Below are 57,539 nucleotides of genomic sequence, written 5' to 3'. Positions count from 1 at the left end.
CGTTGCCGCCGGCGAGCTTCGCGTACGCGGCCGGCACCAGCATGACGCCGCCGACGAGGACCGCCACGATGGCGAGCACCAAGGTCACGCGAGGTCGCATGAGTGGTGAGCTCCAGATGTCTGGCCGGGGGGACCGGCGCTTGTGCATGAGTTCGACGCCGGTCGTCAACAGGCCGGGGGATGGTGGCCTGAACGGTGACGATCATGAAGACGAACGGTTTGCCGGGGGGAAGTCTACTTCCGGACAGCCCTGATGCCAGGTCTCGACACCCGTGACTTTGCCGGGTGGGTGAGATATTGAACGCCTTTGTCATTCTTGGGCGGTTTCCTCACCTTGAGGTAATCGACATCACAGCTACCAGGGCCGATGGCGGCGCGTGCACGCCCGGTGACGCCAGTAGCTCCCCGAAACCTGTTACACCCTCTGGTGTCATCCGTGGCGAGCTGTAACACTGGCTGCATGTATGGCAATGACTTCGCCCCGCCGGAGGACGCTCCGGGCGGCGGCCTGCTCGGCGAGGTGGAGGCGGCGGAGGCGGCGCTGCGCGAGGCGGCGGCGCGGGCCCGGCGCGGCGGTCCGGCACCGGACGAGGACGTCGAGGCGTACTTCACCGACGTCATCAACGCGGACCAGAAGATCGAACCCCGCGACTGGATGCCCGAGGCGTACCGCAGGACGCTGATCCGGCAGATCGCCCAGCACGCCCACTCCGAGATCATCGGCATGCAGCCCGAGGGCAACTGGATCAGCCGGGCGCCGTCGCTCAAGCGCAAGGCGATCCTGCTCGCCAAGGTGCAGGACGAGGCCGGGCACGGCCTCTACCTCTACGCGGCCGCCGAGACGCTCGGCATCAGCCGCGACGAGCTGGTGGACCTGCTGCTCGACGGGCGGCAGAAGTACAGCTCGATCTTCAACTACCCGACTCTGACCTGGGCCGACGTGGGCGCGATCGGCTGGCTCGTGGACGGCGCGGCGATCGTCAACCAGGTGCCGCTGTGCCGCTGCTCCTACGGGCCGTACGCCCGGGCGATGATCCGGGTCTGCAAGGAGGAGTCGTTCCACCAGCGGCAGGGCTACGAGATCCTGCACACGCTGGCGCACGGCACCCCGGCGCAGAAGGCGATGGCCCAGGACGCGGTGGACCGCTGGTGGTACCCCTCACTGGCCATGTTCGGCCCGCCGGACGGCGACTCGACGCACAGCGCCCAGTCCATGGCCTGGAAGATCAAGCGCTTCTCCAACGACGAGCTGCGCCAGCGGTTCGTCGACATGTGCGTCGGTCAGGCGGAGGTGCTCGGCCTCACCCTCCCCGACCCGGACCTGCGCTGGAACGACGAGCGGCAGGCGTACGACTACACCCAGCCCGACTACGCCGAGCTGATGCGCGTGATCAAGGGCGACGGGCCGTGCAACCGGGAGCGCATGGCGCACCGGCGCAAGGCGCACGCCGACGGCGCGTGGGTACGGGAGGCCGCTGCGGCGTACGCCGCGAAGCGGGCGGAGCGAAAGGAACCGGTAGCGGCATGAGCGAACGCACCGAGCGAAGCGAGGGCCGTGAGGGCATGCCCAGCCAGTACGGCATGAGCGAACGCACCGAGCGAAGCGAGGGCCGTGAGGGCATGCCCAGCCAAGACGGCATGAGCGGTGCGTCCTCTCCCCTGTGGGAGGTCTTCGTGCGGGCCCGCCGTGGCCTGTCGCACACCCACGTCGGCAGCCTGCACGCCCCCGACGCCGAGCTGGCCCTGCGCAACGCCCGGGACCTCTACACCCGCCGCCAGGAGGGCGTCTCCATCTGGGTGGTGCCGGCGAGCGCGATCACCGCGTCCAGCCCGGACGAGAAGGACGCGTTCTTCGACCCGGCCGCCGACAAGGTCTACCGCCACCCGACGTTCTACGAGGTCCCCGAAGGGGCGGCCCACCTATGAGTCTCGACTTCACGCTCGCCATCGGCGACGACGCGCTCGTCGCGGCGCAGCGCCTCGGTGAGTGGACCTCCCGCGCGCCGGAGATGGAGGAGGACATCGCGCTCGCGAACATCGCCCTCGACCAGCTCGGCGCGGCGCGGCTGCTGCTCACGTACGCGGGCGAGCTGGAGGGCGCGGGCCGCGACGAGGACGACCTGGCCTATCTGCGCGGCGACCGCGAGTTCCGCAACTGCCTGCTGGTCGAGCTGCCCAACGGCGACTTCGGCGTGACCATGGCGAAGCTGTTCTTCCTGGCCGCGTACCAGTCGCCGCTCTACACGGCGCTGGCCGGCTGCGCGGACGAACGGCTGGCGGCGGTCGGGGCGAAGGCGCGCAAGGAGTCGGCGTACCACCTGGACCACGCCGCGCTGTGGGTGAAGCGGCTCGGCGACGGCACCGAGGAGTCGCACCGGCGCATGCAGGACGCGGTCGACGAGGTGTGGCCGTACGTCCACGAGCTGTTCGCCCCGGACCCGGCGGCGCCGGTCGACCCGTCCACCCTTCGGGCCGACTTCGACGCCACCGTCTCCGCCGTGCTGGACGAGGCCACGCTGACCCGGCCGGAGACCGGCTGGGCACCGGGTGGCGGCCGGGACGGCCTGCACACCGAGCACCTCTCGTACCTCCTCGCCGAGATGCAGGTGCTGCACCGCGCCCACCCCGGAGCAAGCTGGTGAGCGCGAGGAGTGCAGCGGAGCGGAGCCCCGCAGTCGCGAACGGAGGGTGGCGCTGGTGAGAAGCGCGAGGGAGGCCGTGGCGGTGGTGGTGGACCCGGAGATCCGGGTCGTCACCATCGACGAGCTGGGCATCCTGCGCGCGGTCGACGAGGAACCGGGCACCGGCCGGGTCGTCGTCACCATCACCCCCACCTACACCGGTTGCCCGGCGATGGACGTGATCCGGGCGGACATCCGCCGGGCGCTCGCCGCCGCCGGGCATCCGGACGCCGAGGTCCGCACCGTCTACCATCCGGCGTGGAGCACCGACTGGATCTCCGACACCGGTCGGGCGAAGCTCGCCGCCGCCGGCATCGCCCCGCCCGCGCCGCGCGGCGACGGCACGGTGGTGCCGTTGACCCTGGCCGTGCGCTGCCCGCGCTGCGGCTCGCCGGAGACCACGCAGATCAGCCGTTTCGGCTCCACCGCGTGCAAGGCGCTGTGGCGCTGTGGCTCCTGTTCCGAACCCTTCGACCACCTGAAGGCGCTGTGACTGTCACCATCACCCGGCCGGTGCGCCGCCGGCCGGTCTTCCACCCGCTGCCCGTCACCGCCGTGGACCGGCTCACCGACGACTCGGTGTCGATCACGTTCGCGGTACCGGAGGCGCTGCGCGAGACGTTCGCGTTCTCCGCCGGGCAGCACCTCACCGTCCGCCGCCCGGCCGACGCCGACGGCGAGGAGGTGCGCCGGTCGTACTCGATCTGCTCCACCCCGGACGAGCTGGCCCGGCACGGCCGGTTGCGGATCGGGGTGCGTGAGGTCCCGGGTGGGGCGTTCTCCGCGTACGCCTGCGGCGCGCTGCGCGACGGCGACACCGTCGAGGTGCTGCCGCCGCTGGGCCACTTCACCTCCGCGTTCACCCCGGACCGGGTCCGCCGGTACGGCGCGGTGGTCGCCGGTTCCGGCATCACCCCGGTCCTCGGGCTGGCCGCGACCGCGCTGGCCACCGAGCCGCGCAGCACGTTCACGCTGGTGTACGGCAACCGCACGGCGAACACGGTGATGTTCGCCGAGGAGCTGGCCGACCTGAAGGACCGCTATCCGGCCCGGCTGCACCTGGTGCACGTGTTGTCCCGGGAGATGGGCGAGTCGGCGCTGCTGTCCGGGCGGATCGACGCCGACCGGCTGACCCGGTTGCTCGACACCGTCGTACCCGGCGCCGAGATCGAGGAGTGGTTCCTCTGCGGCCCGTACGGCATGGTGGTGGACGCCAAGGCGGTGCTCGCGGGTCGCGGTGTGCCGGACGCGGCGGTGCACACCGAGCTGTTCCACGTCGACGCCCCGCCGGAGCCGGTCCGGCGCGAGGCCGACCGGCCCGGGGCGGGCACCGAGGTGACGATCCTGCTGGACGGGCGCTCGTCCAGTTTCACGATGGGCCGGGACGAGCGGGTGCTCGACGCGGCCCTGCGGGTGCGCGGTGAGTTGCCGTACGCCTGCAAGGGCGGGGTGTGTTCGACCTGCCGGGCCAAGGTGACGGCCGGTGAGGTGACGATGGCGCGCAACTACGCGCTGGAGCCCGACGAGGTGGCCGCCGGTTACGTGCTGACCTGCCAGTCCAGCCCGGTCACCGACGAACTGACTGTCGACTACGACGCGTAGGGTGCCACCGGTGAGATCACCGGCGGCGGGTCGACCACCATCCGTGACGCGTAGAACGTTGCGTCCTACACTTGGCTCATGGAGCAGATCGCCGTCCGGGAGCTGAACCAGCACACCAGCCGGGTGCTGGCGCGGGTGCGCGCCGGTGAGACGGTCGAGGTGACCGATCGGGGTGAGCCGATCGCCCGCCTGGTCCCGGTGCTGGCCGGCGACGCGCTCCTCGGCCGGTTGGTGGCCGAGGGCCGGGCCACGGCCCCGACCACGACCGGTCCGGTTCCGATGCCGCCGGTGCTCGGGGATCCCACGGTGGACGCGGCGGCCGCGCTGGTCGAGGCGCGCGACGAGGAGCGCTGGTGATCTATCTCGACTCGGCAGCGGTCATCAAGATGCTGCGGCGGGAGGCGGAGACGCCGGATCTGCTCGGCTGGCTGAACGAGCGCGCCGGCACCGCCCTGGTGTCGTCGGCTCTCGTCGAGGTGGAGGTGCCACGGGCGTTGCGCCGTGCCGCTCCACAGGCGCTGGTGGGTGTCCCCTCGGTGCTGGGGCGTCTCTACCGGGTCGAGATCGACGCCACGGTCCGGGCGACAGCGGGCGCGTATCCGGAGCCGATGCTGCGCAGCCTGGACGCGGTCCACCTCGCCACCGCCGAGATCCTGGCCCGGCAGGCGGCGGCGGAGTTCGTCGCGTTCGTCACGTATGACAAGCGGCTGCTGGAGGCGGCCAAGGCGATCGGGCTGCCGGTGGCCAGTCCCGGCATGCCCTGACCGGGTGGGTCTCCCGTCACCGGGTGAGGAGTGGCGTTTCCCGCCGTCGGGCCCGCGACGTACGCTCGGGGATGTGACGGCGAACCGGGAGATCGACGACATCCTGCAACGCGGCGCGGACGGCGGGCGGATCACGCCCGAGGAGGCGCTGCTGCTCTACACCGACGCGCCCTTCCACGCGCTTGGCGAGGCGGCCGACGCGGTTCGGCGGCGCCGCTACCCGGACAACATCGTCACGTACCTGATCGATCGCAACATCAACTACACGAACGTCTGCGTGACGGCGTGCAAGTTCTGCGCGTTCTACCGGGCCCCCAGGCACAAGGAGGGCTGGACCCACCCGACCGAGGAGATCCTGCGCCGCTGCGGCGAGGCGGTCGAGCTGGGCGCCACCCAGGTCATGCTCCAGGGCGGGCACCACCCGGACTACGGCGTCGAGTACTACGAGGAGCTGTTCTCCTCGGTCAAGAAGGCGTACCCGCAGCTCGCCATCCACTCGATCGGCCCGAGCGAGATCCTGCACATGGCGAAGGTCTCCGGCGTGAGCCTGGACGAGGCCATCGCCCGGATCAAGGCCGCCGGCCTGGACTCGATCGCCGGTGCCGGTGCCGAGATGCTGCCGGACCGGCCGCGTAGGGCGATCGCGCCGCTGAAGGAGTCCGGCGCCCGCTGGCTGGAGGTCATGGAGTTGGCGCACCGGCAGGGCCTGGAGTCGACGGCCACCATGATGATGGGCACCGGGGAGACGAACGCCGAGCGCATCGAGCACCTGCTGATGATCCGCGACGTGCAGGACCGTACCGGCGGCTTCCGGGCCTTCATCCCGTGGACGTACCAGCCGGAGAACAACCACCTCAAGGGCCGCACCCAGGCGACCACGCTGGAATACCTCCGCCTGGTCGCGGTGGCCCGGCTGTTCTTCGAGACGGTGCCGCACCTTCAGGCGTCCTGGCTGACCACCGGCAAGGACGTCGGGCAGCTCGCGTTGCACATGGGCGTGGACGACCTCGGCTCGATCATGCTGGAGGAGAACGTCATCTCCTCGGCCGGCGCCCGGCACCGGTCCAACCTGCACGAGCTGATCGGCATGATCCGGTCCGCCGACCGGATCCCGGCCCAGCGGGACACGCTCTACAACCGGCTCGCGGTGCACCACACGCCCGCCGACGACCCGAGCGACGAGCGGGTGGTCTCGCACTTCTCGTCGATCGCCCTGCCCGGCGGCGGTGCCGGGAAGTCGCTGCCGCTGGTCGAGGTCAACTGACCGGGTTCGGCCGTTCGGCCGGTCGGGGACCGTCGTGCGGCCGGAGCTCCGCCCGTTTCCGGTGGAGCTTCGGCCGGGGCTCTTCACCCGCGTGATCACCGGCGGCTAGCCTGCCCGCGCGACACCACCGATCCGGGCCCCGAGCAGGCAGGTAACAGGTCGGCGGCGACCTGGTTGAGCACCGCCCAATGAGCTGGCGACGCCATTACGCTTGCGGCGTTCGTCGGACCGTCGTCCTCCATCGGCCCATGAGGGCCGTCCACATAACGCACCGCGGCAGGGGCGGGATGGGTGACCATCCCGCCCCTGCCGTCTGCCGGGGTCGATCGGAATTCCCGCCGCCGGGCGGTGGCGTGGCGACGCGTCGCTCCGGTACCGTCCGTTCGTTCGGTACCTGATCACGCGTCCCTACCCCCGGGGGAACAATGACCTTCCGCTACCGGTCCACGCTGGCCAGCGCCGGCGTGGCGGCCCTGCTCTCCACCGCTGGTCTCGGCGCGCTCGCCGGCCCGGCGCAGGCGGCCGAGAAGGCCGACGTCCAGCTCATCCCGCTCAGCTACCAGCTCGCCAAGGGCGTCAGCGAGGCCAAGGCCAAGCCGTTCAAGTTCCAGGTGAACAACACCGTCGGGACCGTCGACGCGAAGGACGTCCGGGTCACCGTCGAGACGAAGGGCCTCAAGACCGCCAAGGTCGGCGTGCTGGTCCCGAAGGGCTGCGACATCAGCGGCACCGCCTTCTCCTGCCTGTTGGGCGACCTGCCCGCCGGCACCACTGAGGACTTCGGCATCCCGCTGTTCTCCACCGGCGGCAAGGGCGCGGCGGGCACGCTCACGGTCTCGATCAGCGCGGCGAACGGCACCGGCGTGCTGGACACGGTCGACCACGACATCACCGTCACCGAGCGCGGCTACGACCTCACCACGTGGGTCCAGGACGTGTACGCCGGCGTGACCGTGGACGGCGACGACGCCGACGAGGCGGGCCTGCGCCCGGTCCGGCCGGGCGAGACCGCGCCGCTGGACTGGGCCGTGTTCAACGACGGCAGCAAGCGCGCCACCGGCATCGGCTACGGGATCACGCTGCCGGCCGGCGTCACCTTCGCCAAGCTGCCCGACGGCTGCGTCGCGCAGGACCTGGGCGGCTTCGCCAACGCGTACTGCGAGGACCTGGGCGCGGTGCTCAAGCCCGGTCAGTACTACACCGCCGACGTCCGGGTGACTGTCGGCGCGGACGTGACCGAGAAGCTGCTCCGGCCGGGCTTCGTCTGGGCCGCCGGCCTGGACGGCGCCACCGGCACGCCGGAGGAGGAGCCGCGGGCCGCCAGCTCGGCGCAGCGGCGCGCGTTCGCCGAGGCCGACGACAGTGACAACACCGCCCAGTTCGACGTCTTCGTCGACCAGAGCCCGCAGTCGACGCCGAGCCCGACGCCGACCGCCGGACCGACCTCGACTCCGACCGCCCACCCGACCCCGACCGGTGACGCGACGGCGGTGCCGACCCCGACCGCCGGTGGTGGCGCGGGTGGCGGCACCGGCGACGGCGGCCTGCCGGTGACCGGTACGCAGGTCGGCCTGATCGGCGGCATCGGCGCGGCGGTGCTCGCGGCCGGCGCGGCGCTGATGATGCTCTCCCGCCGCCGCAAGGTGGTCCTGGTGGCCCCGGGTGCGGAGCGCACCGGCGACTGACCGGGACCGGGTACGCGACCAGGGCGGGGTGGGTGACCACCTCGCCCGGTCGCGTACCCGGGGGCAGGCGGGGGCGGCGTGGCTGGCAGAGTGGAGGGGTGAGCCGTACCCCGCAGGGCCAGCGCGCCAGCCTGGACAAGCAGCCGCACGAGGTCGCCGCGATGTTCGACGGCGTCGCCGCCCGCTACGACCTGACGAACACCGTGCTCTCGTTCGGGCAGGACCGGTCCTGGCGGCGGGCCACCCGGGCGGCGCTCGGGCTGCGGCCGGGCGAGCGGGTGCTCGACGTGGGCGCCGGCACTGGTGTGTCGACCGAGGAACTGGCCCACTCCGGGGCGTACGCGGTGGGCGCGGACCTGTCGCTGGGCATGCTGCAAGCCGGCAAGCGCACCCGGCCGTCGGTGCCGCTGCTGGCCGGGGACGCGCTGCGGCTGCCGTTCGCCGACGCCAGTTTCGACGCGGTGACCATCTCCTTCGCGCTGCGCAACGTCAACGACACCGACGCGGCGCTGGCCGAGCTGGCGCGGGTGACCCGGCCGGGCGGGCGACTGGTGGTCTGCGAGTTCAGCACGCCGGTCAATCCGGCGTTCCGTACCGTCTACCTGTCGTACCTGATGCGGTCGTTGCCGGCGGTGGCGCGCGCGGTGTCGAGCAACCCGGACGCCTACGTCTATCTGGCGGAGTCGATCCGGGCCTGGCCGGGCCAGGCGGCGCTGGCCGCGCGGATCGGCGCGGCCGGCTGGGGCCGGGTGGCCTGGCGCAACCTGACCGGCGGCGTCGTGGCGCTGCACCGGGCCGTCCGAAACTGACCGTCCGGTCAGCGGTATCTGGTCATTTCGTGAATATCCGGTTTCGGTCTACTTTGCCCCGTAGGCTCGCCTCCATGACCGGACCAGACCAGGCCGCCACCGACGACGACGCCGCCGAGCTGATCGCGCAGCTCCGCGAGCTGGCCGGCGCGGATCCCGCCGACGTCCGGCAGGTCGTCGCCGAGGTGCTCGCCGCGCTGGACCGGGCCGCGGGTGGGGCGTTGCGCGACCATCTGCCCGAAACCATCCGGCTCGACGCCGGACTCGGACCGGCCGCGCAGGCGCGCCCCTGACCGGTCTCGACGCCCCTACCGGCGCGTTTCCGCGAAGTTAGGCCCCCCTCAGCGCGTACTGGTGTAACGCCGGTCATAGACTCCAACCGGATCGGCTTGTGAAGCATTTCACGAGCATGCGGGAGGAGGCGCGGATGACCGCGGTGGAGAACGACGCCGACGTCATCGTCGTGGGCGCCGGTCCCGGAGGATCGGCCACGGCGTACCACCTGGCGCGGCACGGCGTACGCGTGCTGCTGCTGGAGAAGACTGAATTTCCCCGGGAGAAGGTCTGCGGTGACGGGCTCACGCCCCGGGCCGTGCGGCAGCTGATCCGGATGGGCGTCGTCGGCGGGAGCGCAGCGACCGGCGACAGTGCCGGCGCCGCCGCCGCCGAGGACGGCTGGCAGGTCAATCGGGGCCTGCGGGTGATCGGCGGCGGAGTACGCCTGGAACTGGACTGGCCCGACCTGGCCAGCTTCCCCAACTACGGCCTGGTGCGGACCCGGCTCGACTTCGACGACCTGCTCGTCCAGCGGGCGGTCGCCGCCGGGGCGAAGTTGCGCACCAGCGTCAACGTCCTCGGGCCGGTGCTCGGCGTCGACGACCGGGTCGTCGGCGTGCAGGCCGAGGTCGGCCCGGACAGGGAACCCGCCACGTTCCACGCGCCGCTCGTGGTCGCCGCCGACGGTGTCTCCGGCCGCTTCCCGCTCGCCCTCGGGCTGGCCAAGCGGGAGGACCGCCCGATCGGCGTGGCCGTCCGCCGCTACTACCGCTCGCCCGCCAAGCACGACGACGACTACCTGGAGTCCTGGCTGGAGCTGCGGGCCAAGGGCAGCGACGCGCTGCTGCCCGGGTACGGCTGGATCTTCGGCCTCGGCGACGGCCGGGTGAACGTCGGGCTGGGCGTGCTGAACTCCTCCTCGGCGTTCGGCAAGACGAACTACCGCAAGCTGCTCACCGACTGGCTCGCGAACACCCCCGAGGACTGGGGGATGACCGACGAGTCCAACGCGGAGGGTCCGATCCTCGGCGCCGCGCTGCCGATGGGCTTCAACCGGGTACCGCACTACACCCGCGGCGTGCTGCTCGTCGGCGACTCCGGCGGCATGGTCAACCCGTTCAACGGCGAGGGCATCGCGTACGCGATGGAGTCGGGCGAGATGGCCGCGGAGGTCGTGGTGCAGGCACTCGCCCGCCCGGCCGGCGCGGAGCGGGAGCGGGCGCTGATGGCGTACCCGCAGGAGCTGAAGGCCCGCTTCGGCGGCTACTACCGGCTCGGCGGCGTCTTCGTGAAGCTCATCGGCCGCCCCGAGATCATGCGGATGGCGACCAAGCACGGCATGCCGCACCCGATGCTCATGCGGTTCGTGCTCAAGCTGCTGGCCAACCTGACCGACCCGCGCGGCGGGGACGCGATGGACCGGGTCATCAACGCGATGACGAAGGTGGCCCCGGCCGTGTAGGAGACGACGGCCCGAGGCCGGACGCCCACGGGCCGGACAGAGATCGACCCCGCCGACCGAGGTCGTGAGGGACGTGAATAGTGTGATTTTGGCCAACCACCGAGGTCAGGGAAGGACGAGCAGGGGACAACGATGACGCTCTCTCCTTACGCACCCATCATCGGGCTGTTCGCCCTCGCTGCGGCGTTCGCGCTGTTCTCCGTGGCCGCTGCCCGACTCGCCGGTCCGCGGCGTCTGAACAAGGCCAAGCTCGAGGCGTACGAGTGTGGCATCGAGCCGAGCCCGCAGCCGGTCGGCGGCGGCCGGTTCCCGATCAAGTTCTACCTGACGGCGATGCTCTTCATCGTCTTCGACATCGAGATCATCTTCCTCTACCCCTGGGCGGTCTCCTTCGACGCTCTGCCGATCTTCGGCTTCGTGGAGATGGTCCTGTTCATCGTCGCGGTCTTCGTCGCATACGCCTACGTCTGGCGGCGCGGCGGCCTGGACTGGGACTGAGGAGGTAGCAGATGGGCATCGAGGAGAAACTCCCCTCCGGCGTCCTGCTCACCAGCGTCGAGAAGCTGGTCAACTGGACCCGGAAGACCTCGGTCTGGGGCGCCACGTTCGGTCTGGCCTGCTGCGCCATCGAGATGATGGCGGCGGGTGGCCCGCACTACGACATGGGCCGCTGGGGCATGGAGGTCTTCCGCGCCTCGCCCCGCCAGGCGGACCTGATGATCGTGGCCGGCCGGGTGAGCCAGAAGATGGCCCCGGTCCTGCGCCAGATCTACGACCAGATGGCCGAGCCCCGCTGGGTCATCTCGATGGGCGTCTGCGCCAGCAGCGGCGGCATGTTCAACAACTACGCCATCGTGCAGGGCGTCGACCACGTGGTCCCGGTCGACATGTACCTCCCCGGCTGCCCGCCCCGGCCGGAGATGCTCATCGACGCGGTGCTCAAGCTGCGCGAGAAGATCATGCACGAGCCGCTGGGCCCGAACGGCCGCAAGATGCTGGAGGCCCGCCAGGCGCGCGGTGACGTGCCGGTGGTGCCGTACGGCTCGATGCCGTCGTCGTACCGCAGCGACAAGGCCCGGCGTGCCGAGTGGACGAAGGCGGTCCGCGAGGGGCGCGAGGAGCAGCTGCGGATCGAGAACTGGATGAAGGCGCAGAACCACCTCCAGGCGTCGCATAGGGGCCCGAAATGACCACTCCGAACGACAAGACCAACGACGGCGGGGTGCCGGTACCCACCACCCCGGCCGGCGCCAGCTCGACCGCCCCGGCGGAGTACCCGCCGGCCAGCCCGGCCGGCCGGGGCATGTTCGGCAACCAGGGCACCGGTGACGTCTCCGGCTACGGCGGCCTGGTCCGCCCGCGAAAGCCGATCGAGGAGGCGGCCCGGCCGTACGGGAGCTACTTCGACGAGGTGCGGGACGCGCTGGAGGAGGCGTACCCGGACTTCGGCGACGCGATCGAGAAGGTCGTGGTCGACCGGGGCGAGCTGACCCTGCACGTCCGCCCGGAGCGGATCGCCGAGGTCTGCCAGGTGATGCGCGACGACCTCGCGCTGCGCTTCGAGCTGCTCTCCTCGCTGTCCGGCGTGGACTACCTGGGTGCGGAGCGCCGCCTGCACGTGGTCTACCAGCTCACCTCGATGACCTACCGGCGCATGGTCCGGCTGGAGGTGGCGGTCTCCGCCGAACAGCCGCACGTCCCGAGCGTCACCGCCGTCTACCCGACCGCCGACTGGCAGGAGCGGGAGGCGTACGACATGTTCGGCGTCGTCTTCGACGGCCACCCCGCCCTGACCCGGATCCTCATGCCGGACGACTGGGAGGGGTACCCGCAGCGCAAGGACTACCCGCTGGGCGGCGTCCCCGTCGAGTACAAGGGTGCGGAGATCCCCCCGCCGGACCGTAGGAGGTCCTACCAATGACCACGTCGAACTACGCGACCGAGCGCGAGACGACCGAGGGCAAGGTCTTCACCGTCACCGGTGGGGACTGGGACGAGGTCGTCTCCGGCACGGACCCGATCAACGACGAGCGGATCGTCGTCAACATGGGTCCGCAGCACCCGTCCACCCACGGCGTGCTGCGGCTGGTCCTGGAGCTGGAGGGCGAGACGGTCCGCGAGGCCCGCTCGGTCGTCGGCTACCTGCACACCGGCATCGAGAAGAACCTGGAGTACCGCAACTGGGTCCAGGGCTCGACGTTCGTGACCCGGATGGACTACCTCTCGCCGCTGTTCAACGAGACGGCGTACGCGCTCGCGGTGGAGAAGCTGCTCGGGATCACCGACGACATCACCGAGCGGGCCACCACCATCCGCGTGCTGATGATGGAGCTCAACCGCGTCTCGTCGCACCTGGTCTGGCTGGCGACCACCGCCATGGAGCTGGGCGCGATCAACATGATGTTGTACGGCTTCCGCGAGCGGGAGTACGTCCTCGACATCTTCGAGACCATCACCGGCCTGCGGATGAACCACGCGTACGTGCGGCCGGGCGGCGTGGCGCAGGACGTGCCGGACGACGCGATCCGCAAGATCCGTGACTTCCTCACGCTGATGCCGAAGCGGCTCAAGGAGTACGAGAACCTGCTGTCCGGCCAGCCGATCTGGCTGGAGCGTACGCAGCACGTGGCGGTGCTCGACGTGACCGCCTGCATGGCGCTCGGCGTCACCGGCCCGGTGCTGCGGTCCGCGGGCCTCGCCTGGGACCTGCGCAAGACCATGCCGTACTGCGGGTACGAGACGTACGAGTTCGACGTGCCTACCCACACCGACGGTGACGTGTGGGGCCGCTACCTGGTCCGGGTGGCGGAGATCCGCGAGTCGCTGAAGCTGATCGAGCAGGCGCTGGACCGCCTGAAGCCCGGCCCGGTGATGGTGTCCGACAAGAAGATCGCCTGGCCGGCGCAGCTGGCCATCGGCGTGGACGGCATGGGCAACTCGCTGGAGCACGTCGCGAAGATCATGGGTCAGTCGATGGAGTCGCTGATCCACCACTTCAAGCTCGTCACCGAGGGTTTCCGGGTTCCGCCGGGCCAGGTGTACGTCGGCATCGAGTCGCCCCGTGGCGAGCTGGGCGTGCACGCGGTGTCCGACGGCGGCACCCGGCCCTACCGGGTGCACTACCGGGAGCCGAGCTTCGTCAACCTCCAGGCCCTCCCGGCGATGGCCGAGGGCGGCCTGATCGCCGACGTGATCGCCGGCGGCGCCTCGCTGGACCCCGTGATGGGTGGTTGTGACCGATGAGCTTTTCCGAAACGACTCGCGCCCGGGCCCGGGAGATCATCGCCCGGTACCCGGCGGACCGGTCCCGCTCGGCGCTGCTGCCGCTGCTGCACCTGGTCCAGTCCGAGGAGGGCTACGTGTCCCCGGCCGGCGTCGAGTTCTGCGCCGAGGTGCTCGGGCTCAACAAGGCCCAGGTCGGCGCCGTCGCCACCTTCTACACCATGTACAAGCGCAAGCCCACCGGCGACTACCTGGTGAGCGTCTGCACAAACACCATGTGCGACGTGCTCGGCGGGCAGAAGGTCTACGACACCCTCGCCGAGCACCTCGGCGTGGGGCACGAGGAGACCACCGCCGACGGGAGGATCACCCTGGAGCACGCCGAGTGCCTGGCGGCGTGCGACTACGGCCCGGTGATGACAGTCAACTACGACTTCTTCGACAACGTGGAGCCGCAGGCCGCGCTCGACGTGGTCGAGGAGCTGCGCGCCGGCGGCCGGCCGATGCCGACCCGCGGGGCGCGGCTGTGCACGCTCAAGGAGATGGCGGTCCAGCTCGCCGGTTTCGCCGACGAGCGCGACGGCGCGGTGGCCGACGGCGGGCCGGGCGAGCCGAGCCTGCGCGGCCTGCGCCTGGCCGAGCAGCACGGCGTCTCGGTGCCGGGCTTCGACCCGAAGACCCCGATCCGCAGCAAGGCCGAGGCCGACCGGGACGCCGCCGAGGCGAAGGCGAAGGCCGAGGCCACGAAGCCGGCCCCCGCGCCCGAGCCGGCCAAGACCGCCGAGCCGGCCAAGACCGCCGAGCAGGCCAAGACCGCCGAGCAGGCCTTGCCGGAGGCGGCCACGGGCAGCACCGCGCCGGACGTGAAGGCACCGGACGACAAGTCGCCGCAGGTGCGTACCGCGGAGACCCGGCAGCCGGACGCGAGCACCCCGGTGCCGGACGCGCCCGGCACCAAGGTCCCGGTGGACGGCCCGGCCCCGGCGTCCCGCGACGCGCGGGCGGCGGAGGCTGCCGGCGTGGCGGCGAACCCGCCGGCCGGCGACGGCAAGCCCGCCGGCGACGCGGCCGGCGCGCAGGAGCGCAACCTCAAGGAAGCGGAGTCCGGTACGGGCGCGGACGGCGCCGACCCGGCGGACGCGAACGGATCGGGGGTCCGGAAGTGACCACTCCTCGGCCGGAGACGCTGGCCAAGCTCACGCCGGTGCTGACCAAGCGCTGGCTGTCGCCGGACGCGTGGCGGCTCGGCACCTACGAGAAGCTGGACGGCTACGCCGCCCTGCGTAAGGCGCTCAAGGCGCACCCGGACGACCTGATCCAGCTGATCAAGGACTCCGGACTGCGCGGCCGGGGCGGCGCGGGCTTCCCGACCGGCCTCAAGTGGGGCTTCATCCCGCAGGGCGACGGGAAGCCTCATTATCTCGTGGTGAACGCCGACGAGGGCGAGCCGGGCACCTGCAAGGACCTGCCGCTGATGACCCACGACCCGCACTCGCTGGTCGAGGGCGTCATCATCGCCTCGTACGCGATCCGGGCCAACCGGGCGTACATCTACATCCGCGGCGAGGCGGTGCACGCCGCCCGGCGGCTGCGCAGCGCGGTCGCCGAGGCGTACGCCAAGGGTTATCTCGGCCGGAACGTCCTCGGCTCGGGATTCGACCTGGAGCTGGTGGTGCACTCAGGCGCCGGGGCGTACATCTGCGGTGAGGAGACCGCGCTGCTGGACTCGCTGGAGGGTTTCCGGGGTCAGCCCCGGCTGCGCCCCCCGTTCCCGGCGACCCACGGCCTGTACGCCAGCCCGACCGTGGTCAACAACGTCGGCACCATCGCCAGCGTGCCGTACATCGTGCTCGGTGGCGCGGACTGGTGGAAGACGATGGGCACGGAGAAGTCGTCCGGCCCGATGATCTACTCGCTGTCCGGCCGGATCGCCGACCCCGGCCAGTACGAGTGCTCGATGGGCATCACGTTGCGCGAGCTGATCGAGCTGGCCGGCGGCATGAAGCCCGGGCACAACCTGAAGTTCTGGACCCCGGGTGGCTCGTCGACGCCGCTGCTGACCGCCGAGCACCTGGACGTGCCGCTGGACTTCGAGGGGGTGGCGGGGGCCGGCTCGATCCTGGGCACCACCGCCACGCAGATCTTCTCCGACCAGGACTGCCCGGTGTACGCGACCTACCGGTGGCTGGAGTTCTACCACCACGAGTCGTGCGGCAAGTGCACCCCGTGCCGGGAGGGCAACTACTGGATGGTCCGGGTCTACCGGCGCATCCTGTCCGGCCAGGGCACCCACGAGGACCTGGACACCCTGCTCGACACCTGCGACAACATCCTCGGCCGCTCGTTCTGCGGTCTGGGTGACGGCGCGACCAGCTCGGTGACCTCGTCGCTGAAGTACTTCAAGCAGGACTACCTCGACTACATCGAGGGACGTACCGCGCCGAAGCTGTCGGACAAGCAGCTGGTGGGAGCCCACTAATGACCGACGTAGCCAAGCAGACCGAGACCGTCACGCTGACCATCGACGGCGTCGAGGTCACCGCGCCCAAGGGCGCGCTGCTGATCCGCGTCGCCGAGCAGCTCGGCACCGAGATCCCGCGCTTCTGCGACCACCCGCTGCTGGCCCCGGCCGGCGCCTGCCGGCAGTGCCTGGTGGAGGTGGAGGGCCAGCGCAAGCCGGTCGCCTCCTGCACCCAGACCGTCGCCGACGGCATGGTGGTGCGCACGCAGCTCACCTCCCCGGTCGCCAAGAAGGCCCAGGAGGGGGTGATGGAGCTGCTGCTCCTCAACCACCCCCTGGACTGCCCGATGTGTGACAAGGGCGGCGAGTGCCCGCTGCAGAACCAGGCGATGTCCACCGGCCGGACGGACTCGCGGTTCCACGAGCACAAGCGGGAGTACCCGAAGCCGCTGCCGATCAGCACCCAGGTGCTGCTCGACCGCGAGCGTTGCGTGCTCTGCCAGCGGTGCACCCGGTTCTCCGAGGAGATCGCCGGGGACAAGTTCATCGACCTGATGGGACGCTCCTCGCACGAGGAGATCAACATCTACCGGGACGACGCGTACGGCGAGGAGGGCGACGAGGGGGACGTCCCGTTCAACTCGTACTTCTCCGGCAACACCGTGCAGATCTGCCCCGTGGGCGCGCTCACCGGCGCGCAGTACCGGTTCCGGGCCCGCCCGTTCGACCTGGTCTCCACGCCCAGCGTCTGCGAGCACTGCTCCGCCGGCTGCGCGCAGCGCACCGACTGGCGGCGCGGCAAGGTGCTGCGCCGGCTGGCCGGCGACGACCCGGCGGTGAACGAGGAGTGGAACTGCGACAAGGGCCGCTGGGGCTTCCAGTACACCCGCGCGTTCGACCGGATCAGCACCCCGATGGTGCGCGACGAGAAGACCGGTGAGCTGCGCGAGGCGTCCTGGAGCGAGGCGCTGACCCGGGCCGCCGAGGGGCTGCGCGCGGCCCGCGACGGCGCGACCGGCACTGCGGTGCTGACCGGCGGCCGGCTCACCGTCGAGGACGCCTACGCGTACGCGAAGTTCGCCCGGGTCGCGCTGCACACCAACGACATCGACTTCCGGGCCCGCCCGGTCTCCCGCGAGGAGGCCGACTTCCTGGCCAGCAGCGTCGCCGGGGTCACCGACGTGACCTACACGGACGTGGAGAACGCGCCCGCCGTGGTGCTGGTCGGCCTGGAGCCGGAGGAGGAGTGCCCGATCCTCTTCCTGCGGCTGCGCAAGGCGTACCTGAAGAAGAAGCTCACCGTGTACGCGCTCGCGCCGTTCGCCACCCGCGGCCTGGAGAAGCTCGGGGCGAAGCTGGCCCGGGTGGTGCCCGGCGAGGAGGCCGGCGTGCTGGCCGAGCACGCCACGGTGGCCGAGGCGCTGGGCCGGCCCGGCGCGATCCTGATCGTCGGCGAGCGCCTGGCCGAGGTGCCGGGCGGGCTGTCGGCGGCGGCGGACGTCGCCCGGCGTACCGGTGCCCGGCTGGTCTGGGTGCCGCGGCGCGCGGGTGACCGTGGCGCTGTCGACGCGGGCTGCCTGCCGAACCTGCTCCCCGGCGGCCGGGTCGTCACCGAGCCGGCCGCGCGCGCGGAGCTGGGCGAGGCGTGGGACATCCCGGCCGGGGTGATCCCGAGCCAGGCCGGCCGCGACACCGACGGAATCCTCACCGCCGCCGCGAACGGCCGGCTCGGCGCCCTGGTGGTGGCCGGCGTCGACCCGGCCGACCTGGCCGACCCGCGCCTGGCCGAGGCGGCCCTCGACGCGGTGCCGTTCCTGGTCAGCCTGGAACTGCGGATGAGCGCGGTGTCCCGCCGCGCCGACGTGGTCCTGCCGGTCGCGCCGGTGGTCGAGAAGTCCGGCAGCTTCCTGGACTGGGAGGGCCGGCTGCGCACGTTCGAGAAGGTGCTGGACACCGGCGCGATGACCGACGCCCGGATCCTCGACGCGATCGCCGCGCAGCTCGACGTGCGGCTCGGCACCGGCGACGTGCCGGCCGTCCGCCGCGAGCTGGGCGCGCTGCCGCGTACCCGGGTCGAGCGCCCGTCGGCCCCCTCGGTCGAGCCGGCCGCCGTGCGGCAGCCCGGACCGGGCGAGGCAGTGCTCGCCACCTGGCACCAGCTGATCGACCTGGGCAGCCTCACCGACGGCGACGAGCACCTCGCCGGCACCGCCCGCCCGCCGGTGGTCCGGCTCGGCAAGGGCACCGCCGAAGCGGTGGGCGTCGCCGACGGTGACCCGGTCACGGTGGGCACCGACCGCGGCGCGATCACGCTGCCGGCGGCGATCACCGAGATGCCCGACGGCGTCGTCTGGCTGCCGACCAACTCACCCGGCTCCACCGTGCGGCGCGGCCTCGGCGCGACGTCCGGCGACGTGGTGAGCGTCTCCGCAGTCGGGAACGAAAGGTGGGTGCAGTGAATCCCGTCATCCTCGCGGCGCAGGACCCGACGCTTGCCGACTTCGGCAAGGACCCGTGGTGGCTGGTCCTCGGCAAGATCCTGTTCGCGTTCGTCGTCGCCGTGGCGGCCACGCTGCTCGGCGTCTGGTTCGAACGCCGGGTCGTGGGCCGCATGGCGGTGCGGCCCGGCCCCAACCAAGCCGGCCCGTTCGGTCTGCTCCAGACGCTCGCCGACGGCGTGAAGCTGGCCTTCAAGGAGGACATCCTCCCGCGCAAGGCCGACAAGGTCGTCTACTTCTTCGCTCCGGTGATCTCCGTGGTCTGCGCGGTCACCGCGCTGTCGGTGATCCCGTTCGGGCCGATGGTGAGCATCTTCGGGCACCGCACGCCGCTCCAGGTCACCGACGTGTCGGTGGCGGTGCTGGTGGTGTTGGCCTTCTCCTCGCTCGCCGTGTACGGCATCGTGCTCGGCGGCTGGGCCAGCGGCTCCACCTACCCGCTGCTCGGCGGTCTGCGCTCGGCGGCCCAGCTGGTCTCGTACGAGGTCACCATGGGCCTGAGCGTGGTCGCGGTCTTCATGACCGCGGGCACCATGTCGACGAGTGGGATCGTCGCCCAGCAGGGCGACGGCACGCGGCTGAGCATCGGCGGCTTCGACCTCGCCGCGCCCGGCTGGTACGCGATCCTGCTGCTGCCCAGCTTCATCATGTTCTTCATCGCCATCGTCGGTGAGACGAACCGGGCGCCGTTCGACCTGCCCGAGGCGGAGTCGGAGCTGGTGGCCGGCTTCCAGACCGAGTACAGCTCGCTGAAGTTCGCGCTGTTCATGCTCAGCGAGTACGTCGCGATGGTGACCATGTCGGCGTTCACCGTGACGCTGTTCCTTGGCGGCTGGCACGCCCCGTGGCCGATCACGATCTGGTCGGGCGCCAACGAGGGCTGGTGGCCGATGCTGTGGTTCTTCGGCAAGGTCATCATGCTCGTGTTCGTCTTCGTCTGGCTGCGCGGCACGCTGCCCCGGCTCCGGTACGACCAGTTCATGCGGTTCGGCTGGAAGGTGCTGCTGCCGCTGAACCTGGTCTGGATCATGGTGCTCGCCGGGCTGCGCTCGATCGAGGACTGGCAGGCCCGGGACCGGTTGCTCGTCACCGCCGTCGGCGCGGGCGTGCTGCTGCTGGCCACGCTGTTCTGGCCGGCGCGGAAGAAGGAGCCGAAGCCGTCGCTGCAGGAGCAGGCGGACACCCGGCCGTACGGCAGCTTCCCGCTGCCGCCGATGGATCTTCAGGTTCCGCCGAGCCCGCGTACGAAGCGCGTGCTCGCCGAGCGGGAGCCGGCCAACGTCGTCGCCGGCCCGGACTCCAGGGAGGTGTGACGTGGGCGCGATCACCGGAACGTTCAAGGGCTTCGGTGTCACCTTCTCGCACATGTTCAAGAAGGTCGTCACCACCGACTACCCGTTCAAGCCGCCGGTCTCGGCGCCGCGCTACCACGGGCGGCACATCCTCAACCGGCACCCGGACGGGCTGGAGAAGTGCATCGGCTGCGAGCTGTGCGCCTGGGCCTGCCCGGCCGACGCGATCTACGTGGAGGGTGGCGACAACACCGAGGAGCAGCGCTTCTCCCCGGGTGAGCGGTACGCCAGCACCTACCAGATCAACTACGCCCGGTGCATCTTCTGCGGGCTCTGCATCGAGGCCTGCCCGACCCGTTCGCTCACCATGAGCAACGAGTACGAGCTGGCCCGGGACAACCGGCAGGACCTGATCTTCACCAAGGAACAGCTGCTCGCGCCGCTGCTCGAAGGCATGGAGCAGCCGCCGCACCCGATGCGGCTGGGCGACAGCGAGAAGGACTACTACGTCGGCGCGCTCACCAACCCGGGCACCTCGGCCGGCGCCGAGCGCTCGCCGATGGGCCCCGGCCGGTACCGGGTGGAGGAGCACCCCGGTGTGACCTTCCCCGGCGCCGAGCAGGCCGAGCAGCGCTCCGCCGCCGCGGCGGGCAAGGAGGGCAAGGCATGACCTCGGCAACGGTGCTCGCCGCCGCCGGCCAGGTGTCCGGGGGTGAGGAGGTCACCTTCTGGATCCTCGCGCCGCTGGCCCTGCTCGGGGCGGTCGGCATGGTGTGGGCCCGCAACGCGGTCCACTCCGCACTCTGGCTGGTGCTGACCATGCTCTGCCTGGGCGTGTTCTACGTGCTCCAGGCCGGGCCGTTCATCGGCATGGTGCAGATCATCGTCTACACCGGCGCGATCATGATGCTGTTCCTGTTCGTGCTGATGCTCGTCGGCCGGGACGCGTCCGACTCGCTCATCGAGACGCTGCGCGGCCAGCGGGTCGCGGCCGTGGTCCTCGGGCTCGGCTTCGCCGGCCTGGTCGGCACCGGCCTCTACCGCGCCCTCGACGGCGTCCAGGCGGTCGGGCTCGACCAGGCCAACGGCGAGGGCAACGTGCAGGGCATCGCCCGGCTGCTGTTCACCAAGTACGTCTTCGCCTTCGAGCTGACCTCGGCGCTGCTGATCACCGCCGCCATCGGCGCGATGGTGCTGGCGCACGTGGAGCGGCGCAAGGCGGACCGGATGGACCAGATCGCCACCATGAAGGCGCGGTTCCGCCCCGGCAACTACCCCGGACCGAAGCCTGGCCCGGGTGTCTACGCCACGTCCTCCTCGGTGGCCACCCCGGCCCGTCTGCCCGACGGGCGGCTGACCGACCGCAGCATCCCGGAGATCATGCCGGTGCGTGAGCTGACGGCCGAGGAGACCGCACCGAAGGGGACTGATCGGTGAGCGCGAGGAGTGCAGCGAAGCGGAGCCCCGCAGTCGCGAACGAAAGGCTGGCACCGTGACCCCGGACTACTACCTCATCCTCGCGGCGGTGCTGTTCACCATCGGCGCCGTGGGCGTGCTCGTCCGGCGCAACGCGATCGTGCTGTTCATGTGCATCGAGCTGATGCTCAACGCGGCCAACCTGACCCTGGTCACGTTCAGCCGGATCAACGGTGACCTGAACGGCCAGATCATGGCGTTCTTCGTGATGGTGGTGGCGGCGGCCGAGGTCGTGGTCGGGCTCGCGATCATCATGGCGATCTTCCGGACCCGGCGCTCGGCCAGCGTCGACGACGCCAACCTGCTGAAGTACTGAGGGGCTCGTGGTGGAACAGATTCTGACGATCGCCCAGTCTGAGCCAGCCGAAGCCGTCACCTTCGCCACGGCGGACGGGATGCTGGGCACGGTCTGGCTGCTGGTGGCGATCCCGCTGGTCAGCGCGGCGATCCTGCTGCTGCTCGGCAAGCGGGCCGACCGCTGGGGCCACTGGCTGGGCGTGGGCGCCATCGGTACCGCCTTCGTGCTCGGGCTCACCTACTTCCTCCAGCTCCGCGGCCTGGAGAACAAGCAGGTCGAGCTGAGCCTCTGGGACTTCATGGCGGTCGGCGACCTGCGGGTGGACTTCGGTCTGCTCTTCGACCCGCTGGCTGCGGTCTTCGTCCTGCTGATCACCGGGGTGGGCTTCCTGATCCACCTCTACGCCGTGGAGTACATGGCGCACGACGTGGGCCGGCGACTGTTCTTCGCGTACTTCAACCTGTTCGTCGCCGCCATGCTGCTGCTGGTGCTCGGCAACAACTACGTGATGCTCTACTTCGGCTGGGAGGGCGTCGGCCTGGCGTCGTACCTGCTGATCTCCTTCTGGTACGGGCGGCCCAGCGCGGCCACCGCCGGCAAGAAGGCGTTCCTGATGAACCGGGTCGGCGACGCCGGCCTGGCCATCGGCATCTTCATCATGTTCGCCATGCTCGGCACCACCCAGTACGACGAGGTGTTCAACGGGGTCGGTTCGCTGACCTCGACCACCGTGCTGGTGCTCGGCCTGCTGCTCCTGCTCGGCGCCGCCGGCAAGTCCGGTCAGTTCCCGCTCCAGGCGTGGTTGCCGGACGCGATGGAGGGCCCGACCCCGGTGTCCGCGCTCATCCACGCGGCCACCATGGTCACCGCGGGCGTCTACCTGATCGCCCGCTCCAACGCGATCTTCTCGGCCAACGAGACGCTCCAGCTCGTGGTGGTCAGCGTCGGCGCGCTCACGCTGCTGATGGGCTGCATCATCGGCGCGGCCAAGGACGACATCAAGCGCGTGCTGGCCTGGTCGACGGTGAGCCAGATCGGCTACATGTTCCTCGGCGTCGGTCTCGGCGGCGGCGCGTACGCGCTGGCCATCGTGCACCTGCTGGCGCACGGCTTCTTCAAGGCCAACATGTTCCTCGGCGCCGGCTCGGTCATGCACGGCATGAACGACCAGGTGGACATCCGCCGTTTCGGCGGGCTGTCCAAGTACATGAAGGTCACCTGGCTGACGTTCATGATGGGCTGGCTCGCCATCATCGGCATGTTCCCGTTCTCCGGCTACTTCTCCAAGGAGCCGATCATCGTGGCCGCGTTCGAGCGGGAGGGCTGGACGGCCTGGCTGTTCGGCATGGCCGCGCTGCTCGGCGCCGGGCTCACCGCGTTCTACATGACGCGGCTGTTCGTGCTCACGTTCCACGGGCCGAAGCGCTGGACCGAGGACATCGAGCACCCGCACGAGTCGCCGAAGCTGATGACCGTCCCGCTGATCCTGCTGGCGGTCGGCTCGGTCGGAGCGGGCTTCCTGCTCGCCACCTCCGTACCGGACTGGCTCAGCGCCACCAACGGGCTCGCCGCGGAGAGCGGGGAGCACGCGCCGGTGCTGGCGCACTGGCTGCTCACCGCGCTGTCGCTGCTGGTCACCGTGCTGGGCGCCGGGCTGGCCTGGTTCCTGTTCCGCGCCGGTACGGCCACCGAGCCGCAGCCGGCCGGCGTGGTGGTCACCGCCGCTCGCCGGAACCTCTACACGGACGCCTTCAACGAGGCGGTCTTCGAGAAGCCGGGCATCTTCCTCACCCGGGCGCTGGTGTTCCTCGACAACCGGGGCGTCGACGGGCTGGTCAACGGCCTGGCCGCCGCCGTGGGCGGGGGCTCGGGCCGGCTCCGGCGGCTCCAGACCGGCTTCGTGCGGTCGTACGCGACCTCGATCCTGACCGGCGCGCTGCTCGTGGTGGCGGCGTTCCTGGCGGTGCAGGCGGGGTGGCTGGCGTGATCGACAGCAACGCGGCCGCCCCCGCCGGCGGGCCACGCAGTCACGACGGAGGTAAGGCCGAATAATGTCCAACTTCCCGTTCCTCTCGGTGCTGACCGTGGCGCCGCTGGTCGGCGCCCTGGTGGTGGCACTGCTGCCCCGCAGCCGCCCGGACCTGGCCAAGCTGGTGGCGTTCGGCTGGTCGCTGCTGGTCCTGGTGCTCTCGGTGGTGATGTGGTTCGCCTTCTCCACCGGTGGTGACCGGTTCCAGTTCCGCGAGTCGTACCCGTGGATCCCGAACTGGGGCGTGAACTTCACCTTCGAAGTGGACGGCATCGCGCTGGTCATGCTGATGCTGATCGCGATCCTGGTGCCGCTGGTGATCCTGGCGTCCTGGCACGACGCCGAGGCGTCCAAGCGCTCGGTGCCCGCGTACTTCGCGCTGCTGCTCGTCCTCGAATGCACGATGATCGGCGTCTTCGCCGCCGCCGACGTCTTCCTGTTCTACGTGTTCTTCGAGGTCATGCTGGTGCCGATGTACTTCCTGATCGGCAGCTACGGCGGCCACCAGCGGCAGTACGCGGCGGTGAAGTTCTTCCTCTACTCGCTGGTCGGCGGTCTGTTCATGCTGGCCGCGGTGATCGGCCTCTGGGTGGTCGGCGGGAAGACCTTCGACTGGCAGACGCTGAGCCAGGCGGAGTTCGCCACCGACACGGCCCGCTGGCTGTTCCTCGGCTTCTTCGTCGCCTTCGCCATCAAGGCGCCGTTCTTCCCGTTCCACACCTGGCTGCCGGACGCCGGTGGCGCAGCCCCGGCCGGTGCCGCCGCGCTGCTCGTCGGCGTGCTGGACAAGGTCGGCACGTTCGGCATCCTGCGTTACTGCCTCCCGCTGTTCCCGGAGGCGTCGCGGTGGTTCGCACCGTGGGCGCTGGCGCTGGGCGTCATCGGCATCATCTACGCCGCGCTGCTGGCGGTCGGCCAGAACGACCTGAAGCGCCTGGTGTCGTACACCTCGATCGCGCACTTCGGGTTCATCGGCGTCGGCATCTTCGCGTTCACCACTCAGGCCGGCACCGGCGCGGTGCTCTACATGCTCAACCACGGCCTGGCCACCGGCCTGCTGTTCCTCGTGGTCGGCATGCTGATCGCCCGGCGCGGCTCGGCGCTGATCAGCGACTTCGGCGGTGCGGGGAAGCTGGTGCCGGTGCTCGCCGGTGTGCTCTTCTTCGCCGGTCTGGCCTCGCTGGCGCTGCCGGGCACCGCGCCGTTCGTTTCCGAGTTCCTGGTGCTGATCGGCACGTTCACCGTCAACAAGCCGGTCGCGGTGATCGCCACGCTCGGCATCATCCTGGCGGCGGCGTACGTGCTGTGGATGGTGCAGCGCACCACGCAGGGCACCCTGAACCCGGCGCTGACCGAGGTCGAGGGCATGCGCCGCGACCTCACCCTGCGCGAGAAGGTGGTCGTCGCGCCGCTGATCGCGCTGATCGTGCTGCTCGGCTTCTATCCGAAGCCGGTCACCGATGTCATCAACCCCGCCGTCCAGGCGACCATGCAGGACGTCGGCAAGTCCGATCCCGCCCCTGAGGTCGGCAGCGTCCAGGAGGCCGCAAAATGACCGAGCTCAAGCTGCCGTCGATCGACTACGCGGCGCTCGCTCCCATCCTGATCATGCTGGGCGCGGCGCTGCTCGGGGTCCTGGTCGAGGCGTTCGTGCCGCGTCGCCTGCGCAACGTGGTGCAACTCGGGCTCGCCCTGGTGGCGATGCTCGCCGCGATCGTCATGGTGATCCTGAACGCCGACGACCGGCTGATCACCGTCGGCGGTGCCATCGCGATCGACGGGCCGACGCTCTTCCTGCAGGGCGCCATCCTGGTGCTCGCAGTGATGGCGTTGCTGCTGGTCGGCGAGCGCACGGTGGAGCGGGGCGGCGCCTTCGTGGCGCACGCCGCCGTCACCGCCGAGTCGGCGGAGGACCGGCGGCAGGCCGAGGGCGTCGGTGGCGCCACCGAGGTCTACCCGCTGATGTCGTTCGCGATCGGCGGGATGCTGATCTTCGTGGCGGCCAACGACCTGCTGACCATGTTCATCGCGCTCGAGGTCTTCTCGCTGCCGCTCTACCTGCTCTGCGCGCTGGCCCGCCGCCGGCGTCTGCTGAGCCAGGAGGCGGCGCTGAAGTACTTCATGCTCGGCGCGTACGCCTCGGCGTTCTTCCTGTTCGGTGTCGCCCTGATCTACGGCTTCACCTCCGGGATCCCGGGGCGCGGGGCGGGCGTCGACTTCGCCACCGTGCACGCCGCGGTCACCGAGTCCCCGTCCAGCCCGGTGCTGCTGTTCGCCGGCATGGCGCTGCTCGCGATCGGCCTGCTGTTCAAGGCCGCCGCCGCGCCGTTCCACGTCTGGACGCCGGACGTCTACCAGGGTGCGCCGACCCCGATCACCGGCTTCATGGCGGCCTGCACCAAGGTCGCGGCGTTCGGCGCGCTGCTGCGCGTCTTCCACGTCGCGTTCGCCGGGGCCTCCTGGGACTTCACCCCGGTGCTCGGGGCGATCGCGGTGCTGACCATGCTGGTCGGCGCGGTGCTGGCGGTCACCCAGACCGACATCAAGCGCCTGCTGGCGTACTCGTCGATCGCGAACGCCGGCTACCTGCTCGTCGGTGTGCTGGCGCCGAGCCGTGAGGGGCTCTCCGGCACCATGTTCTACCTGGCCGCGTACGGCTTCTCGGTGCTCGCCGCGTTCGCCGTGGTGACGCTGGTCCGCGACGCCGACGGGGAGGCCACCCACCTGTCCCGCTGGGCCGGGCTGGGCCGCCGCTCGCCGTTCTTCGCGGCGATCTTCACGTTCATCCTGCTGGCCTTCGCCGGTATCCCGCTGACCAGCGGCTTCACCAGCAAGTTCGCGGTCTTCGGCCCGGCCCTGGAGGCGAACCAGGCGTGGCTGGTGATCGCCGGCGTGCTGACCAGCATGGTGCTGGCCTTCCCGTATTTGCGGGTCGTGGTGATGATGTGGCTGTCCGAGCCGGGCGAGTCCACCCCGACGGTGACCGTGCCGGGCGCGCTCACGTCGGCCGCGCTCGTCATCGGCGTGCTCGCCACGCTGGTCCTCGGCGTGGTGCCCGGACCGCTGCTCGACCTGACCACCGGTGCCGCCGAATTCGTCAGATGACAACGGTGATCCCACCGGGGGCCGGTACGCCGTGGCGTGCCGGCCCTCGGCGTATCCCCGTCGACGAGCAGGTCGAACGGGTGTGGCATGGTTGAGGACGTGGCGAACCCGGCTGGCGAGCGTTCAGGTCAGTTCGGCGCGCTCGGCCTGCACCTCGCCGACCCGCGCGTCGAAGCCTCGGTGCTGGGCGTGCTCGACCGGGTCGAGGCGAGCCTGCGGGCGAGCGTGGCGAGCGCCGATCCGCTGGTGACCGAGGCGTCCCGGCATCTGGTCGAGGCCGGCGGCAAGCGGTTCCGCCCTCTGCTGGTGGCGCTCGGCGCGCAGTTCGGTGACCCGGACGCCGCCCAGGTCGTCCCCGCCGCCGTGGTGATGGAGCTCACCCACCTGGCGACCCTCTACCACGACGACGTGATGGACGAGGCCGCGGTGCGGCGTGGCGCCCCGAGCGCCAACTCCCGCTGGACCAACTCGGTGGCCATCCTGGTCGGCGACTACCTCTTCGCCCGGGCCGCGGACATCGCCGCCGACCTGGGCCCCGAGGCGGTACGCCTTCAGGCGCGCACGTTCGCCCGGCTGGTGCACGGCCAGATCGCCGAGACGGTCGGCCCGCGCGGCACCGACCCGGTCGCGCACTACCTGCACGTGATCGCCGAGAAGACCGGCTCGCTCATCGCCACCTCGGCCCGCTTCGGTGGCATGTTCGGCGGCGCCGCGCCCGCGCACGTCGAGGCCCTGGCCGAGTACGGCGAGATCATCGGCGTCGCGTTCCAGCTCTCCGACGACCTGCTGGACATCGCCAGCGAGTCGGTACAGTCCGGCAAGACGCCCGGCACCGACCTGCGCGAGGGCGTGCCCACCCTGCCGGTGCTCTACGCGATGGCCTCCGACGACGCGGACGCGGCGAGCGTACGGCTGCGCGAGATCCTGGCCAGCGGCCCGCTGGTGGACGACGCGCTGCACGCCGAGGCGCTCGGCCTGCTGCGGGAGTCCCCGGCGCTGAAGCGCGCCCGGGAGACGGTGCGCAGCTACGCCGAGGACGCACGGGCCCGGCTGGCTCCGCTTCCGGAGGGCCCGGCGCGTCGCGCGCTGGAGTCGCTCTGCGACTACATCGCCGACCGCACCAGCTGACCCCCTCGCCCCCTCGCGCTGCCCTCACCCCCTCGCTCTGTCGCCGCCCGTCCGGGCTCTCGTCGCCGCGCGGGGGTCAGGGGAGGGTGGGGGTGGGGCGGGGGCGCAGGAGACGGGCACCCAGCAGCATCAGGAGGGCGGCCAGGAACATCGCCGCGGCGGCCGTGAGCCACATCGCCGGGTAGCCCGCCGCGCCGGCCAGCGCGCCCAGGCCGAGCGGGCCCAGACAGCCGCCCGCGTACACGCCGGTCTGGGTGATCGAGGTGGCGGCGGCCGGCGCCTGCGGGTGGAGCCGGACCACGGCGAAGTTCATCAGCCCCGGCCAGGCCCAGCCGAGACCGAAGCCGAACACCACGCCCGCGACCAGCGGTGCCGAACCGGCCACCGCGAGCAGGATCAGGCCGATCGAGCCGGTCAGCAGCATCCCGGCGATAAGCCCCACGTGCCCGCCGGTGCGCCGGTCGGCCAGCCAGCCGACGGCGACGCGGGCGAGCACGCACACCACGCTGCCCAGGGTCAGCGTCAGCCCGGCCAGGCCGGGGGAGAGGCCCCGCGCCGCCGCCGAGTCGACGAGGAACGTGCCGAGGGCGTTCGCGGCGGCGGCGGCGAGCGTCGCGGCCAGCCCGATCACCATGAGCGGGCCGGTGCCGCCGGGACGGCGGCCGGAGGCGGTCCGGGTGCGCCGGTCCCGCCCGGACCGGGGCACGGCCGGTAGCGCCGCGAGCGCGGCCACGGCGGCCGCCACGAACGCCCAGCGCCAGCCGGCGGTGAGCGCGACGGTGGGGACCGCCAGACCGGCCAGCAGCGTGGCTGCCGGTACGGCGGCCTGCTTCACGCCGAACGAGAGGCCCTGCCGGTGGGTCGGTACGTGCTCGGCCAGGGCGGCGTTGCTGGCGAGCTGCCCGAGGGCGTTGGCGGCGGCGCTGAGGGCCAGCAGCACCACCAGGACCGGATATGACCGGGCGAGCCCGGCCACGGCGAGCAGCGAGGCGGCGGAGAGCAGGACGGCGGCCCGGGCGACCGGTGCCGGGCCGAAGCGTTCGACCAGCGCGCCGGAGGGCACCGAGGTGAGTGCACTCACCCCGAAGTAGATCGAGACGGCCAGGCCCAGCCCGGCCGGGCTGAAGCGGAGTTCGTCAGCGAGCTGGACGGCGAGCCCACCGACCAGGAAGACGGGCAGGACGCACGCGATCGTGGTGAGCGTGGCGCCGGCGCCGACCGTGACGGCGTGACGGGACGCCGGAGGAACGGCTCGCGAAACTGTTTCGGTCATCGCGAGCACACCTTACGCCGGACGTTCTGGCTGCTCATCGTGTCCGTCGACACACGTTCCGTGTCCGGTCTTCTGGCATTCTCCATCCGAACAGGCATTTCGCACTCGGCCGGTTTTTCATATGGTGTAAGTCCCCGGCGGCGGAGGTGGTTGTGCGCGACCCCTTGGCGGAACCTTCGGACCTGATCCGCAGCGTGTCACGCGCGCTTCGAGTCCTTGAGTCGGTCGGCCGTGCGCCGAGAGGGCTCACCGTGAAGCAGATCGCCCGGCGCTGCGAGCTGACCGTCGCCACCACCTACCACCTGGTGCGCACGCTCGCGTACGAGGGCTACGTGATCCGGCGCGAAGACGGGACGTACATCGTGGGGTTGGAGGTGGCCGACCGCTACCGCGAGCTGGTCACCGCGTTCCGCGGGCCGCCTGCGGTGGGCGAGGCGCTGCGTCGCGCGGCGTCGGACACCGGCTGGAGCCACTACCTCGGCCGTTTCGTCGGCGGGCAGGTGGCGGTGACCGCGTCCGCCGAGGGGCCGCGCTCGCCCTACATGGAAGACCTCGTGCCCGGCTTCGACGAGGGCGCGCACGCCACCGCGCTCGGTAAGAGCCTGCTCGCCACGCTCACCACCGAACAGCGCTTCCGCTACCTGCGCGAGTACGGCATGCGCCCGTTCACCACCGCCACCCTCACCACGGTCGAGGCGTTCGAGGCCGACCTGGCCGCCGGGGACCGGCGTGGCATGCAGCTGGAGCTGGGGCAGTTCCGGCAGGGCGTGGCGTGCGCCGCGGTGCTCGTGGCCCCGGACAAGGACATCGAGCGCCGGGTGGTGCTGGCCTGCGCGCTTCCGGCCGGCGAGATGATGACCTCCGCCCGGGTGGTCCGCGCCAAGCTGCTCACCGCCGCCCGCGCCATCGCCGACGGGATCGCCTCGGAGAACTGACGAGCGCCGTCGCCGACGGGATCGCCTCCCAGAACTGACGCGGGGCCGCCGACCTGGTGGGTCGACGGCCCCGCGCGGAGCGGTCCAGCGCCGGACCGCTCCCGGGATGGGTCAGCTACCGACCGGGCCGCCGTCGAGGCGCCAGGTGACCACCACGCCGGGCTTGGCGAAGTCACCGTCCGGCCAGGTGGAGGCGGGGTTCTCCACCGACGCACCGGTGACCTCGCCCGGGTGCTGCACCGCCACGAAGACCGAACGGTTGTCGTCGGTGATGAACGGGCCGCAGGTCTCCGCGCCCAGCGGCACGGTGAGGAACTGCTTCAGGTGACCCCGCTCCGGACCTTCGACGGCCGTGGCGAACAGGCCGTCGTTGCTGCCCAGTGCGTTGCCGTCGGTCGAGATCCACAGGTTGCCGGTGGCGTCGAAGGCGACGTTGTCCGGGCAGGAGATCGGCGAGACCTTCGTCTTGTCGTACCCGGCGAAGTAGGTCGAGGCGTCGGCCGGATCGCCGCAGACGATCGGCAGCGACCAGGCGAAGGTCTCGGCGGTGTTGTCGCCGCGGTCCTCGACCAGCTCCAGGATCTGCCCGTGCCGGTTGCTGTTGCGCGGGTTCGCCTCGTCGGCGGGCGCCTTGCCGGCCTTGCCGCGGTCGCTGTTGTTCGTCAGCGCCACGTAGACCTTGCCGGTGAGCAGGCTCGGCTCGACGTCCTCGGGCCGGTCCATCTTGGTGGCGCCGACCTTGTCCCCGGCCAGCCGGGTGAAGGTGAGCACGTCCGCGGCGGTCATGCCGTCGACGTACGAGCGGTTGCCGCTGACCAGCTTGATCCAGCGGCCTCGGCCGCCGAACCCACCGTCGGCCGGAAGCGTGCCGGAACCGTCGATCTCGGCGGCGGGGCTGTCGCCCTCGATCTTCGCGACGTAGAGCGTGCCGGACTCCAGCAGCGTCAGGTTGTGCCGCCGCGCCACCGCGGACCTGCCCGGCATGAACTTCTTGTCCGAGACGAACTTGTAAAGGTAGTCGAAGCGCTCGTCGTCACCCATGTACGCGACCACCCGGCCGTTGCGCGCCACGATGACGTTCGCGCCCTCGTGCTTGAACCGGCCCAGCGCGGTGTGCTTGCGCGGCTTGGCCTGCGGGTCGAACGGGTCGATCTCGACGATCCAGCCGAACCGGTTCGCCTCGTTGGGGTGCTTGGCCAGGTCGAACCGCTCGTCCGCCCGCTCCCACTTGCGGCTGCCGCTCGGGTGGCGCACGTCGGTCGGGATGCCGTAGCGGGCCAGCTTCGGCTTCTGCTCCTCCGGCACCCCGTCGCCGCCGACGAAGTACTGGTTGAAGTTCTCCTCGCCGGAGAGGACGGTGCCCCACGGGGTGACGCCACCGGCGCAGTTGTTGAGCGTGCCGATCACCGTCCGGCCCTTCGGGTCGGCGGCGGTACGCAGCCACGGCGAGCCGGCGGCCGGGCCGGTCAGCTCGAACTTCGTGGCCAGTGCGGTGACCCGCCGGTTGTACTCGCGCCGGCCGCGCCGTACCGGCCGCCACTGCCCGGTGTTCTCCACCCGCTCCAGTTCCACCACGGACATGCCGTGCGCGGCCATCGCGATCCGCACCTGCTCCACCGTGAGCGCGTCCTGGCTGGTGAAGCCGGGGAACATCAGGTCTTCGTTCGTGTACTCGTGGTTCACCACGAGCAGCGCGCGGCGGCGGTCGATCGGGAGCACGCCGACGAAGTCGTTGTTGTAGCCGAACTGCTTGGACTGGGCGGCGGCGGTCTGCCGGCCGAGGCTGAACGCGGGCGCGCCGGGCACCACCTCGTCACCCCAGCGGATCACGACGGAGTGGTCGTACCCGTTCGGGACCACGAGGGTGTCGAGCTTGTTCGGCGGGATCGGCTTGAACGTCAGTGCGCCGCTACCCGGGCGGCCCGCGCCGGTGGCGGCCACCTCGCCACCGCCGGGTGCGGGCGGGGCGGCGGGGGCGGCGGCGGCCGGTGCGGCGCCGGCGAGCGCGCCCGCGGCGGCACCGCCGAAGCCGAGCACCAGCGCGCCGACCGCGCCGGCCCGGACCACGCCGCGCCGGGAGATCTCGGTGTCGACCACGTCGCCGAAGTACGGGTTGTCGGTCGGGTTGGGCACCGGGTGGTCACACGCGTTGCCGCACCGGTACAGACAGGTCATCGCGTCGCGGCTGCCGTGGCGGGCGCCACCCAGCAGCGGAAGCAGGCGAGACCGGTCGCTCATGAGGTGGTGCCTCCTGATCTCAATGTCGAAAGGCGCACGGCTGATCGGCCCGCGCGCCCACCCGCCGGACGCTGCCAGGGCACGGTGAGCGGCGATCGGTCCGGACCTGAACCGGACGTGAACAGCTCCGCGCTGACCTGCTGATGAACCGTTCGGCGTCACGGCACGTATGGAAGGGCGAACGCATCGCCGGTTTCCCCGCCGCCGGAAGCGAGGTACCGCCATCAGCGACCACGACGCCCAGCTGCTGCGCGCCCTGCACGACGAACATGCCGACGCGCTGTACGCGCACGCCCTGCGGCTGGTGAACGGCGATCGGACGCGCGCCGAGGACCTGGTGCAGGAGACGCTGCTGCGTGCCTGGCGTCATCCCGAGTCGCTGGATCCGCGGCGCGGCTCGGTACGCGCCTGGCTGTTCACCACCGCGCGGAACCTCGCGATCGACGCGTGGCGGCGGCGCTCGGCCCGGGTGGGTGAGGTGTACACGGACGAGCTGCCGGAGACCGCCGAGACGGTCGACGAGACCGAGCGCGCGGTGGAGGCGTGGACCGTCGCCGAGGCGCTCAACCGGCTCAGCCCGACCCACCGGGAGGTGCTGGTCGAGTGCTTCTACCAGGGGCGTTCGGTGGCGGAGGCGGCGGCGCGGCTGGGCGTACCACCGGGCACGGTGAAGTCGCGTACCCACTACGCGCTGCGCTCACTACGGTTGGCGCTGGCCGAGATGGGGGTGACCGGATGACACGCTGCGAGTTCGCGCACGACGACGGGGCGTACGTGCTCGGCGCCCTCACCCCGGCGGACCGCGTCGCCTACGAGCGGCACCTGGCCGGCTGCGCGCAGTGCCGGGAGGCGGTGGCCGAGATCGCCGTGCTGCCCGGGCTGCTGGGGCGGCTCGACCCGGCCGGGCTGGAGCAGTTCCTGGAGGTCGGGCCGGAGACGTCGCGGGTGCCCGCGCTGCTCGACGCCGCGCGCGAGCGCAAGCGCCGCGACCGGTCCCGCTCCCGCCGGCGGTACGCGTTGACGGCGCTCGCCGCCGCCGCGCTCGCCGTGCTGGCGGGCGTCGGGGTGGGGCTGGTGCAGTCGCCGGCCGAGCCGTCGAAGCCGCCGGTGGCGCTGGCCTCCATGCGGCCGGTGGCCGGGACGGTGCCGGTGCACGCCGAGGTGGGGCTGACCGAGACGCCGTGGGGCACCGAGGTCACCATGCACTGCGGGTACGACAGGCGGGCCGGGCACCGGGAGGCGTACACGTTCCGGCTGGTGGCGCACGGCCCGGACGGCGCGACGGAGCAGATCGGCTCCTGGCTGGCCGCCCCCGGTGACGACCTGCGCTTCTCCGGCGTCACCCGCTTCACCAAGGGCGAGCTGGTCCGCCTGGAGCTGCTCCGGGGCGCGAATTCCCCAGTCCTGGCCTACGACCTGCGCTGACCCGCCTCCCCTCCCGTCGATCTTGCACTTCTGGCCCTCGGTGCGGGCGTTCTCGCCCCTTTGCCTGGGCAGCAAGTGCAAGATCAGCGGGACGGGGTGGGGGTGGGGGCCGGGACGGCGGCGGTGCGGGCGGTCACGCGGGTGCGGTGGGAGTGGCGCAGCGCGTCGGCGGTGAAGACCACCAGGGCGAGCCAGACCAGCGCGAACCCGGCCAGCCGGGCCGGCGGCATCGGCTCGTGGAAGATCAGCACGCCGCAGCCGAGCTGGAGGATCGGGGCGAGGTACTGCAGCATGCCGACAGTGGACAGGGGCAGCCGGTTCGCCGCCCCGGCGAACAGCAGCAGCGGGATCGCGGTGGCGGCACCGGCGAGCACGAGCAGCGCGGTGTGCCCGGCCGAGACGTGCCCGAACGTCGAGTCGCCGCGCGCCGACAGCCACCCCAGGTACGCCATGGCGGGCAGCGCCAGCACCGCCGACTCGACGAACAGCCCCTCCGTGGCGGGCAACGCGAGCCGCTTCTTGACCAGGCCGTAACCGGCGAAGCTGAACGCCAGGGTGAGCGCCAGCCAGGGCAGGCGACCATAGTCGACGGTGAGCACCGCCACCGCGAGTGCGCCGACGCCGAGTGCCGCCCACTGGGCCCGACGCAGCCGTTCCCGCAGCACGAGCACGCCGAAAAGCACCGACACCAGCGGGTTGATGAAGTAGCCGAGCGCCGTCTCCACCACCCGGTCGGAGTTGACACCGTAGATGTACGTACCCCAGTTGACGGCGATCAGCGCGGCGGCGAGCCCGATGCCGGCGAGCGCCCGGGGCCGCCGGGCCAGCTTGCGCAGGAAGCCGCCGTGCCGGGTGGCGGCCAGCAGCAACGCCACGAACGCCACCGACCACAGGATCCGGTGCGCGAGGATCTCCACCGGCCCGGCCGGGCGCAGCAGCTTCAGGTAGATCGGGAAGAAACCCCAGATCAGGTACGCGCCGACGCCGTACAGGTAGCCGAGCCGGAGCGGGTTCACCGCTTCACTGTAAGTGGTGAACCGCTTTCCTGGTCCTTATCGGTGATCGGCGTCACCCGCTGATCCAGCTCCGTCCACAGATCCGCAGCGACGGGCCGGAAGCCGATCTTCGCGTAGACCCCGTGCGCGTCGAGCGTGGCCAGCAGGATCCGGCGTACGCCCAGCTCGCCCAGGTGGTCGCGGACCGCGCCGGCCAGCCAGGTGCCGAGCCCGCGGCCCCGCTCGGCCGGGTCCACGTACACGTCGCAGAGCCAGGCGAACGTGGCGCCGTCGGTGACCACCCGGGCGACCGCCACCTGCCGTCCGGGTCGGTACTGATCTCGTAGCCGTCCGCGCGGGTCACTGTGAACACGCGGCCGAGGCTAGTACCCCCGCCCGGCCCTCTCGCCAGCCAATTCCCTGCTGCTGGCCTGGTGGCCCCGGCCGGTCACCACGGCGACCGGCCGGGGCCCCGGGGTCAGTCGCGGTCGAGGACGGCGCCGAGGATCCAGGTGACGATGCCGACGAAGAGCGCGCCCAGCACCGCCTCCGGCCAGAACCCGTCCACGTGGAAGGGCAGTCCGGCCTCACCGGCGATCCAACTGGTGAGCAGGAAGAGCAGGCCGTTCACGACCAGCGCGATCAGGCCGAGGGTCAGCAGGTAGAAGCCGCACCCCACGGTCTTGATGATCGGCTGAAGCACCGCGTTCACCACGCCGAAGATGACCGCGACGAGCACCAGCGTGATCACCGTCTCGGTGGCCGAGCCGGAGTCGAGCGAGATGCCCGGGATGAGCAGGGTGGCGAGCCAGAACGCCACCGCCGTCGAACCCACGCGAATCAGTAGACTCTTCAGGAAACCCATGGCCGGGATCGTGCCACGGCCGTACCACCAGGGGAAGTCGTGCGGCCAGTCAGTGCCGGGCGGGCCGACCGACCAGTTGCGACTCGACCGGCGTGGGCGAGAGCAGCGCCCAGCGCAGGGCCCGCCGGTTGACCACCGCCACCATGTCGTCGCGGATCCGGGTCAGCCACTCCGCGGAGCCGCCCAGACCCAGCGCCGCGCCCGCCAGGGCGGCTTCGTCCGGGTCGAGCGGCTGAAGGACCGCCAGGTCGGCGCGGGCCAGCGCGGGCGTGTCGGCCGGGGTCAGCTCGTCGCGGACCACCAGCACCGACTGCCAGGCGGCTGCCGGTCCGGCCTCCGGCGGCACCGGCCCGGCGTCCACCACCACCAACAGCGGGTGCAGCGGCGAGCCGGGCGCGCCACCGACCGGGCGGCCCGGCGGGAGCAGCGGTACGCCACCGCCGACCGTCCCGACACCCCGCACGAACGGTTCCCAGAACCGGGGACGGCCGGTCTGCACCACCACGCGCGCGCCTAGCGCCAGCGCCCGCAGCACGAGCAGTTGCGCCGCGGGCACACCGCCGACCAGCAGCACCCGGGTCGTGGCCGGGCGGAACAGGCGGACGGTGAGCGCGGCGCCGTGCCGGTTCGCGCCGACCATCAGCCCCGCGGTGGTCGGGGGCAGGTCGAGTGCGGGTGGCGGCGACCCGGCCGGGGACGCGGCCCCACCGGACACCGCCAACGGCAGCGTGGCGGCCAGCCCGGCCAGGTGCTCACCGTCGAGGCGGCGCCACTCGCCGCCGACGTCACCCACGATCCGGCGCAGCGTGCGTTCCGCCGTCGACAGTTCGGCCGCGCTCCCGGCCGCCACCCGTACCGCCAGCTCGGCCGGGACCGGTGCGGTGCCGGTGCGCGGTCCGGCGGTGAGCGCGACCGTGGTGGCGGTGGCCGGCAGCGCGAGCAGCTGTCCGATCAGCCCTCGGGTCGCCTCGCCACGCGGATCCGGCCACCGGCGCAGTCGCCAGGTGGCCTGCGTCAGACCACCCACCGAGAGCTGGGGCCAGGTCTCCCGTACCGGGACGCCGGGCTCGTGGTGGGCCAGTTCGGTGATCACCCGCAGCGCCGCGTCGCCGCCCAGCGGCCGGGCGGTGAGCGGGCCGAGCCGGCGGACGAGTCGCCGCAGGGTGCCGGACAGGGCCCGCGAGAGGTCCTCGTCCGGCCAGCCTTCGGCGCGCAGCACCCGGACGGCCAGCACCACGCGCGCCCGCCCGGCCACCCGCCCGTCGGTGAGCCGGCGGTACGACGTCCCGGCCGGACCGGCGGCGACAGCGGGCGCCGGTGCGGGCGACGACGAGAACACCAGTTGCAGCCGGACCGCGGGGGCGTCCGGACCGGTCGGGGGAAGCAGGTCGAACGGCGTGGGTAGCTCGTGGGCGTGGTCGCCGAGCAGGTCGTCCGGGTCGCCCAGCTCCAGCAGCGCGGTCAGTCCGGCGGCGTCGTGCAGCACTGCCGCGCCGCCGGACGCCTCCGTCACGCCGATCACCGAGCCCGGCCGGAGCAACTCCAGCAGCGCCGCCGGATCGGCCACCGGTGCCAGGGCGCGCCGCCGGGTCAGGTACGCGGCGGCGGTGACGAGCCACTCGTGCAGCCAGCGCCCGCGTAACCGTACCCACGCGGCCGGCAGCAGCAGTGTCGCCGACAGCAACGCGACGGCCGTCGGCACCACACCCCGCCCGGCGGCCGCGATCAGCAATGCCGCGGCGACCTGGGTCGCCACGACCTGGCCGGAGCGCAGCCGGGCGGCCGGGCGGCTCGTCCACTGTGGTGAGCGGACCGGGGCCGACGCAGGCCGCTCGGACGTGCTCGCGGTCACCGCACCTCCTCGCCGGGCCTCCGCGTGACGCTGCCGTGGCTCATCGTAGTCGCCGAGTTGTCCACAGGGGAGCCCGAAGGGGTGGCAGAACCGAAGTCGGACGGCTACCGTCAGCGACGAAATCGTCGAGTTGCGTGTCCGCCGCCGCCGGGCTTCCCCTCCACCGGCCCCGGACTCCCGCCGACGAGTCCACGGTGGTCACACGGTGGCCAGCCACGACCGAGGAGACGAGGTGACGTCCGGGATGTCCCAGACCCAGGCAGAAGCCGCGGTGATGCAGCAGACCGCCGCGAAGTTCGAGCAGGTCGACCAGTCGCTCCAGACCATGCTCAGCGGCCTGATGGCCGAGCTGGAGGTGTTGCAACAGGCCTGGCGGGGCGCCGGTGGGCGTTCGTTCGCCCAGGTCAAGCAGCAGTGGGCGCAGGACCAGGCAGCCCTCCAGCGCGCCCTGCGCGAGACCGCCACCGCGATCCGCAGCGCCGGCCGCCACTACGACGTCTCCGACACCGAGGCCGCCGGCCGGGTGGCGGGCACCAACCGCGGCATCCAGCTGCCGCTCTGACAACCGGAAGGAACGAATCCATGGAGCACGGTGTGCTGGTCGTCAACTTCGCCGCCCTGCAACAGGCGGGCGCCGACATCCAACGGGCGCTGTCCACGCTGGAGAGCCAGCTCGGTCAGCTCGAACGCGACGCCGCCCCGCTGGTGGCGAGCTGGAACGGCGAGGCCCGCGAGGCGTACGAGGTGCGGCAGTCCCGCTGGCGGGCCGCCTCGCAGGACCTCCAGGCGATGCTGCGTGACATCAAGCTCGCCGTCGAGGACTCCGCGACCGACTACCTCGACACCGAGAAGCGCAACGCCAACCTGTTCCAGTGAGCCGGCGCCGCGCGGCCCGGTCGGGTGACCCGGGCCGCGCGGCGCCGCACCTGGCCAGAGATCACCTCGGAGCGGCCGGGTCCGCCGCCCGCCACCGCCTGCGTGCGCCGCGCGGCAGCACCAGGGCCAACGCCGCCACGAGCACCACCGCTCCGCCCGCGACGGCGGCGGCCAGCACCGCCCGGTCCCGGGCCGCGTCCCGGCGGGAGCCGCGGGCCAGCGCTGCCGGATCCGGCCGGTCGGCGGGAAGCGCGGCGCCCGGCCGGGGGCGGGAATCCGGCGCGCCGGCCGACTCGGTCACCGCCCGGTACGGGTTGAGCACGCCGGCGCCGTAGCCCGCGTCCCGCCCCGGCGCCGGGTCGGCGGCGGCCACGATCCGGCCGGCCACCTCGTCCGCGCTTAGCCGGGGCCGGTACTGGCGCAGCAGCGCGGCAGTACCGGCCACGAACGGAGTGGCGTAGCTGGTTCCCTCCGCCCGCTGGTGTCCCGCCCGGGGCGCCGCCATCAGCACCTCGCTGCCCGGTGCGACCACGTCCACGTACGGGCCGGTCTGGGAGAACGCGGAGCGTGTCCCGTCCCGCCCGATCGCGCCGACGCCGAGCACCCCCTCGTACGCCGCCGGGTAGGGTCGGGGATCCCCGTTGTCGTGCAGGTTTCCGGCGGCGGCCACCACCACCACGTCCCGCCGCACGGCGTAGGCGACGGCGGCGCGTACGGCCGGGTCGTCCGCGTACAGCACGACCGAGAGGTTGAGCACGTCGGCGTCGTGGTCCACGGCCCAGCGGATGGCCCGGGCGAACCCGGCCGCGTCGACCGTGCGCCCCGACTCCCGCCCCTCGACGACCTGCTGCTCGCTGACCCGTACCGGCAGGATGCGCGCGTCCGGCGCGAGACCGCGGAACGCGACACCGGGCTGCGGCGCGGCGGCGATGATGCTCGCCACCCCGGTGCCGTGGCCGGCGCAGTCCCGGGTGCCGTCCCCGCCCCGGTCGAGGAAGTCGACGCCGTCGACAACGCGGCCGGTCAGCTGCGGGTGGGACCGGTCCACCCCCGAGTCGACGACCGCGACCAGGATCCCGGCACCTGTCGCGAGCGGGGTGAGCCGGTCCGGAGCGTACCGCTGCTGTGGCCACGGCTCGCCCGCGACCGGCCGGGCCGGCGCGGGCGGCGAGGCGCAACCGGCCGGCGCGCGAGCCGCCGCCGGTGCGGCCGGAACCGCCGTGACGAGGAGCGTCGCCAGGACGGCCACGGCGGGGTACGCGACTGGCCGGGACATCGACGACCTCCGTATCGTGTCGGCTCCGGAACGGGATGTTAGCGGCTCGTCCACGTCGGGGCCGGCCGTCGATGGCCAGGAGTCCTGATCTTGCTGTCACCTTGTAGGTTGTAGGCGATGCCTGTGGCCTGTTCGCGGAAGGAGAGGTGGCCGTGACCGGATGGGAGCCGGCCACCGAGGCCGAGGTGGCGATGCGGGACGCGCTGCGAGCGCAGGACCAGCAGCAGTACTTCCGGGCGCTGACCCGTGTCGATCTCCTGCTTCCGGTCGCGAGCGGGCCGACCGCCGGGTGGGGCACCTGGACCTCCGGAGGCCGCACCCACGTGCTGGCCTTCACCTCCGTCGTCGCGATGCGCACGAGCCTGGGGGAGAACGCGGGGCCGACCCGTCGCGTCGCCTACCCGGATCTGGCGGCCGGCTGGCCCAACCCCGAGTGGTGGCTCGCGGTAAACCCCGGCCTGCCGATCGAGGGTTACCTGCCCGCCTGGTACGTGGCGCAGCTCTCCCGGGGCGACGTCCGGCTGCCCGGCCGGACGATGGGTGCCCGCGCCCGGCTGGAACGGGTGGAGAACGCGACCCGGAGAGCCCGGAACACGGTGCCCGAAGCCGCACCCCGCCCGCCCGCCGTGCCCGTCCCGCCGACCGCCGTCACGCCTGCTCCCGTACCCCCTGCCGTCGTGCCCCCTGCTCCCGTGCCGCCGGCCGCTGTTCCGCCTCCGGTCGTGCCGCCGGTTGCCGGTGCGCCCGGCCGGGACGACGAGCGGCTGATGGAGACCGACGAGCCGGCCACGGTGCCGATGCGGGCCGCCTCGGTCCTGGGACGGCGGCTGCCCAGCGTGGCGCCCCGCCGCCGCGCGCCGGACAGCGACGTCCCGAGCCGGGCCGCCCCCGGCGCCGAATCGGGCACGGACGCCCTCGACGGCTGGCTCACCGATCTGCGTCGCCGCCCGGACGAGCCGGACCCCTTCGCCGCCGACCCGGCCGCACCCGAAGACGAGTCACCGGTGGCCGCCGCACCGCCGCCCTCCCGCTCGTTCTTCGAGCCCTCGTCCGGTGGCCGCTCGGCCCGGCGCCCGTCGTCGCTGGACCCGTCGCGCCGGGCCGGCGACCGAGCCGCCCCGCCGACCCGGTTCGCCGGCGGGCAGCCGTTTCCGCGCAGACGGCCGCTGAACGAGCCGGTACGCGAGGGCCCGACCCACGCCTTCCCGGCCCGGAGCGACGAGTCGTCGGCCGTGCCCCGGCCGGAGGAGGCGACTCAGGCGTTCCGCCCGGCCCGCCCGCCCGAGGACGCCACCGAGGCGCTGCCCCGCCGCCACGCCGGACCGGCCGACGCAGCGCCGGGCGCGGCGACGAACGCCGGCCCCGCCACCGCTGACGGGTGGGGGGCCGCGCCGGACGGTACCGAGGGCGGGACGACCCGGTGGGAGAAGCTCGACGAGCCGGTGGAGGAGTTGCCTCCGTCGATCGCCGAACCGGTCTCCGCGCCGCCCGTCTCACGCCGCGACTTCACACCCATCGTCATCGAGGGCACCGTCGTCGAGGCCCGTGACCTGACCGAGCCCGCGCCGCTCTGGTCCCCGCAGCCGGCCGGTCCGGTGCGCGCGGAACCGGCCGAAGACGCGGCCACGCCGTGGGCCGGCGCCGACCCGACCATGTCGCTCTCCGTGGACCCGCCGGTCGCCGACGACACGGTGGACCTCACCGAGCCGACGCCGAGCCGAACCGGGGCCACCGGTGTGACCGACCGGGGTGCGCCGGCCGACGAGCCGACTGTGTCGCTCGCGTCGGAGTCCGAGTCCACGACGTCCCTGTTCGAGCCGCCGGCTCCCGCAGCGGACGCCACCGCGCCGCTGTTCGCGTCGTCCCCGTCGGCCGAGGCCGAACCGACGGTGTCGCTTTTCGCACCCGCGTCGTCAGCCGAGCCGACCGCGCCGATTCCCGGCCTCACCGACGCCGAGCCCACGGTCTCGCTGTTCGAACCGGCGACGGCGGAGCCGACCGCGCCGCTGTCCGGCCCCGTGCCGGCGGAACAGCCGACCGTGTCCCTGTCCGACCCTGTGCCGGCGGAACAGCCGACCGTGTCCCTCTTCGAGCCCGCGACCGGCGACGAGCCGGTCACCACCTCGCTGTTCGCGACCGGTGAGCCGACCGTGGCGCTGTCCACGCAGGCGCCGGACACGGCGGAGCCCGCGGCCCCCGAAACGACTGACGATCCGCCGTCGGGCGACGGGACGGCCGCCGAATTCGTGCCGGCGAACGACGTCGAGGAGGACCTGCTGGCCGCCGCGGGCAGCGGCAGCACCGACGGCTTCCTCACCACCCTGCTGCTGGCCCGGGTGCTGCTGCCGGTCGCGCCCGACTCGGCGGCCGACAGCCGCCCGGGTGACAGCGGCTTCGTCTGGCACGCGGATCAGGTCGAGGGCGGGATGTGCGTCTCGGTCTACACCTCACCGGAACGCCTGGCCGAACACACCGAGGGCCGGATCGAGACGGTACGGGTCAAGTTCGTCCGGCTCATCCGCCGGTGGCCGGACGTGGCCTGGTCGTTCCGGGTCAACCCGGGCAGCCCGGTCGGCGCGACGTATCCAGGAGAGCAGGTCCTCGCGCTCGCCAACTGGGCGGCCGAAGTGGGTCTCGGCGACGACCCGGAGCCGGCCTCCGCGCCGCAGCCGGCGGAGCGGCAGCGCCCGGATGTGCCCACGATCGCCGCGAACCGGCCGGTCACCATGCAGAAGGTGATCGCGGCCAGCCAGCTCGCGTACTACCTGGAGCGTGGCTACGACCGGGTCTCCGGATTCGTGCACCGCGCCGGGGAACTGGCGCACCTGCGTACCCCGGCGGAGCTGTACCAGGCGCTCGGCCTCGGCCACCCCGGCTCGCCGTTCTCGCCGGACGACGAGGAGATCTACCTGCTGCGCTGGCCCGCCTACCGGCCGAGCCTCTACCGGATCCCCTACGGCGGCCCGAACGAGGCGGCGATGCGGGCGATGGAGGGCTGGGTGATCGAGCGGCCCCCGTTCCGCGGCAACGGCTTCGCGCCGGGGGAGAGCAGCGACGTGATCGCCGAGTTCAAGGTGGACAGCGCCCGGCTCCCGCACGGCGCCGAGCTGTGGCGGGTCGGCGCGGACGGTGACAGCAAGCTGGTAGCGGTCCTGGACACCGACGAACTGCTGTGGCGAAAGGCGGGCGAGGCGTGACCCGCGACGGCTACGTGGCCCGCTGGCGCGGGCGGGAGTACCAGGCCAGCCCCGACGGCGACGACATCCGCCTCTACCAGCCCGGACCCGGCGAAGGCTTCACCGAGGTACGCCCCGGCCGGTACGTCCGGGTGGTGCCGGCCGCCGAGGTGGAGGATCTGGCGTACGTACGGACCACCTGCACCTGGCAGGGACAGCCGTTCATCGTGCTCGCCGAGCACGACGGCTGGCTGCGGCTGGAGTACACCGGCGGGCGCTGGCCGGTGGCGGAGGCGATGGGGCTGGAGGCGTTCGACTTCGGCGTCTACCAGGGCTGGGCGCCCGCGACCCAGGTGGCCGACCTGGGCGAGCAGCGGGTCTGAGTCAGGACTTCGCCCAGCGCAGGATCTCGCCGAGCACCACGTCCCGGGCCTCCACGTGCGGGAAGTGGCCCACGTCGTCGAGCAGCCGCCACTCGTACGGGGCGGTGACGTAGCGGCCGGAGCCCTGGGCGGTGCGGGGGAGCGAGGCCTGGTCGAGCGCGCCGTGCAGTTGCAGGGTCGGCGTGACCAGCGGCTTCTGCATCAGCTTCACGAAGCGGTAGCCGTGCAGCCGCAGCACCGAGCGGAACGCCCACCGGTAGCCCTCCATCGCGCAGAACGCGGCCTGCGGGATCTGCATCGCCACCCGGCAGCAGTGGGCGTAGTCGGCGAAGTCGGGCCCGGACACCCAGCGGGGGCCGCCCCACCGGCGCAGGATCTCCTCCACCTCGGCGGCGCCGTCCCGCGCCAGGACGTGCTCGTAGCGGGGGAGCTGGAACTTCAGCGTCGCGGTGGCCGAGGTGAACTGCCCGCGCGGGTCGGCGAAGATGGCCGCGCGCAGCCGCAGCGGGTGCGGCGCGCCGAGCACCACGAGCCGCCGGACCAGGGTCGGGTGGAAGGAGGCGGCGGTCCAGCCGATGAGCCCGCCCGCGCCGGTGCCGACCACTGTGGCGGACCGCTCACCGAGCGCCCGGATCAGGCCGGCGACGTCAGCGGCGAGCGTGTAGCCGTCGTACCCCCGGGGTGGTTTGTCGCTCGCGCCGTAACCGCGCAGGTCGACAGCGACCGCGCGGAAGCCCGCGTCGGCGACCGCCGGCAGCATCTCGTGCCAGGCGTACCAGTATTCGGGGAAGCCGTGCAGGAAGAGCACCATCGGGCCGGTGCCCGCCTCGACGACGTGGAACCGGCTGCCGTTGGCGCCGACGAACCGGTGCGTCCACGGCCCTTCGGGCAGGACGCAGGACTCGTCGACGGGTCCGCCGCGCTGGTCGGTCATGGGGCACAGCCTAGGACCGCCGGTCACCCACCGGACCCGCAGGTGACGAGGATCAGGGATTTCTCCGGGCGGTCACCCGGCCCGGACGCCCGGACGCGTGCGGGTGCCGCTGCCGTTCGTCACTCCTCGATGATCCGCATCGGGATGCCGGGTCCGCAGTCGACGGAGCGGTCCCGGGCGGTCAGCCGCAGTGTGACCAGTTCGCCCTTGCGCAGCTCGCCGGCGTTCGGGCCGTACACCGCGTACTCGGTGCCGTTCTCGTCCATCAGCCCGTAGCACGGCCCGGACCCGCCCCTGGTGATCCAGCCGGCGACGACGCCTGCGGGCCGGTTGTCGGTCGGTTTCCGCGGCGGGCCGGCGGGCCGGCGCAGCGTCGGCAGGTCGGTGGCGGACCGCGGCGTGGGGCGGTCGGCGGGCGAGGTCGCGCCGCTCGCGGCCGGCTGCTGGTCGTCGGGCACTGATCCTCCGTCTCGGCCGTGAACGCACCTGCGGGCAGCGCCGTCGCGAAGGCGGTCGGCGGCGTGGTGCGGGGCGTCCCCCGGGATGGGACGCGGATGGGGCGTGCCGCGTTCCCGGAAGGGGCGATGCCCGGGCGGTTCACCGCCCGGGCATCGCGTGGTGCGTCGATCAGTGGATCAGGAGAAGCGGACCTTCATCGAGGTGCCGTTCTGCTCCAGAACCTTGATCTTGGTGCCGGTGGCCGGGAGCTTGACGCCGTGGTTCGGCAGCTCCGGGTACCAGTACTTCTTGGTGTCGTCGAACAGCGGCTGCGCCGCCTGGCCGCGGATGTACTGCGGCTGGCTGTTGATGTGCAGCGTGAACGAGTCGGCCTTCTTCAGGCTGAACGGCGCGTCGTATACCTGGACGCGGGCCCGCCAGGGGTTGCCGGTCAGGTTGTAGATGGGCCGCGGGTGCGCGTCGATGATCATGTTCCGACCCTCACCCGGGTGCGCGAACGTGTCGTTGTCCGCGAACCGGAGGTTCCAGTAGGAGATCAGCAGACCCTCCTGGTACGCGTAGTGGTCCACGTAGTCCGGGCGGGTGTTCGCGTAGCCGAAGTAGTACGGGCCGGTCTTGAGGTACTTGTCGTACGAGACGTACGACCGGTTGCCGGCGATGTAGTAGTTGTCGAACTTACGGGTGTAGGTCTCCTCGACGACGCTGAAGCCGCTGAGGGTCCAGCCGTCCGCACCAGCCTCGGCGCCGTCGGAGAGAACCGTCTGGCCGTCGGCGGTCACGGTGATCGCGTCACCGTAGAAGCCGCCCTCGGAGACACCGCCGTCCGTCTGGTAGCGGAGCCGGAACTGCACGACGCTGCCGGCGGCCGCGTCCATCGGGACGTTGATGTCGACCCACTGGTCGTTGCTGGAGCCGTCCAGGGCGTAGCGCCCGGGGGAGATCTCCTTCAGCGGGTCGCCGTTTGCCGTACCGGGCAGCGAGGTCCAGGTCTGGCCACCGTCGGTGGACGCCTCGAAGAACAGGTAGTCGTAGTCCGCCTCGATGCTGTAGCGACCCTTCATCGACAGCGCGGCACTGGTCTTCCCGGTGAGGTCGAGAGTGCGCGTCATCGTGGTGTTCAGGTCGTCCTCGTTGCCCGAGAAGAACTGCTTCGTACCCTCGAACGGCTTGCCGTTCTGGAACGTGTACTCCCGCTGCGGCAGCACCACCACGGCGGCCTGGGCCTTGTTGGAGTTGTACTCCTGCGGGCCCAACTCCAGGGTGCGCTTCTGGCCGGCCACGATCACCTCGTAGTCGAGCCAGCCGAGCTGGAGCTTGTTCCAGGCGCCGAGGTCGCCACCGCGCTCGCCGATGCCGCCGTCGTTCTTGGCGCCGAGCCGGCTCTGGGCCATCAGGGTCCAGTGCTCGTTGTTGTTGTCCCCACCACTGACCACGTTGTAGTCGTCCGGCAGACCGAGGTCGTGGCCGTACTCGTGGTAGAAGACGCTCCGGCCACCGTTCTCCGGCTGGATCGTGTAGTCACCGATCCAGACGCCGGTGTTGCCGATCTGGGTACCGCCGGCCGGGAAGTTCACCGGGCCGGTGTTGCCCTGGTCGCTGGCGAAGGCGTACCACCGGTGGCTCCAGATGGCGTCCTCACCCTGGTACGGGTCACCGTCGGCCTGGTCGCCGCCGGCGTGGACGATCTGGAAGTGATCGATGTAGCCGTCCGGCTCGTTGAAGTTGCCGTCGGCGTCGAAGTCGTACCGGTCCCACTCGTCCATCGCCTTGACGTCCGCGGCGATCTCCGCGTCGGAGCGGCCCTGCGCCTTCTGGTCGGCGACCCACTGGTTGGCGGCGTCGCGGACCAGGGCCCAGGTGTTGGTGCAGACGCTCGACGCGCACGGGTAGCCGTCGGAACGGCCGTAGCGGGCCTCGTTGTAGCGCACCTTGACCCAGTTGGTGACCTCGCCGTCGACACTGTACCGACCCGAGGACTGGGCCTCGTAGTACTGCTTCAGCGACTCGTCACCCGGGGCGGTGCCGAAGTAGAGCTTCCGGAAGTGGTCGGCGTTGTAGTCGGCCTGCCACACGGTGGAGTTGTCCACCGCCCGGTTGGGCTCCGGGATCTGGTTGACGCGCGGACCGTCGAACCGGGTCGGGCCCGGGGTGCCCGGGTCGGTGTCCTGGTCCGGGTAGTCCGGGTGCCGCTCGTCGCCGAACTCCGCGAGGATTACGAAGATCTTGTCGGTCCGCTCGCGGGAGAGTTCGACGTACTGGTCCTTGGTCGGACCCTTGCCTGCCTTGGTGCTCTTGGCGGACCTGCCCGCCGCGGCACCTTCGGCAGCCCGCTCGCCGACCTTGACGACTGTGCTGCCGTTGATCTTCTGGGCCTTCGCCCTGCCGGACAGGACCTCGCTGAGGCCCTCCTGGCGCAGCGCGCGCCGCTTCTCCTCGAGCGGGTTGGGCAGGTCGTGCTCAGCCTGCGCAGGCTCGGCCACCGACGGGGCGGCGGCCGGCAGCTTCGGCGTCGGCGCGGCGCTGGCGGACGTGCCTGCCACCAGTCCCGTCGCGGTCAGCGAAAGCCCGAGCAGACCCACTGCGACTTTGCGCACGTGGTACCTCCGGTGTGAGGGAACCGGCCCAACTGGGGGTACGGGCCGGTGGAACGTCCCACTAGTGGGACAAGGGTGAACATAGACACTGCTGCGACTGGTGGGAAGACGTGTGCGTCGATTTGTAGCAACTTTTTGTTGGGAATGCTTTTCACCGTCACAAGCCAGTCCGTCACCGAGTTGTTGACCAGTGACGATGGCCGGATCTTGAAATGCAGTGACAGTTATGGATTAAAAACCTGCGCGGAAGCCTTGAGCAGGCCCCCTGGCCGATCAGTTCAGGTACGGGCCAACCGATCGACCGGCGCGGATCCCCCGGATACGACGAAGGGGCGGACCGCCCGGCGACCGCCCCATTGTCGTACGTCGTCGTCAGTCCTCGTCGGACTTCCCGCCGCTCATCCCCGACGAGATCAGGTCCATCACCGAGGAGTCCTGGAGCGTGGTCACGTCGCCCAGCGACCGGTTCTCCGCCACGTCCCGCAGCAGACGGCGCATGATCTTCCCGGAGCGGGTCTTCGGCAACTCCGGCACCAGCATGATCTGCCGCGGCTTGGCGATCGGGCCGAGCGCCTTCGCCACGTGGTTACGCAGCTCGGCGATGAGCTGCTCGCCCTGCTCGCCCGAGGTCTCCGCGCTGCCGCGCGGGATGGCGAACGCGACGATCGCCTGGCCGGTGGTCGGGTCGGTCGCGCCGACCACCGCCGCCTCCGCCACCGACGGGTGACTGACCAGCGCCGACTCCACCTCCGTGGTGGAGATGTTGTGGCCGGACACCAGCATCACGTCGTCCACCCGGCCGAGCAGCCAGATGTGCCCGTCGTCGTCCTTCTTGGCGCCGTCGCCCGCGAAGTAGACCCACTCGTCACCGAGGTTGGCGCCCGCGCCGAACCGGGACCAGTACGTCTCCAGGAACCGGTCGTCGTCGCCCCAGATCGTCCGCAGCATCGACGGCCACGGCTCCGTCAACACCAGGTATCCGCCGCCACCGTTGGGCACCGACTGGCCCTGGTCGTCGACCACGTCGGCGACGATGCCGGGCAGCGGGCCCATCGCCGAGCCGGGCTTCGCCTCGGTCACGCCCGGCAGTGGGGAGATCATGATGGCGCCGGTCTCGGTCTGCCACCAGGTGTCCACCACCGGCAGCTCACCACGGCCGACGTGCTGCCGGTACCAGATCCACGCCTCCGGGTTGATCGGCTCGCCGACGCTGCCGAGCAGGCGCAGCGACGACAGGTCGTACCCGGCCGGGATGTCCTCGCCCCACTTCATCATGGTGCGGATCAGCGTCGGCGCGGTGTACAGGATGGTCACCTTGTACTTGTCGACGACCTCCCAGAACCGGCCCTTGTGCGGGGTGTCCGGGGTGCCCTCGTACATGACCTGGGTGGCGCCGTTGGAGAGCGGGCCGTACACGATGTAGGAGTGCCCGGTCACCCAGCCGATGTCCGCGGTGCACCAGTAGACGTCCGTCTCCGGCTTCAGGTCGAACACCGCGTGCGTGGTGTACGACGCCTGGGTCAGGTAGCCGCCGGTGGTGTGCAGGATGCCCTTCGGGCGGGCGGTCGTGCCGCTGGTGTAGAGGATGAACAGCGGGTGCTCGGCGTCGAACGCCTGCGCCTCGTGCTCCGGCGACGCCGTCTCCACCGTCTCGTGCCACCAGTGGTCCTTCGCCGACCAGGCGACCTCCTCACCGGTACGCCGCACCACCAGCACGTGCTCCACCGACGGGCAGTTCGCCACCGCCTCGTCCACGGTCGGCTTGAGCGCCGACGGCTTGCCCCGCCGGAAGCCGCCGTCCGCGGTGATCACCACCTTGGCGCTGGCGTCCTGGATCCGGTTGGTGAGCGCGTCGGCGGAGAAGCCGCCGAACACCACGCTGTGCGTGGCACCGATCCGGGCGCAGGCGAGCATCGCCACCGCCGCCTCCGGGATCATCGGCAGGTAGATCGCCACCCGGTCACCGGCGGTCACGCCCAGCCCGGTCAGCGCGTTCGCCGCCTGGCAGGTGAGCCGGTGCAGGTCGGCGTAGGTGACGGTACGGGTGTCGCCCGGCTCGCCCTCCCAGTGGATCGCCACCTTGTCGCCGAGGCCCGCCTCGACGTGCCGGTCCAGGCAGTTGTACGCCACGTTGAGCCGGCCCCCGGTGAACCACTTCGCGAACGGGGCGTTCGACCAGTCGAGCACCTGCTCCCACGGCTGGGCCCAGGCCAGCCGGCCGGCCTGGCGCTCCCAGAAGGCCAGCCGGTCGCCGGCCGCCTCCTCGTACGCCACGGCGGTCACGTTGGCGTTCGCGGCGAGTTCGGCAGGCGGCGGGAACTGGCGCGTCTCGTTCAGCAAGTTGGCCAATGCCTCGCTCATGCGGTGACTCCTTCGTCGCGTGACCTGCGTCTCCTGATGCGGGGAAGGTTAGTCCCGCCGTACCCCGGCCGCGACCGTCCGGCCCCTCCCCGCGCGCCGAGCGGCCCGGTCCCCGCGCCGAGGTGTAAGGAAGGGCCCCCTGTTAACGCCTCCGGTAGAGGAAGGGCCCCTTCTTAACAACCCCGGCCGTACGACGGGCCCGGCGGTCGCTAGCGTGACGGGGTGACCACCGATCCGCTCGCCCCGCTGCTCGCGCTCGCCGACGTCGCCCCCGCCGTCGAGCAGGCCCGCGACCGGGTCGACCAGGCCCACCGGCACCGCGCGCTGCGCCGCCAGGGCGGCCAGGTCGCCGCCGAGGTCAGCCTCCGCTCGGCAGTGGCCAGCGCCGCGCTGGAGGGCCGCGTCCACGACCGCGAGGAGGTACGCGCCGGCACCGTCACCGACCCGGTGCTCCAGGGCGCGCTGCGGGTCGCCGGGACGCTGCCAGGGCTGAGCGACCTCTGGCCCAAGGCGCCCCGGCAGGTGCTGGCTCGGCTGCACGTACTCGCCGCCCGCGACGTGGTGACCGAGGAGGAACTGGGCCGGCCGGTCGCCGACCCGGTGGTCGCGGCCCGCCTCGACAGCCTGGCCGCCCTGGTCGCCGGCGGCACCAAGGTGCCACCGCTGGTGCTGGCCGCCGTCGTACACGGCGAGCTGCTGAACCTGCGCCCGTTCCCGGGCCCGTCCGGGGTCGTGGCCCGCGCGGCCGCCCGGCTGGTGCTGATCTCCACCGGGTTCGACCCCCGCGGGCTGGTCGCGGTGGACGTCGGGCACCGCGAGCGCGAACCGGAGTACGTGGGCGCGGCCGGCGCCTTCGCCACCGGCACGCCCGACGGCCTGCGCTCCTGGCTGCGGCACTACATGAGCGCGGTGGAGGTCGGCGCGGACCAGATCACGCTTATCGGCGACGAGATCCTCGCCGCGTCCTGACGGGTGCCGGGGTGTCAGGCGGTGGGCGCGGTGGCGCGGGTACGGCGGTGCCGGCCGTACCAGGCGATGCCGATGGCCACGCCGACGCCCACGCCGAGCGCCGCCGCCGCGACCGGCACCGCCGGCCGCTCGCGCAGCCGCCGGCCCACCGGAATCGGGTGCCGGAACTCCAGCACCGGCCACGCGTTCTCCACCGCCAGCTTGCGCAACGCCCGGTCCGGGTTGACCACCGTCGGATGCCCCACGCACTCCAGCAGCGGCCGATCGGAGTACGAGTCGGAGTACGCGTACGAGTCGGCCAGGTCGTAGTCCCGCTCCAGCGCCAGTTCGCTGACCGCCTCGACCTTGCTCGGACCGGCCGCGTAGAACTCGACCTCGCCGCTGTAGCGGCCGTCCACCACACCCATCCGGGTGGCGATCACGTCGGTGATCCCGAGCAGCTCACCGATCGGCCGGACCATCTCGTCGCCGGACGCCGAGACCAGCACGACGTCCCGCCCGGCGGCCTGGTGCTCCTCGATGAGAGCGGCCGCCTCGGCGTACACGTAGGGGTTGATCAGCTCGTGCAGCGTCTCCGCGACGATCTGGCGGACCTGTTCCACCGGCCAGCCCTTGCAGAGCGTGGCCAGATAGTCCCGGGTGCGGGCCATGGTCTGCTCGTCGGTGCCACCCAGCCGGAACATCAGCTGCGCGTACGCCGACTTGACCACGTCACGCCGAGTGATCAGCCCGTCCCGGTAGAACGGCCGACCGAACGCCAGGGCGCTCGACTTGGCGATGACGGTCTTGTCGAGATCGAAGAAAGCGGCGCTGCGGCCCACGGCGCGAAAGTCTAGCCCGACGGGAGGCGTGGGGGCGCCCGCCCGGGTAGCGAAAGCCGATGAGCACCCCCTGGAGTGACGGCGGTCACAGGCAGCTATCGATGAATTAGCTTTGCGTGGAGTGAACAACACTCGACGTATAAGGGTCGACTGCGGCATGCTTGTTCTCGCGACGGGAGTTCGCATGCCCGGCGCCGATGGGCCTCGGCGGTTGCACCCCCCGTAACCGCTGAGTCGGTTCGGCTCGACCCCCCCGGAGCCGAACCACAAGACGACCCCCGTCTCCCCCCGACGGGGGTCGTCCCTTTGCGGCTTCCTCTTCTGGCGCAGGTGGAGATGCGTTCTCCGGGTCGGCCGGGTGCGGCGTCGGGCGGAAAGTCAGCGAATCGTCAGCGAACGTCAGCCGGACCCGATCGGCGTAGTCGTCGGGCGTGTGCGTGTACCGGTCAAGCGTCGTCGACGCCTTCTCGTGGCCCACCACCCGCCGCACCACGTTGACCGGCACCCCGTCCGTCACCAGCCACGTGATGTACGAGTGCCGCAGGTCGTGGAATCGCAGCCCGCCGACCGCCGAGGCCGCCGCGTGCGCCACCGCCGCCGCCTCCGTGGCGAACTCCGCCCGCTGCTCCCGCCCGTCCCGATCCGGCCACACCGCCAGCCACCGGCCCGGCGCCACCTGGGTCACGTGCCCGAGCAGCCCGGCCCGCACCAGCGACGGCAGCCACACCCGGCGTCGGAAGTTCGACCGCCGCTGCGGCCCGCCGTCCCGGTCGGCGAAGACAAACGCCCGGCCGTCCGGCGAGCCGGCCCCGCGCCGCCGGCGCAGCTCGTCGACGAGGAACCGCGGCATCGGCACCGCGCGCACGCCGGCCCGCGTTTTCGGGTACGCCCGCAGCACGACCCCGCCGTGGGTCTCGACCGCCACCTGAGCGACGTGCACCAGCTCCTGGTCCAGGTCGACCGCCTTCCAGGGCAGGCCCGCGCACTCACCCCAGCGCAGGCCCGCCCCGGCGGCGGCGCAGACGATCCCCCGATGCTCGGCCGGCACAGCGGGCAGCAGCCGGCCGAGGAAGACCTCTCGGCTGATCGTGCCGGCGCGTGCCTCACCAGCCCGATTTCGCGGTATCCGCACTCCCTCGCATGGGTTCACCGCGATCAGCCGCGCCCGGATCGCCGTCTGCATGATCATCGACAGCATCCCGAGGTGCTTCGCCGTCGTCGAGGGCGCCAAGGTCCGTCTCAGGTTCGTCACCCACTCCTGCACCGCCAGGTAGTCGATCCGCGCCAACGGCCATTCCGCCCACTGTGGCAGCAGATGCGCCCGCAGCATCGATTCCGTCCGCTCGGCCGTCCGAACCTCCACCGACCGCCCGGCCAGCCACCGCGTCACGAACTCGCCGAACCGCATCCGCCCGGCGTGCGGGTCGACGTACGTGCCCCGGTTGATCGCGCCTTCCACCTCAGCGAGGTACGCGTTCGCCTCCTTCTTCGTGCGGAACGTCTTGGCCTTCTGTCGGTTGGCCGAATCCCGCCAGTTCGCCCGGTAGGTCCCGGCCGGCGTCTTGCTCACGAAGCCCACGGTCACCAACCCCCACGCGGCGAGTCGGTCCCGGTCGCCGAAAGCCCGCCGGCCGCACCGTCCAGCCAGGCGTGGAAGCGGCTGCGCGGCACCACCCAGCGGCGCCCCAGACGCTCGGCGGGAATCTGCCCGGCCCGGACCAGGGCGTAGGCCGAGCTGACCGAGAGAGACAGCATCGCGGCCACCTCCTTGACCGTGTAGACGGCACGGACCGGCTTGACCTCGGAGGCGGCTTCGCCCATCCAAGGGCCGGCCTGCCGCAGCTCGAATGGCACGACGTTGGACAAGATTTCCCCCATGGTTCAGGCCGCGAGCGCGGCGGGTTGATCGGATGACGGCGCGACCGCGGCTGTTCGTAGGCGTGCGGTGTCGAGGTCTGTGCGCCAGCGGATGCGCGCGGATATGGCGCGCAGGAGTCGGTGTTCCAGTGGTGGTACGTCGGGGTCTTCGGGTCGGGCGAGTTCGAACCGGTACCGCTTGGATCCGTCCGCGTCGTCGGCCGCCTGGTCGTGCTGATCGGTGTTGGCCATGCCGCCGGCGAGGATGGCGCGCACCCATGCGCGGTTGTCGGCGCGGTGGTCGGCGAGGGTCTTGCCGGACCATTGGCGGGAGACGAGGACGCGGCGGCCGGTGAAGCCGAGGGTGGAGCGTTGGTGGACCTTCCCGGTGCACCGGCCCGGGGTCAAGCCCGCCTTGACGCCGTCCGGCTGGACGCCGTAGAGCAGCCAGTTCGCGCACGTCGGCGAACAGGGCAGGACCGACAGTTCCGCGTGGAGGCGGTCGAAGTGCGCCTTCTGCGGGTCCGAGCGGGGCTTGGCCTGGTCGGTCAGATCCTTCGTGACGTACTTGGTGACGTAGCGGATGGACCGTTCGGCGTCCTTGGTGCCCTGCTCGATGCCGCGGGCGTCGATGCGGCCGAGGCGGGCGACGTAGGCGGGTCGGCTGTCGGGTTCTTCCAGGGCGTCGAGGGCTTCGCCCCAGGTGGGCAGCGGCTCGCGGGTCTTGGGGTCGACGTATGCCTGTCGGTCGACGTCCCAGACCGGCGGCTTGTCCACGCGGTAGACCGGTTCGTTGAAGGGTGGTCACCACACCTGGTGGTAGGTGGCGGCGGCGATCTGCTTGAGCAGCCGGCGCGGCAGGGTGCCCCGGATGGCGAAGTGCGCGTGTGGGGCGAGACGGCGTTGCAGCTCGACGGCCCCGGCGTATTGGACGTTCCAGCCGGCGGCACGGCGGACGTTCTGCCACCACCGGTCGAGCACCCGGGCGAAGTGGATCGCGTCCAGGGCCGCCCGGCGGTAGTCGTAGCCGGCGGGATCGACCGGGGTGCCGAGGAGGTCATCGTGCGGGCCGTGTCGGGTGCCGCACTCACACGGCGCGACGTAGGCACCGCGGCGGAGGTGGGAGTGCACCGGCCCGTGCGAGTCGAGCGTCAGCGTGACCAGCATCGACGGCCGGTAGGTCTTGCCCGCCCGGCCCGAGTAGGCCCGGCCGACCGTGCGGGGGTCGACGGGCAGCCGGGGCAGGTTCGGCGAGTCTTGACGCCGCCGGGTGGACCGCTTGCGGCGGGGCCGCTCGTCGCGTTCCTTCGGGGTGAGGTGGCCGCGCAGGCTGGTCTCGCCGAGGGCTTCGTCCAGCTCGGCGATAGCGGCGTCGATCTCGGCCACCTGCGCGGCCCGCTCGTCCGGGGTCATCGGCTGGTAGTGGACGGCTTCGCGTTCGAACTCCAGGTGCGCCCGTACCCGCACCAGGGCGAGCGCGTCCTCACCGGGCTTGTCGGGTCGGACGGCCGGTTCGTCGGCCAGGTGCCAGCCCTCGCGGATCTGCTGGATGCGCAGCCGTCGGCCTTTCTCCGCGCACGGCTTGCACTTGACGGCCAGGGTCGCTCCGCAGGGCACCTCCACGACCTCGGTCAGGCCGGTGGTGGTGTCGGTGCGGCGCAGGGCCAGGGGGCGGACGCAGACGCCGTGCTGCTCAGCGAGTTGCTTGAGCGCGTCCTTGGCGAGGGGCTTGCGCATCCGGTCGGCCCGCGACCCGGGTCGCGGCTGCGTCTCCGACGGAGTCTCGGGAATGAGGGAAAGCTGGGTCATTGGTCACGCTCCGTGCCGTACGAGGTGCCGTTGCGGGCCGTGAACGCCGCCGCGGGCACGGGCACCAGTCCGGGCCGCTGCACCGCTACCGCCGCCGGCCGGGCCGGCTCGTAGGTGACCGCCTGGTCCTCGTCGACGGCGTGGACCACGACGGGCCGGTGATCCTCGGTCGGGTCGTAGCCGGGTGGCACCTCGCCCCGGTCGCCGGCCGGCTGCTCGGGGGCCGCCGGGGTGGTAGAGAAGACGAGCTTGGACAGGCCGAGGAACGCCAGCGCGGGCACGGCCGACAGCAGCCACCCGGACGGGCTCGGCTTCGCCACGGCGAGTTGCGCGGCGAGGGACAGAGCGACGGCGCAGACGAGCAGGAACAGCGGGTAGCCGACCGGGCCGCCGGTGCGGCGGCGTCGCCGGATGGTCAACAGCGCCGCGAGCGGGAGTAGTTCGGAAATGGCGGCGTTGGCCCAGCCGAACCAGTCCCCGGTTCCGGCCGGGGAGTTGGCCATGGTCCAGTCGTGGACATGAGTGAACGAGGCGGCGCCGGCCAGGCCGCCGACGATGAGGACGATGAGCACCAGGGCGAGCCCTTCCACACGCTCGGTGTCAGCCTTCACGGGGTCACCTCCTGGTCGGTGTCGTCGCAGAGGCGGCGGTAGTCGCGGCCGAGCTGACGGATGTCGTCGTCGGTGAGGTAGGCGAACCGCACCCGGACGGGTTCACGGACGCCGTCGAGGACCACGAACCCCACCCCCGGCATGGATTCGGGGATGCGGTCGCAGAGCGCTCCCCGGTCGCGGGCGGCGTCCCCAAGGACCATGTCCACCTGCTCCGGTTCGGTCAGCCGCAGCCCGATGCGGGTGGGGAACAGGTCGCGGAATGGCAGGACGTCCTTGCGCGGGTCCTGCAACGCGGCGACCACGTGCACGCCGACCGCCCGGCCCTGGCTGAGCAGGAGGCCGAGTGATTCCTTGATCCGGTCGCGGACCTTCCGATCAGTGATGTACGCGGTGAGCGCGGCCAGCTCGTCGACGACCAGGACGAGCAGCGGGTCCTCCGTGGTCGGCACGTGCTGGCGGGTCACCCCGCGCAGCCGGGCCGCCCGCAGCCGCATCCGCTTCACGGCCTCTTCCAGGACGCCGGCCATGCTGTGCGGATCGTCGTAGGCGAACCGGGTGAACAGCGGCACCCCGGCCGCCAGCTCCATCCCGCCCTTCGGGTCGAAAGCCCACACCTCCACCAGCCCGGAGCGGATACCGCCGGCCAGGGAGCGCAACAGCGACCACAGCACCGAGCCCTTGCCCGAGCCGGTCGCCCCCGCGATGAGCACATGCGACCCGGCCAGCCGCAGCCGGTAGGGCTGCCAGTCCTCGCCGATGCCGAGCGGCAGCCCGTCCAGCTCCGGTACGTCGACCACCGGCAGCGGCGCCACAACGGCGGCGAGGGGGTCGCGGCGCACGAGGCGCACCACCACGCGATCCGGTCGCGCCGTCGAGCGGGCCTGCCCGCTGCGCAGGCGGAAGGCGTAGGCGAGATGACTGCCGAAACAATCTCATCAGGATCAAGCGCGCTCCGCGCGGCGCGGGCCGGGGCGCGGCAAACGGCTCCTGCGGAGCCGCCGCCCCGGCGCAAGGGCGCCGGGGCGGAAAAATCAGCCGGCCCGAACCCCACGCCCCGCCCCGCGCGTCGCACCTGGGTCAGTGAGGTGACCCCGGTGACGAGTCCCGAAGGACGACCAGGGCTATGCGGACACCTTCCACCCGGTTCCGGCGATCCCGAAGCAGCGCGAGATCCGGTAGGCCAACCGCGGCGGACGAAGTTGCCGAACGGTTCCGCGCAGTCGCTCAGGCCCAGGTGGGGAAGGGATGGAGGTGGTGAGGGGATGGTGGGGTGGGGAAGGGGTGCGGGTTAGAGCTGTGCCTCCGGCGGGGGCCAGACGACTCCGAGATGGAGTTGCCGAAAGGTTCCGGTCGGAGAGTGGTTGAGGTGGGATGCCATCCCGCCAGCCACCGACCCAGGCAAGCCGAGCAGACCAGGGCCAGGGCGACAAGGTCGTACGTCCGGTAGGGCGCTCCACCTTGTCGCCCTGGCCCTGGCCAGGGCCTGATCAAGTTCCGTAGACGTCGGAATCGTTGGTGATGCCCAGGATGGGCAGTGCTCGTTGGGGTTCGTCGCGGATCGCTCGGGTGGTCTTGGCGATGTTGTCGGCTCCGAGGGTTTTCAGCACGCCGATGGCGAGGTTACGCAGCGTTGCCATGGCCCGGGGTGCGGTTCCGGCGTGGACGGTGGAGGCGTCCTCGGCGAAGGTGACATCCCTGATGTGGTGTGAGGAGTTTTCCACTGCCCAGTGCCCGCGGATCGCGGTGGCCAGGTCGGCTGGGCTGGCCTGGTGGGC

General features: G+C 71.9%; 51 protein-coding genes and 3 pseudogenes (1 of these 54 running past the window's edge). 35 read left to right on the top strand and 19 right to left on the bottom strand.

The genetic code is table 11. The annotated features are described in order from the left end of the window. Positions 1 to 100 carry the start of a hypothetical protein gene (locus tag C569_RS0121505; protein WP_026268463.1) on the bottom strand. Its footprint begins 881 nt before the window's first position, so 100 of the gene's 981 nt are visible here — the first part of the coding sequence; its start codon is at positions 98 to 100; its stop codon lies off the left edge, out of view. A gap of 360 nt (positions 101 to 460) precedes the next feature. On the opposite strand from C569_RS0121505, the gene paaA reads away from it, so the two are divergent. The 27 genes from paaA (at position 461) to C569_RS0121370 (ending at position 28,052) form a co-directional block, all read left to right on the top strand. Then, on the top strand, positions 461 to 1,528 hold the full coding sequence (paaA, locus tag C569_RS0121500) for a 1,2-phenylacetyl-CoA epoxidase subunit PaaA (RefSeq protein WP_018787820.1): 1,068 nt from the start codon (positions 461 to 463) through the stop codon (positions 1,526 to 1,528). A gap of 53 nt (positions 1,529 to 1,581) precedes the next feature. Continuing rightward, on the top strand, positions 1,582 to 1,926 hold the full coding sequence (gene paaB, locus C569_RS0121495) for a 1,2-phenylacetyl-CoA epoxidase subunit PaaB (RefSeq protein ID WP_026268462.1): 345 nt from the start codon (positions 1,582 to 1,584) through the stop codon (positions 1,924 to 1,926). Beyond that, the gene (paaC, locus tag C569_RS0121490) at positions 1,923 to 2,642 is read left to right on the top strand and encodes a 1,2-phenylacetyl-CoA epoxidase subunit PaaC (RefSeq protein WP_018787818.1); all 720 of its coding nucleotides are present in this window, start codon (positions 1,923 to 1,925) and stop codon (positions 2,640 to 2,642) included. The genes paaB and paaC overlap by 4 nt, the downstream gene beginning before the upstream one ends. A gap of 55 nt (positions 2,643 to 2,697) precedes the next feature. Further along, a complete protein-coding gene (paaD, locus tag C569_RS0121485; RefSeq protein WP_026268461.1) occupies positions 2,698 to 3,174 on the top strand; it encodes a 1,2-phenylacetyl-CoA epoxidase subunit PaaD in 477 nt (158 codons plus the stop codon). After that, positions 3,171 to 4,283, top strand: a complete 1,113-nt coding sequence (paaE, locus tag C569_RS0121480; protein WP_018787816.1) for a 1,2-phenylacetyl-CoA epoxidase subunit PaaE — start codon at positions 3,171 to 3,173, stop codon at positions 4,281 to 4,283. The genes paaD and paaE overlap by 4 nt, the downstream gene beginning before the upstream one ends. A gap of 78 nt (positions 4,284 to 4,361) precedes the next feature. Then, positions 4,362 to 4,640, top strand: coding sequence for a type II toxin-antitoxin system Phd/YefM family antitoxin (locus C569_RS0121475; RefSeq protein WP_013283593.1), 279 nt, complete (start codon positions 4,362 to 4,364; stop codon positions 4,638 to 4,640). After that, positions 4,637 to 5,047, top strand: coding sequence for a type II toxin-antitoxin system VapC family toxin (locus tag C569_RS0121470; protein WP_018787815.1), 411 nt, complete (start codon positions 4,637 to 4,639; stop codon positions 5,045 to 5,047). The genes C569_RS0121475 and C569_RS0121470 overlap by 4 nt, the downstream gene beginning before the upstream one ends. Before the next feature lie 73 nt (positions 5,048 to 5,120). Beyond that, the gene (mqnC, locus tag C569_RS0121465; protein WP_018787814.1) at positions 5,121 to 6,311 is read left to right on the top strand and encodes a cyclic dehypoxanthinyl futalosine synthase; all 1,191 of its coding nucleotides are present in this window, start codon (positions 5,121 to 5,123) and stop codon (positions 6,309 to 6,311) included. Between the two features lie 425 nt (positions 6,312 to 6,736). Continuing rightward, positions 6,737 to 7,996, top strand: coding sequence for a hypothetical protein (locus tag C569_RS0121460; protein ID WP_018787813.1), 1,260 nt, complete (start codon positions 6,737 to 6,739; stop codon positions 7,994 to 7,996). A 98-nt stretch (positions 7,997 to 8,094) separates the two neighbouring features. After that, positions 8,095 to 8,805, top strand: coding sequence for a demethylmenaquinone methyltransferase (locus C569_RS0121455; RefSeq protein WP_018787812.1), 711 nt, complete (start codon positions 8,095 to 8,097; stop codon positions 8,803 to 8,805). Positions 8,806 to 8,879: 74 nt separating this feature from the next. Next, positions 8,880 to 9,098 carry a hypothetical protein gene (locus C569_RS0121450; protein ID WP_018787811.1) on the top strand — a complete coding sequence of 73 codons (219 nt, stop codon included), beginning with the start codon at positions 8,880 to 8,882 and terminating at the stop codon, positions 9,096 to 9,098. A gap of 134 nt (positions 9,099 to 9,232) precedes the next feature. After that, positions 9,233 to 10,543 carry a geranylgeranyl reductase family protein gene (locus C569_RS0121445; protein WP_026268460.1) on the top strand — a complete coding sequence of 437 codons (1,311 nt, stop codon included), beginning with the start codon at positions 9,233 to 9,235 and terminating at the stop codon, positions 10,541 to 10,543. 132 nt (positions 10,544 to 10,675) lie between these two features. Beyond that, positions 10,676 to 11,041 carry an NADH-quinone oxidoreductase subunit A gene (locus tag C569_RS0121440; RefSeq protein ID WP_013283601.1) on the top strand — a complete coding sequence of 122 codons (366 nt, stop codon included), beginning with the start codon at positions 10,676 to 10,678 and terminating at the stop codon, positions 11,039 to 11,041. 11 nt (positions 11,042 to 11,052) lie between these two features. After that, on the top strand, positions 11,053 to 11,733 hold the full coding sequence (locus C569_RS0121435) for an NADH-quinone oxidoreductase subunit B family protein (protein WP_013283602.1): 681 nt from the start codon (positions 11,053 to 11,055) through the stop codon (positions 11,731 to 11,733). Further along, positions 11,730 to 12,464, top strand: a complete 735-nt coding sequence (locus C569_RS0121430; RefSeq protein WP_018787809.1) for an NADH-quinone oxidoreductase subunit C — start codon at positions 11,730 to 11,732, stop codon at positions 12,462 to 12,464. The genes C569_RS0121435 and C569_RS0121430 overlap by 4 nt, the downstream gene beginning before the upstream one ends. Then, entirely contained in the window at positions 12,461 to 13,786 is a 1,326-nt protein-coding gene (locus C569_RS0121425) for an NADH-quinone oxidoreductase subunit D (RefSeq protein WP_018787808.1), read from the top strand. Before C569_RS0121430 ends, C569_RS0121425 begins: the two co-directional genes overlap by 4 nt. Beyond that, positions 13,783 to 14,931: an NADH-quinone oxidoreductase subunit NuoE gene (gene nuoE, locus C569_RS0121420; protein WP_018787807.1), complete on the top strand. Its 1,149-nt coding sequence runs from the start codon at positions 13,783 to 13,785 to the stop codon at positions 14,929 to 14,931. Before C569_RS0121425 ends, nuoE begins: the two co-directional genes overlap by 4 nt. After that, the gene (nuoF, locus tag C569_RS0121415) at positions 14,928 to 16,244 is read left to right on the top strand and encodes an NADH-quinone oxidoreductase subunit NuoF (protein ID WP_018787806.1); all 1,317 of its coding nucleotides are present in this window, start codon (positions 14,928 to 14,930) and stop codon (positions 16,242 to 16,244) included. Before nuoE ends, nuoF begins: the two co-directional genes overlap by 4 nt. Continuing rightward, positions 16,244 to 18,685: an NADH-quinone oxidoreductase subunit G gene (locus C569_RS0121410; RefSeq protein ID WP_018787805.1), complete on the top strand. Its 2,442-nt coding sequence runs from the start codon at positions 16,244 to 16,246 to the stop codon at positions 18,683 to 18,685. Before nuoF ends, C569_RS0121410 begins: the two co-directional genes overlap by 1 nt. Next, the gene (gene nuoH, locus C569_RS0121405; protein ID WP_018787804.1) at positions 18,682 to 20,037 is read left to right on the top strand and encodes an NADH-quinone oxidoreductase subunit NuoH; all 1,356 of its coding nucleotides are present in this window, start codon (positions 18,682 to 18,684) and stop codon (positions 20,035 to 20,037) included. Before C569_RS0121410 ends, nuoH begins: the two co-directional genes overlap by 4 nt. Position 20,038: 1 nt before the next feature. Next, positions 20,039 to 20,686, top strand: coding sequence for an NADH-quinone oxidoreductase subunit NuoI (gene nuoI / locus C569_RS0121400; protein WP_018787803.1), 648 nt, complete (start codon positions 20,039 to 20,041; stop codon positions 20,684 to 20,686). Beyond that, on the top strand, positions 20,683 to 21,453 hold the full coding sequence (locus C569_RS0121395; protein ID WP_018787802.1) for an NADH-quinone oxidoreductase subunit J: 771 nt from the start codon (positions 20,683 to 20,685) through the stop codon (positions 21,451 to 21,453). Before nuoI ends, C569_RS0121395 begins: the two co-directional genes overlap by 4 nt. A gap of 55 nt (positions 21,454 to 21,508) precedes the next feature. Next, positions 21,509 to 21,808, top strand: coding sequence for an NADH-quinone oxidoreductase subunit NuoK (gene nuoK, locus C569_RS0121390; protein WP_013283611.1), 300 nt, complete (start codon positions 21,509 to 21,511; stop codon positions 21,806 to 21,808). A 7-nt stretch (positions 21,809 to 21,815) separates the two neighbouring features. Next, positions 21,816 to 23,777, top strand: a complete 1,962-nt coding sequence (gene nuoL / locus C569_RS0121385) for an NADH-quinone oxidoreductase subunit L (protein WP_018787801.1) — start codon at positions 21,816 to 21,818, stop codon at positions 23,775 to 23,777. 64 nt (positions 23,778 to 23,841) lie between these two features. Continuing rightward, positions 23,842 to 25,374 carry an NADH-quinone oxidoreductase subunit M gene (locus tag C569_RS0121380; protein ID WP_018787800.1) on the top strand — a complete coding sequence of 511 codons (1,533 nt, stop codon included), beginning with the start codon at positions 23,842 to 23,844 and terminating at the stop codon, positions 25,372 to 25,374. Continuing rightward, complete coding sequence (gene nuoN / locus C569_RS0121375) at positions 25,371 to 26,924, top strand: NADH-quinone oxidoreductase subunit NuoN (RefSeq protein ID WP_018787799.1); 1,554 nt, start codon at positions 25,371 to 25,373, stop codon at positions 26,922 to 26,924. Before C569_RS0121380 ends, nuoN begins: the two co-directional genes overlap by 4 nt. Positions 26,925 to 27,011: 87 nt before the next feature. After that, entirely contained in the window at positions 27,012 to 28,052 is a 1,041-nt protein-coding gene (locus tag C569_RS0121370) for a polyprenyl synthetase family protein (RefSeq protein ID WP_018787798.1), read from the top strand. 76 nt (positions 28,053 to 28,128) lie between these two features. On the opposite strand, the gene C569_RS0121365 is transcribed toward C569_RS0121370, so the two are convergent. Then, entirely contained in the window at positions 28,129 to 29,325 is a 1,197-nt protein-coding gene (locus C569_RS0121365; protein WP_036346504.1) for an MFS transporter, read from the bottom strand. 152 nt (positions 29,326 to 29,477) lie between these two features. Here C569_RS0121365 and C569_RS0121360 point away from each other — a divergent pair, with 152 nt between their 5' ends. Beyond that, positions 29,478 to 30,260: an IclR family transcriptional regulator gene (locus tag C569_RS0121360; RefSeq protein ID WP_026268458.1), complete on the top strand. Its 783-nt coding sequence runs from the start codon at positions 29,478 to 29,480 to the stop codon at positions 30,258 to 30,260. A 111-nt stretch (positions 30,261 to 30,371) separates the two neighbouring features. Here C569_RS0121360 and C569_RS0121355 read toward each other — a convergent pair whose 3' ends face one another. After that, positions 30,372 to 32,498: a PhoX family phosphatase gene (locus C569_RS0121355; RefSeq protein ID WP_018787795.1), complete on the bottom strand. Its 2,127-nt coding sequence runs from the start codon at positions 32,496 to 32,498 to the stop codon at positions 30,372 to 30,374. A 169-nt stretch (positions 32,499 to 32,667) separates the two neighbouring features. Here C569_RS0121355 and C569_RS0121350 point away from each other — a divergent pair, with 169 nt between their 5' ends. Both C569_RS0121350 and C569_RS0121345 read left to right on the top strand, forming a co-directional pair. Beyond that, positions 32,668 to 33,237 carry a sigma-70 family RNA polymerase sigma factor gene (locus C569_RS0121350; RefSeq protein WP_018787794.1) on the top strand — a complete coding sequence of 190 codons (570 nt, stop codon included), beginning with the start codon at positions 32,668 to 32,670 and terminating at the stop codon, positions 33,235 to 33,237. Continuing rightward, positions 33,234 to 33,923 carry an anti-sigma factor gene (locus tag C569_RS0121345; RefSeq protein WP_018787793.1) on the top strand — a complete coding sequence of 230 codons (690 nt, stop codon included), beginning with the start codon at positions 33,234 to 33,236 and terminating at the stop codon, positions 33,921 to 33,923. The genes C569_RS0121350 and C569_RS0121345 overlap by 4 nt, the downstream gene beginning before the upstream one ends. Positions 33,924 to 34,006: 83 nt before the next feature. On the opposite strand, the gene rarD is transcribed toward C569_RS0121345, so the two are convergent. From rarD to eccE, 4 genes and pseudogenes are all read right to left on the bottom strand, one after another. Then, complete coding sequence (gene rarD / locus C569_RS0121340; protein ID WP_018787792.1) at positions 34,007 to 34,939, bottom strand: EamA family transporter RarD; 933 nt, start codon at positions 34,937 to 34,939, stop codon at positions 34,007 to 34,009. Further along, positions 34,936 to 35,253 (bottom strand): annotated as a pseudogene (locus C569_RS30735) (GNAT family N-acetyltransferase); the annotation flags it as partial. The pseudogene C569_RS30735 and the gene rarD, both read right to left, overlap by 4 nt. Positions 35,254 to 35,396: 143 nt before the next feature. Continuing rightward, entirely contained in the window at positions 35,397 to 35,783 is a 387-nt protein-coding gene (locus tag C569_RS0121330; RefSeq protein WP_026268456.1) for a phage holin family protein, read from the bottom strand. A 49-nt stretch (positions 35,784 to 35,832) separates the two neighbouring features. Then, positions 35,833 to 37,635 carry a type VII secretion protein EccE gene (gene eccE / locus C569_RS0121325; protein WP_018787789.1) on the bottom strand — a complete coding sequence of 601 codons (1,803 nt, stop codon included), beginning with the start codon at positions 37,633 to 37,635 and terminating at the stop codon, positions 35,833 to 35,835. A gap of 244 nt (positions 37,636 to 37,879) precedes the next feature. On the opposite strand from eccE, the gene C569_RS0121320 reads away from it, so the two are divergent. Together C569_RS0121320 and C569_RS0121315 are read left to right on the top strand one after the other, a co-directional pair. Further along, entirely contained in the window at positions 37,880 to 38,197 is a 318-nt protein-coding gene (locus C569_RS0121320) for a WXG100 family type VII secretion target (protein WP_018787788.1), read from the top strand. Between the two features lie 20 nt (positions 38,198 to 38,217). After that, positions 38,218 to 38,511 carry a WXG100 family type VII secretion target gene (locus tag C569_RS0121315; protein WP_013473567.1) on the top strand — a complete coding sequence of 98 codons (294 nt, stop codon included), beginning with the start codon at positions 38,218 to 38,220 and terminating at the stop codon, positions 38,509 to 38,511. A gap of 61 nt (positions 38,512 to 38,572) precedes the next feature. On the opposite strand, the gene mycP is transcribed toward C569_RS0121315, so the two are convergent. Beyond that, the gene (mycP, locus tag C569_RS0121310; RefSeq protein ID WP_026268455.1) at positions 38,573 to 39,787 is read right to left on the bottom strand and encodes a type VII secretion-associated serine protease mycosin; all 1,215 of its coding nucleotides are present in this window, start codon (positions 39,785 to 39,787) and stop codon (positions 38,573 to 38,575) included. 152 nt (positions 39,788 to 39,939) lie between these two features. Between mycP and C569_RS0121305 the strand changes: the two genes are divergently transcribed. Together C569_RS0121305 and C569_RS0121300 are read left to right on the top strand one after the other, a co-directional pair. After that, positions 39,940 to 42,984, top strand: coding sequence for an SseB family protein (locus C569_RS0121305; RefSeq protein WP_026268454.1), 3,045 nt, complete (start codon positions 39,940 to 39,942; stop codon positions 42,982 to 42,984). Beyond that, positions 42,981 to 43,346, top strand: coding sequence for a hypothetical protein (locus C569_RS0121300; RefSeq protein ID WP_018787786.1), 366 nt, complete (start codon positions 42,981 to 42,983; stop codon positions 43,344 to 43,346). The genes C569_RS0121305 and C569_RS0121300 overlap by 4 nt, the downstream gene beginning before the upstream one ends. Before the next feature lies 1 nt (position 43,347). Here the strand turns inward: C569_RS0121300 and C569_RS0121295 are convergent, their stop codons facing one another. The 4 genes from C569_RS0121295 to acs all read right to left on the bottom strand — a co-directional run bounded on the left by C569_RS0121295 (position 43,348) and on the right by acs (position 49,694). Next, positions 43,348 to 44,280: an alpha/beta fold hydrolase gene (locus C569_RS0121295; RefSeq protein WP_018787785.1), complete on the bottom strand. Its 933-nt coding sequence runs from the start codon at positions 44,278 to 44,280 to the stop codon at positions 43,348 to 43,350. A gap of 119 nt (positions 44,281 to 44,399) precedes the next feature. Continuing rightward, a complete protein-coding gene (locus C569_RS0121290; RefSeq protein ID WP_018787784.1) occupies positions 44,400 to 44,738 on the bottom strand; it encodes a hypothetical protein in 339 nt (112 codons plus the stop codon). A gap of 177 nt (positions 44,739 to 44,915) precedes the next feature. Then, a complete protein-coding gene (locus tag C569_RS0121285; RefSeq protein ID WP_018787783.1) occupies positions 44,916 to 47,318 on the bottom strand; it encodes an immune inhibitor A domain-containing protein in 2,403 nt (800 codons plus the stop codon). 387 nt (positions 47,319 to 47,705) lie between these two features. Then, positions 47,706 to 49,694 (bottom strand): acetate--CoA ligase, encoded by a 1,989-nt coding sequence (acs, locus tag C569_RS0121280; protein ID WP_018787782.1) that lies wholly within the window; start codon positions 49,692 to 49,694, stop codon positions 47,706 to 47,708. A gap of 222 nt (positions 49,695 to 49,916) precedes the next feature. Here acs and C569_RS0121275 point away from each other — a divergent pair, with 222 nt between their 5' ends. Beyond that, positions 49,917 to 50,663, top strand: a complete 747-nt coding sequence (locus C569_RS0121275; protein WP_018787781.1) for a hypothetical protein — start codon at positions 49,917 to 49,919, stop codon at positions 50,661 to 50,663. Between the two features lie 14 nt (positions 50,664 to 50,677). Here the strand turns inward: C569_RS0121275 and C569_RS0121270 are convergent, their stop codons facing one another. From C569_RS0121270 to C569_RS33795, 7 genes and pseudogenes are all read right to left on the bottom strand, one after another. Beyond that, positions 50,678 to 51,484 carry an HAD family phosphatase gene (locus C569_RS0121270; RefSeq protein ID WP_018787780.1) on the bottom strand — a complete coding sequence of 269 codons (807 nt, stop codon included), beginning with the start codon at positions 51,482 to 51,484 and terminating at the stop codon, positions 50,678 to 50,680. Between the two features lie 106 nt (positions 51,485 to 51,590). After that, the gene (locus tag C569_RS34460; protein ID WP_231394857.1) at positions 51,591 to 53,054 is read right to left on the bottom strand and encodes a tyrosine-type recombinase/integrase; all 1,464 of its coding nucleotides are present in this window, start codon (positions 53,052 to 53,054) and stop codon (positions 51,591 to 51,593) included. An 11-nt stretch (positions 53,055 to 53,065) separates the two neighbouring features. Then, positions 53,066 to 53,350 (bottom strand): helix-turn-helix domain-containing protein, encoded by a 285-nt coding sequence (locus tag C569_RS0121260; protein WP_231394856.1) that lies wholly within the window; start codon positions 53,348 to 53,350, stop codon positions 53,066 to 53,068. Between the two features lie 15 nt (positions 53,351 to 53,365). Further along, a pseudogene (locus C569_RS35100) lies at positions 53,366 to 55,150 on the bottom strand (replication initiator). Further along, positions 55,147 to 55,761, bottom strand: a complete 615-nt coding sequence (locus C569_RS0121250) for a DUF2637 domain-containing protein (protein ID WP_018787775.1) — start codon at positions 55,759 to 55,761, stop codon at positions 55,147 to 55,149. The pseudogene C569_RS35100 and the gene C569_RS0121250 overlap by 4 nt, the downstream one beginning before the upstream one ends. Beyond that, positions 55,758 to 56,603: an FtsK/SpoIIIE domain-containing protein gene (locus C569_RS30725; protein ID WP_369753858.1), complete on the bottom strand. Its 846-nt coding sequence runs from the start codon at positions 56,601 to 56,603 to the stop codon at positions 55,758 to 55,760. Before C569_RS30725 ends, C569_RS0121250 begins: the two co-directional genes overlap by 4 nt. Positions 56,604 to 57,251: 648 nt before the next feature. After that, positions 57,252 to 57,539: pseudogene (locus C569_RS33795) on the bottom strand (ISAs1 family transposase); the annotation flags it as partial.

It is taken from the genome of Micromonospora sp. CNB394 (assembly GCF_000374985.1).
GTDB lineage: Bacteria > Actinomycetota > Actinomycetes > Mycobacteriales > Micromonosporaceae > Micromonospora > Micromonospora marina.
The sequence above is the reverse complement of the archived record's forward strand: the minus strand, read 5'-3'. Positions and strand labels throughout refer to the sequence as shown.

Coding starts and splice junctions, on each gene's coding strand:
- C569_RS0121410 (WP_018787805.1), top strand. CDS start 16,244: ATGACCGACGTAGCCAAGCAGACCGAGACCGTCACGCTGACCATCGAC.
- nuoN (WP_018787799.1), top strand. CDS start 25,371: ATGACCGAGCTCAAGCTGCCGTCGATCGACTACGCGGCGCTCGCTCCC.
- C569_RS0121450 (WP_018787811.1), top strand. CDS start 8,880: ATGACCGGACCAGACCAGGCCGCCACCGACGACGACGCCGCCGAGCTG.
- C569_RS0121315 (WP_013473567.1), top strand. CDS start 38,218: ATGGAGCACGGTGTGCTGGTCGTCAACTTCGCCGCCCTGCAACAGGCG.
- paaA (WP_018787820.1), top strand. CDS start 461: ATGTATGGCAATGACTTCGCCCCGCCGGAGGACGCTCCGGGCGGCGGC.
- C569_RS0121370 (WP_018787798.1), top strand. CDS start 27,012: ATGGTTGAGGACGTGGCGAACCCGGCTGGCGAGCGTTCAGGTCAGTTC.
- C569_RS0121440 (WP_013283601.1), top strand. CDS start 10,676: ATGACGCTCTCTCCTTACGCACCCATCATCGGGCTGTTCGCCCTCGCT.
- acs (WP_018787782.1), bottom strand. CDS start 49,694: ATGAGCGAGGCATTGGCCAACTTGCTGAACGAGACGCGCCAGTTCCCG.
- nuoE (WP_018787807.1), top strand. CDS start 13,783: ATGAGCTTTTCCGAAACGACTCGCGCCCGGGCCCGGGAGATCATCGCC.
- C569_RS0121475 (WP_013283593.1), top strand. CDS start 4,362: ATGGAGCAGATCGCCGTCCGGGAGCTGAACCAGCACACCAGCCGGGTG.
- paaB (WP_026268462.1), top strand. CDS start 1,582: ATGAGCGAACGCACCGAGCGAAGCGAGGGCCGTGAGGGCATGCCCAGC.
- paaC (WP_018787818.1), top strand. CDS start 1,923: ATGAGTCTCGACTTCACGCTCGCCATCGGCGACGACGCGCTCGTCGCG.
- C569_RS0121345 (WP_018787793.1), top strand. CDS start 33,234: ATGACACGCTGCGAGTTCGCGCACGACGACGGGGCGTACGTGCTCGGC.
- C569_RS0121320 (WP_018787788.1), top strand. CDS start 37,880: ATGTCCCAGACCCAGGCAGAAGCCGCGGTGATGCAGCAGACCGCCGCG.
- C569_RS0121350 (WP_018787794.1), top strand. CDS start 32,668: ATGGAAGGGCGAACGCATCGCCGGTTTCCCCGCCGCCGGAAGCGAGGT.
- C569_RS0121430 (WP_018787809.1), top strand. CDS start 11,730: ATGACCACTCCGAACGACAAGACCAACGACGGCGGGGTGCCGGTACCC.
- C569_RS0121435 (WP_013283602.1), top strand. CDS start 11,053: ATGGGCATCGAGGAGAAACTCCCCTCCGGCGTCCTGCTCACCAGCGTC.
- C569_RS0121380 (WP_018787800.1), top strand. CDS start 23,842: ATGTCCAACTTCCCGTTCCTCTCGGTGCTGACCGTGGCGCCGCTGGTC.
- C569_RS0121425 (WP_018787808.1), top strand. CDS start 12,461: ATGACCACGTCGAACTACGCGACCGAGCGCGAGACGACCGAGGGCAAG.
- C569_RS0121295 (WP_018787785.1), bottom strand. CDS start 44,280: ATGACCGACCAGCGCGGCGGACCCGTCGACGAGTCCTGCGTCCTGCCC.
- mycP (WP_026268455.1), bottom strand. CDS start 39,787: ATGTCCCGGCCAGTCGCGTACCCCGCCGTGGCCGTCCTGGCGACGCTC.
- C569_RS0121445 (WP_026268460.1), top strand. CDS start 9,233: ATGACCGCGGTGGAGAACGACGCCGACGTCATCGTCGTGGGCGCCGGT.
- C569_RS0121365 (WP_036346504.1), bottom strand. CDS start 29,325: ATGACCGAAACAGTTTCGCGAGCCGTTCCTCCGGCGTCCCGTCACGCC.
- C569_RS0121395 (WP_018787802.1), top strand. CDS start 20,683: ATGACCTCGGCAACGGTGCTCGCCGCCGCCGGCCAGGTGTCCGGGGGT.
- C569_RS0121330 (WP_026268456.1), bottom strand. CDS start 35,783: ATGGGTTTCCTGAAGAGTCTACTGATTCGCGTGGGTTCGACGGCGGTG.
- C569_RS0121355 (WP_018787795.1), bottom strand. CDS start 32,498: ATGAGCGACCGGTCTCGCCTGCTTCCGCTGCTGGGTGGCGCCCGCCAC.
- C569_RS0121460 (WP_018787813.1), top strand. CDS start 6,737: ATGACCTTCCGCTACCGGTCCACGCTGGCCAGCGCCGGCGTGGCGGCC.